A 40,705-nucleotide genomic window follows, 5' to 3' on the forward strand; every position below is an offset into this window, starting at 1 on the left:
GGCGGGCGTGCCGGCGCTGATCGAAAAACCGGTGACGGAGACGGTTGCCAGCGCACAGCATCTGTGCGCCGCCGTCGGGCGAACCGGCGTGCCGATGCTGGTCGGTCATCACCGCCGACACAATCCGATCATCAAGGCCGCGCGCGCAGCGGTGACAACCGGCAAGCTCGGCCTGCTCACCGCCGTGGTCGGGTTGTGGCTGCTGAAGAAGCCCGACGATTATTTCGAGGTGGCGTGGCGGCGCGAGCAGGGCGGCGGTCCGCTACTCATCAACCTCATCCACGACATCGACAACCTCCGCTTCATCTGCGGTGAGATCACCGAGGTGCAGGCGCTGACCTCGAACAGGGCGCGCGGCTTCGCCGTCGAAGACACCGCGGCGCTGCTGCTGCGCTTTGCCAATGGCGCGCTGGGAACGGTGACCGTGTCGGACACGACGCCGGCACCTTGGAGCTGGGAACTGTCTTCGGGGGAAAACCCCGCTTATCCCAAGCAGGATCAGCCCTGCTACATCTTCTCCGGCACCGGGGGATCGCTGTCCGTGCCGAATATGGACCTGTGGTCCTACGCAGAGGAGCCCGGCTGGTACGCACCGCTGTCGCGCGAGATCATTGCGCCGCCCGCTTTCGATCCACTGGTCGAGCAGCTCCGGCATTTCTGCGCGGTCATCAGGGGCCAGGAACAGCCGTTGATCACGGCCGAGGATGCGATGGGAACGCTCGCCGTCGTCGAAGCCGTCAGCGAGGCCGCGCGCACGGGCCAGACAATCTCACCGGGGCGGATCATGGAGCAAGCAGCATGAACAAGCGCTCGATCGCGACCGTCTCTCTCTCAGGGGTACTGGACGAAAAGCTCCGCGCCATCGCCGCCGCCGGCTTCGACGCGGTCGAGATCTTCGAGAACGATCTGCTGTCGTTCGGCGCCGGTCCGCGCGACATCGCAAAGCTGTGCAAGGATCTCAATCTCGAGATCTGCGCGTTCCAGCCGTTCCGGGATTTCGAGGGCATGCCGGAGCCGCAGCGCACGCGCAATTTCGCGCGCGCGATGCGTAAATTCGATCTGATGCAGGAGCTCGGCACTGACCTGTTGCTGATCTGCTCGAACGTGTCGCCCGCCGCGCTCGGCGGCATCGACCGCGCCGCGGACGATTTTCGCGAGCTCGGCGAGCACGCCGCGAAGCGCGGCCTGCGCGTCGGCTACGAGGCGCTGGCCTGGGGACGGCATGTCAACGACTACCGCGACGCCTGGGAGATCGTGCGCCGCGCCGATCACCCCGCGATCGGCGTCATCCTCGACAGCTTTCACGCGCTGGCGCCGGGATTTCCCACCCGCGCCATGGCCTCGATCCCCGGTGACAAGATATTCCTGGTGCAGCTTGCCGATGCGCCGAAGCTCGAGCTCGACATCCTGTCCTGGAGCCGGCACTTCCGCTCCTTCCCCGGCCAGGGCGATCTGCCGGTCGGCGACTTCATGAAGGCGGTCGCCGCGACCGGCTATGCCGGGCCGCTGTCGCTGGAAATCTTCAACGACCAGTTCCGCGCCGGCTCAGCCGCGCAGACCGCGATCGACGGACTCCGGTCGCTGATCCTGCTGGAGGACCAGCTGGCACCGGACTGGCCGAAATTTGCCGGCGAGCCGCTCGCGCCCAAAGCCAAAAGCCGCGGCACCGGTTTCATCGAATTCGCCGTCAACGAGACCAAGGCGGGCGAGCTCGCCCGCTTGTTCTCGCAGCTCGGCTTCCGCAAGAGTGGCAAGCATCGCAGCAAGGCGGTCGAGCGCTGGTCGCAGGGCAAGGTCGAGCTCGTCATCAATTGCGAGACCGACGGTTTTGCGCATTCGCATTACGTTACCCATGGTCCCGGGGTTTGCGCGATCGCGCTCGATGTCGACGATGCCGGCCTTGCCATGCAGCGCGCCGAGACGCTGAAAGCGCGCACCTTCTACCAGCCGGTCGGGCCGGGCGAACTCGAGATCCCCGCGATCCATGGCGTCGGCGGCAGCCTCCTCTATTTCCTCGACCAGGCCGGCAAGAACTGGGACACCGATTTTGAACCAGTCGTGAGCGATGCAGGCGCGGATGCCCTGCTCGCCGTCGACCACATCGCGCAGTCGATGCCTTATGACGAGATGCTGTCCTGGCTCTTGTTCTACACCGGGATCCTCGACCTCAAGCGCCTGCCGCAGATGGAAATCGCCGATCCCAGGGGCCTCGTGCAGAGCCAGGCCATCATCAACGCAGACCAGAGCCTGCGCTTCGTCCTCAACGGCTCTTCCGCCAACCGCACGCTGCCAGCGCGCTTCATCTCGGAATTCTTCGGCTCAGGCGTGCAGCACGTCGCCTTCGCGTGCCAGGACATTTTCGCCGCGGTCGCCGCGATGCGCAGGCGCGGCGCGGATTTCCTGGATATCCCCGACAATTACTACGACGACATCGAAGCCAAATACGATCTCGCCCCCGAGCTGATGGCGCAGCTGCGCGCCAACCACATTCTCTACGACCGCGAGGGCGACAGCGAATTCTTCCAGGTCTACACCCACATCTTCGACGAGCGCTTCTTCTTCGAGATCGTCGAACGCAGGAACTATCAGGGCTTTGGCGCGGCGAATGCCGGCATCAGGCTGGCAGCGCAGGCGCGCGAAGTGCGGCCGTCGAGCATGCCGCGGGTGTGAACCCGCTCTCCTTGTGGGCTCTTCGCCTCTCCCCGCGCTCGTCCGCCGAAGCTTTAGCGAAGGCGGATGCGGGGAGAGGCCAGAATTCGAGCGCAGCTTGAATTCCGGGTGAGGGGGACTCTCCGCGAGTCACCTCGCAGTCAGGAGTAACGCTCCCTCAACACGTCATTGCGAGCGTAGCGAAGCAATCCAGAATCCCTCCGTGGAAAGACTCTGGATTGCTTCGCTGCGCTCGCAATGACGATGTGATGAGTAGTCGCGAACTTAACGTCTACCGCCCCCGCGGACACCCCCCTCACCCTGACCCTCTCCCCGCAAGCGGGGAGAGGGGAAGAGCATCAGCCTCACTTCATCTGGCACTTGTCGTGGAAACGATCCTGATCATTCTCCACGATCGTCGCGACCGTCTTCAGCGCGAGCTGGCCTTCGGCGTCCTTGACCACGTCCTGAAGATAGAAGCTCTGCACCGGGATGTGGTTCTTGCCGTACTTGAACGCGCCGCGCAGCGACTTGAAGTTGGCCTTCTCCATCTCGGCCTTCATCGCGTCCTTCTTGCTGGTGTCGCCCTTCACCGCGACGACGGCGCTGTTGATGAGCTGGGCGGCGTCATAGGTCTGGGCACCGTAGTAGGTCGGACGCAGTCCGGGATACTTCTTGCGATAGTCGGCAACGAAGCGCTTGTTCTGCTCGTTGGGCAGGTCATTCACCCATTCCTGCGCGCCGGGAACGCCGAGCGCGTTCTCCTTCTGCAGCGGCAGCGAGAGCTCGTCGACGGTGAACGCCGTATAGAGCGGCATCGTGCTCTTCAGCCCGGCTTGCGCATATTGGTTGAGGAACTGCACGCCGGCAGCACCGGGATAGAACACGAAGATCGACTCGGCGCCGGAAGCGCGCGCCTTGGAGAGCTCGGCGGAGAAGTCGAGCTGGCTCGGCCACACGGTGTATTCTTCGCCCTTGATCTCACCCTTGAAAGTGTTCTTGAGGCCCGCGAGCATGTCCTTGCCGGCCGCGTAGTTCGGCCCGATCAGGAACACGCTCTTGACGCCCTTCTGATTCATGTAGAGGCCCATGGCCTGCGGCGTCTGGTCGTTCTGCCAGGAGGTCGAGAACACGTAAGGGCTGCACAACTCACCGGCGAGCTGCGACGGGCCGGCATTGGCCGAGATCAGGAAGGTCTGCGAATCCACCGCGGTCTTGAGCGAAGCCAGGAGGACGTTCGACCAGATATAGCCGACGATGAAGTCGACCTTGTCGGACTGCACCAGCTTCTCGGTCTTCTGCTTGCCGATGTCGGGCTTCTGGCCGTCGTCCTCGTAGATCACCTCGACCGGCTTGCCGTCCATCTTGCGGCCCATATGGTCCAGCGCGAGTTCGAACGAGTTGCGCATGTCGTTGCCGATCACGGCGGTCGGGCCGCTGAAGGTCGAGACGAAACCGATCTTGATGGTGTCGCCAGCGAATGCCGGGTTTGCCAGCACCAGCGCCGCTGCGCCCGCCAGCCAGAATGACGTCCTCATAATCACTCCCCTCCTTGTATTATCGATCCCGAAAACGGGGTGATCGCCGCCCCGGGCCTGTCTCTATTGAACGCAAAATCTGTCGAGCCGCCAATGGCTCAGCGCCTGCCCCTGCACCATATTTCGCTCCAATCGGCGATGGCAAGAAATATAATTCTGCTCAATTTAGCCAAGGCTGCGGCGCTTTTTCGCGGCATGTCGATACACCCGGCCTATGCTGCGATTGATGAGCGCTATTGGACTGCGAAGCCCGATCCGCACTTAAATGAAGGTGAGAAGCAGCAAGATTCGAGGGTGCATCATGGCCGCAAATCCCCATCGCGTCGTCATCGTCGGCGCCGGCTTCGGCGGGCTGGAGGCGACCCACCGGCTTGCGGGCGCTCCGGTCGAGATCACGCTGATCGACCGCCGCAACCATCACCTGTTTCAGCCGCTGCTCTACCAGGTCGCGACTGCCTCGCTCGCGACCAGCGAGATCGCCTGGCCAATCCGGCACCTGATGCGCGACCGGCGGGAAGTGACGACGCTGTTTGCCACGGTGAGCGGCGTCGATGCCGACAGGCGCTGCGTGCTGATCGACGATGGCAGCGAGGTGCCCTACGACACGCTGGTGCTCGCGACCGGCGCGCGGCACGCCTATTTCGGCCATGACGAATGGGAGCAATTCGCGCCCGGCCTGAAGACCCTGGAGGATGCGACCACCTTGCGCCGGCACATCCTGGTGGCCTTCGAGCGCGCCGAGCGCGAGACCGATCCGGCGAAGCGTGCAGCGCGGCTGACCTTCGTCATCGTCGGCGCTGGCCCGACCGGCGTCGAACTCGCCGGCACCATCGCCGAGATGGCGCATCACACCCTGCCCGCCGACTTCCGCAACATCGACACCCACAAGGCGCGCGTCGTGCTGATCGAGGCCGGCCCGCGCGTGCTCGCCGGCTTTCCCGACGAGCTGTCGGCCTACGCGCAGGCCTCGCTGGAAAAGATCGGCGTCGAGGTCGTGCTGGGACAGGCTGTCACGGAGATCAACCGCGAGGGCGTGGTGTTCGGCGGCAAGTTGCTCGAGGCAAAGACGAGGATTTGGGCCGCTGGCGTCCGCGCCTCGCCCGCCGCCGAATGGCTGGGCGCCCCCAGCGATCGCGCCGGGCGCGTGCAGGTCGAGGCGGACCTCACGATTCCCGGCCATCCCGAGATCTTCGCGATCGGCGACACCGTCAATATCAACGCATGGGAGGGCAAGCCGGTGCCTGGCATCGCACCTGCCGCCAAGCAGCAGGGCCGTCATGTCGCCGAAACCATCAAGGCGCGGCTGCGCGGCGCTGCGACGGAACCGTTCCGCTACAAGCACGCCGGCAGCCTCGCCCAGATCGGCAAGCGCCTCGCGGTGATCGACTTCGGCAAGATCAAGCTGCGCGGCACCATCGCGTGGTGGATCTGGGGCATCGCCCACATCTACTTCCTGATCGGTCTGCGTCACCGCCTCAGCGTTGCCTTGAGTTGGCTCTGGATTTACGCGCGAGATCAGCGCGCGGCGCGGTTGATTACGCAGGGCAGCAGCAAGGTGGCGTAGGGACGGTCCTCTCCCTCTCCCCGCTTGCGAGGAGAGGGCCGGGGTGAGGGGGAGTCTCCGCGGGGTCGGTGAGAGTTTGGATCTGTCAATATTCCGCCATCGTCATTGCGAGCGCAGCGAAGCAATCCAGAGTCTGCCGCGGTGGGATTCTGGATTGCTTCGCTGCGCTCGCAATGACGTGTTGAGAGATCGCGGTTCCCGCAGGCATCTGGCTCGCGGAGAGCCCCCTCACCCACCGCGCTGCGCGCGTCGGCCTCTCCCCGCAGGCGGGGAGAGGCGAAAAGCAGCTACTTCACCAGCTCGCACCCACCTTCCGCCAGCGGGCGGAACGCCTGGTCCGCGGGAATCGTCGAGACCAGCTTGTAATAATCATAGGGATATTTCGACTCTTCGGGCTTCTTCACCTCGAACAGGTACATCGGATGCACGACGCGGCCGTCCTGGCGAATCGTGGTGTCGCCGAACAGCTTGTCCTTGCCCTTGAACGTCTTCATCGCCGGCACGACCTCCTTGGCGTTGTCGCTGCCGGTGGCCGCCACCGCGTTGAGATAGGCGAGGGTGGACGCGTAAACCCCGGCCTGGTTGCCGCTCGGCATCTTGCCGTTCATGCCGGGTCGCGCGGCAAAACGCTTGGCGAAGGCGCGGGTGTCGTCATCCATGTCCCAGTAAAAGGCCTCCATGAGCTGCAGACCCTGCGCGACCTTGATACCCATGCCGTGGACGTCGTTGATGAAGAGCAGAAAGGCCACCAGCTTCTGGCCGCTCTGCTGAAGCCCGAATTCGGCGGCCTGCTTCACCGCGTTGATGGTATCGCCGCCGGCGTTGGCGAGGCCGATCACCTGCGCCTTCGAGCTCTGCGCCTGCAGCAGGAAGGAGGCGAAATCGGAGGTGCCAAGCGGATGCTTGGAGGAGCCGATCACCTTGCCGCCATGCGACTCGATGTATTTCTGCGCCTCGGCCTCGATGCCCTTGCCGAGGGCGTAGTCGACCGTGAGGAAATACCACTCCTTGCCGCCGCGCGACATCATCGCGGCAGCGGTGGTATTGCCGGTCGCCCAGGTGTCGTTGACCCACTGGATGGTATTGGGCGAGCAGGCCTTGCCGGTAAGATCCGAGCTTGCCGTGGACGAGGCCAGGAAAGTCATGCGGCTGTCGCGCAGCAGCGAGTTGATGGAAAGACCGACGGCCGAGTTCGGTACGTCCACGATGGCATCGACACCTTCGACATCGAGCCATTTGCGCGCGATGGCATTACCGACATCGGCCTTGTTCTGGTGGTCGGCATAGACGATCTCGACCTTGATGCCCTTGCCGCCGCCGTTGAAATCCTCCGCCGCCATCCGCGCCGCTTCGACCGAGCCCATGCCGTTGGTATCCTGGAAGATGCCGGAGATGTCGTTGAGCACGCCGATTCGCACGACATTGTCGGAGATCTCGGCATTCGCCGCGCCGGTCACCAGGCTCGCGGCCAGCGCGAGCGTCCACTTCAGATGCTTCATCATTCCCTCCCCTGTATTTTGATTGCCGGTCGTTGCCGGCCAACCGAGATTCAGACCTGCCGTTCCGGCAGTCGCAGCACGAGCCCGTCGAGCTCAGGCGTGATGTTGATCTGGCAGGACAGCCGGCTGTTCGGCAGCCGCGCGGCGGCAGTGCCGTCGAGCAGCGCGTCCTCGTCGTCGGCCATCGCCGGCAGGCGTGCGAGCCAGGCCTCGTCGACATAGACGTGACAGGTCGCGCACATGGTGTTGCCCCCGCATTCGGCCAGGACGCCGTCGAGGCCGTGGCGGGTCGCGGCCTGCATGGCGCTCTCGCCGCCAGAGGTTTCGATGCGATCGGAGTTGCCGTCGGGATGGATGAAAGTGATGGCAGGCATCAAAACTCCTCGTCAGGCCGGGGTGATGGTGACAGGCAGGCTGTCGAGCCCGCGCAGCGTGTTGTTGAAACGGCGCTTGGGCTCGCCCGCGATCTCGATCTTCGCGATGCGGCGCGCCAGCGCGGTCAGCATCACCTCGCCTTCAAGGCGGGCGACGAGCTGGCCGACACACATGTGGATGCCTGAGCCGAAGCCGACATGGCCGGAGGTACGGCGGGTGATGTCGTAGCTGTCGGGCTTGTCCCAGCGCCGCGGATCGCGATTGGCAGCGGCAAGGAACATCAGCACCTTCTCGCCTTCACCAATCCTCGCGCCCGACAGCTCGACCTCGCGCGTGGTGGTGCGGAAGAAAGTCTGCACCGGGCTCTCGAATCGCACGGCCTCCTCGAAGGCACCGCGCGCCAGCGAGATATCATTGCGCAGGCGCTGCCACTGATCGGGAAAGCGAGCGAGGCAATAGACGGCCGCGCTGATGCCGTTGACCGTGGTGTCGAGGCCGGCCGAGAGCAGCGAGCGCACCAACAATGGCGCCTCGGTGGCCGTGATGGCACCCTCGTCGGCCTGCGCGTGGATGCATGCACCGAAGCCACCGGGGGCAAGGTTCTCGCGCTGGCACTGCTCGGCGACATAGGCCTGGTGCGGCATCGAACGTTCGATCGCCTCCTGGCGCAGCTGGTTGGGCGGACCGAAGGCGTTGAACACGACGCTCGCATAGGGAATGAGATGCTCGCGACCTTCGGGCTTAAGCCCGAGCGCATCGGGAAATATCGAGAGCGGATAGGCCTCGGCGAGGTCGGTGATCGCATCGAAGCTGCGCTTGTCCAGCAGCGCGTCGACCCGTTCCTCCGCCGCGGCGGCAAACCGATCGCGCACCTGCTTCATCACGGTCGGCGACAGCACCTTTGACAACACGGCGCGAGTGCGGGTATGCGCGGGAGGATCAGCCTCCAGGATCAGGCTCGGCGGCCGCCAAGGCGTCTCCTTCTTGAAATCGGACAGGCCGACGCCGCGGCCGGAGCAGAAGGTGGCGGGATCGTTCAGCACGGCATGAACCTCGGCATAGCGCGCCACGCCGTAGACCTTCCATTTGTCGAGATAGACCACCGGACCCGCCTCCCGCAGCAGCTCATGCGTGGGATAGGGGTCGGCAAAAAACATCATGTCGAAGGGATCGACGTCGAGATGCGGGACGCCTGATAAAGCGGAGCCGGGTGCGCTCATTGAAGTCCTCCCTCATTTTGATCTTGTGAAAGGGCGGCGCATGCCCTTAGGTCTTTCGGCACGCCGCGAGTCAGAAACCCGATATGCCGCCGTCTTCGACCAGAGCCCGCCAAAAGCCCGCGCCCGCTGATGCGGGGCCGACGCTCGATCTCGAGCGCTATGTGCCGGCCTTCATCACCTTCATCGCCAACAAGCTCTCGAACAGCGCGACCGCGTTCTATCAGAAGCAGTTTGGCGTCAACGTCACGGAATGGCGGATCATGTCGCTGCTGGCGATCGAGCCGGGCATTCCCGCCTCGCGCATCTGCCATGTCATCGGCTTCGACAAGGGACCGGTGAGCCGGACGCTCGCAGGCCTCGAGAAGCGCGGGCTGATCGCGATCCGCACCGATCCTAACGACGGCCGCACCCATTCGATCTCGCTGACCGCAAGGGGCCGCTCCACCCATGACAAGGTGATCGTGGCGGCATTCGAGCGCGAACGGCGCCTGCTGTCCTGCCTCAGCAAGGACGAGCGCGAGGTGCTGATCGACCTGCTCCGCCGCCTGCACGAAAATCTCGGCGCGGTAACGGATAGCTACACCTGACGCGCCGCGCCGCAGCTCCGTCGTTCCGGCGCCTTCAGGCATGCGCCCGCGTTTGCACGCGGCACCTCTCCTGCCGAGCATTGTTTCCTCCGAGATCGGACGCGGCAGTTCCTCCGCCGTCGTCCTTCCCTGGAACGGTTCGCATAAATTAGTTGCTTAGGCAACAAAAGAATCGGCAGGATATTGCGGCAGGATGGCTGGCTTAATTGGGCGGGGCTGTTTCACTCCCTCTCCCCGTTCTTACGTGGAGTGGGTTGGGGTGAGGAGCCTCTCTCCCCGGCAGAGATCGTTGTGAGACCTGTACCCCCTCACCCGGATCGCACCCGACGATGCGTCGCATCGCCAGGAGCGATCCGACCTCTCACCGCAAGCGAGGAGAGCTGAAGAGGGCGGGAGCTTGGGCGAGATCATCGACTGGCTACACCCCAACCCACTCCCCCGACGCATCGTCATTCAACCGCTTCACTGCTTCCGCTCGCCGCGTCAGCACGGCGCGCTGGTTGATGTAGCCCTTGTCGGTGATCTCGCCGCCGTCCACCGACGGCGGCTCGGCAAGCAGCAGCGCGCGCGTGGCATGGCCGGAAGAGTTGGCGCCCTGTTGCTTCAGCTTTGCGAGGCCCTGCGCGATCGCGCTGCGGACCTTGTCATGCGCCAGCACATCGCTCACGGCTGCCGTCTCGGGCAAGCCGGCATGAGCGCGGCAGGCCGCGATATTCGGGAACACCAGGAAGCGCACCTCGTCGCCGCCATGCCCCGACACGACGATGTCCTGCGCCAGCGGCGCCAGCGCGGCGATGCCGGCAACGCGCAGCGTGCCGACACTCACCCAGGTGCCGGAATTGAGCTTGAAATCCTCCGCGACGCGGCCGTCGAAGAACAGCCCGCGCTCGGGCCGCGCACTGTCGGCAAGCTTCACGGCGTCACCGATGAGATAAAACCCCTCATCGTCGAACGCCTGCTTTGTCAGTTCGGGCGCCTTCCAGTAACCGGGCGTGACATTGGGACCGCGCACGCGCACCTCCAGCTTGTCGCCTGAGGCGACGAGCTTCAGCTCCGTGCCGGGGATCGGCACGCCGATATTGCCGGAGCGCTCGGCGAGGAAATGACAGTCGGTCGCGAGCGGCGAGGTTTCGGTCGAGCCCCAGGCCGAGACCATCGGCAGCGCACGGCCGACGGTCGCGACGGAGAGCTCTTCGAGAGCATCCCAGAGATTCTGCGGCAGCGCTGCGCCGGCGTAGAAGGCGAATTTCACCTCGCTGAAGAAGCGGCGGCGCAGCTCCTCGTCACCGCGCAGCGCCGCGATCAGCATGTCGAAACCGCGCGGCACGTTGAAATAGACCGTCGGCATCACGCTTTTCAGATTGGCGAGCGACGTCGCAAACAGGCCCGGCGCGGGCTTGCCGCCGTCGATGTAGAGCGAGCCGCCATTGCGCAGCACGAGATTGAAATTGTGATTGGCGCCGAACGTGTGGCTCCAGGGCAGCCAGTCGAGGATGACGAGATCGCCGCGCCGCTGATCGAGAAAGGTCCAGGTCTGGGCCTTGGCCTGCTGGCTCGAGGTCAGCATGCGCTGGGTGTTGATGACGGCTTTCGGCGTGCCGGTCGAGCCGGACGTAAACAGGAATTTTGCGATCGTGTCGGGCGTGAGCGCCGCGAAGGCTCTTGTGACGTCCGGCGTCTCGGGCGTAGCTGCGATGGTGCGGAAGGCGAGCGCATCGGCATCGCCAGCATTGCCGCTGATGATCTGCGCGCTATGCAGCGGTTTGATCGCAGCCAGCGCCGCCGCGAACGGCCTGGTACCGGAAACATAGATCGCGCCCGGCTCGAGCAGCGCGATCATGCTTTTCAGCTTGTCAAAATCCTTCGACATCAGTGAGTAGGCAGGTGAGATCGCGGCCGAGGGAACGCCGACATGCTGGGCGGCTAGCGCAAGCAGCGCGTGATCGATGCTGTTGTCGGAGAGAATGACGACAGGGTGCTCCGCGCTAAGTCCCTGCGCCAGAATCCACGACGCTGCCGCGCGGACCCACCGCAGGGCAACTGCGTAAGTCATGGTGGCCCAGGGCGCATCGGCGCCATCACGCTCGGCGAGGAAGATCGTGTCGGGCGTCTGCCGCGCAAAATGCTCCAGCCAGTCGCCGACGCAGCGCGCACTCTGGCGCAGCGGCTCAGGCGAACGCAGCACGATGCTGCCGTCCGCGCGATGCTCCGCGGCGGTCTTGGGCGCTGCGAACAGGCTCGAAGCTTCACCGCGTGGGGCGGCTGTCATGGTTTCCTCCTCGCCCGCATCGGGATCGACGGCCGCCTCGTCCCGGGCTGCCTTGAACATAATGTTGGTCGGGGCAATTGTTGTCGTCAACAACAATCTTTCGCTCAGGCCGCCGAGGCGCTAAGGTTGGTCGGCAGGAGACTCGACGTGACCGCCACCGCAGCCCGCACTCCCCCCCGCAAACGAGCGAGCAACGGCGCTGCGCGGCGGAGCGAGGCCGACGAGATCGGCCTCGACGCGCTGGTCGGGCACGCCGGCTATGCGGTGCGGCGCTTCCAGATCTGGATCTTCCAGGACTTCGTCAGGACGCTTGGCGATGTCGAGATCAGGCCGACGCAATATTCGGTGCTGACGGTGATCGGCGCCAATCCCGGCCTGTCGCAGATGGCAGTGGCAAAGCGCCTCGGCATCGAGCGCGCCCGCTTGGTGCATCTGCTCGACAGCCTGGAGCAGCGCAAATACGTGAAGCGGATCAAGTCGAAAGAAGACCGGCGTTCCCATGCGCTGCACCTCACCGCACAGGGCGAGACGGCGCTGGCCAAGTTCAAGGGCTTGGCCGCCGAGCACGAGCGGAATGTCGAGGCCAAGATCGGCAAGGAGAACAGGGAGCAGCTGCTTCGGATCCTCGCAGGCTTCACCTGAGCCGGGCCGCCCAATATTTATGCAGATGCCCGTAACAGGGCGCTGGCACGTTGACCTGAAGTGCCGCCGAAACACCTCCCAACCCACTGATCCCGCGACAATATCCGGCAGGGCCGCCCTGCCCGGATTCTGTACACAATGGCACATCGCTTGCTTCAATCCGGGTGAAGCATGTTGCCGGAGTTTGGACGCCATGGGGGCTGAGCAGCCTGAAACGATCGCCGCGATTGTGGCCGCGCATCGCGCGGGCACGATGACGCCGGCAGAGACGATCGCGCGGACCTATCAGCGCATCCGCGATTACAACGATCCGGCCGTCTTCATCAGCCTGCGCGAGGAGAAGGACGCGATCGCGGAAGCCGACAGGCTCGCAGCCCGCGCGGATGCTACCAGCCTGGCGCTGTACGGCGTGCCGGTCGCGGTGAAGGACAATATCGACGCGCTGGGCTTTCCCACGACCGCGGCGTGCCCCGCCTTCTCCTACACCCCGACGCACGACTCGACCGCGGTGGAGCGCCTGCGCGCCGCGGGCGCCATCATCGTCGGCAAGACCAATCTCGATCAGTTCGCGACCGGCCTCGTCGGCGTGCGCTCGCCCTACGGCATCCCGCGCAACGCGATCCGCGAGGATCTCATTCCCGGCGGATCGAGCTCGGGCTCGGCGACCGCCGTCGGCGCCGGCCTTGTCCCGCTGTCACTGGGCACCGACACGGCCGGCAGTGGCCGCGTGCCGGCGATGCTCAACAACATCGTCGGACTGAAACCGAGCCTCGGCATGATCTCGACCGCGGGCCTGGTGCCGGCGTGCCGGACGCTCGACTGCATCTCGGTGTTCGCCTTGACGGTGGACGATGCCGCGCTCGCGCTGTCGGTGATGGCGGGGCCCGACCAGGCCGATCCGTTCTCGCGCGACCGGCCGCTGGGGCCGCTCACGCAATTCCCTGCGAATTTGCGCCTCGGCGTGCCGCGCAACGGACAGCTGATCTTCTTCGGCGACAAGAAAGCGGAAGCCGGCTATGCCGATGCGCTGAAGCGCTGGACCGCGCTTGGCGCCGATCTGGTCGAGTTCGATCTTGAGCCGTTCTACGAGACGGCGCGGCTGCTCTATGAGGGGCCATGGGTCGCCGAGCGCTATCTCGTGATCAAGAATCTGCTGGCGTCAGCGCCTGACGCAATCCATTCGGTCACGCGCGAGATCACTGCGGCCGGCGCGCGACTCACCGCGGCGGAGACCTTCTCGGCGCTCTATCGCCTGCAGGGCCTGCGCAAGATCGCCGAGCGCACGTTTGCCAATATCGACGCGCTGGTGCTGCCGACCGCCCCGACCGCCTACACGACCGCGCAGGTGCTGGCCAATCCGGTCGAGCTCAACAGCCGGCTCGGCACCTACACGAATTTCGTCAACCTGCTCGACCTCTGCGGCCTCGCCGTGCCGGCTTCGATGCGCAGTGACGGCGTTCCGTTTGGCATCACGCTGCTGGCACCTGCCGGACGCGATGCGCTGCTCGCCAGCATCGGACGCGTGTTCCATGCGGCTACGAAGCTGAGCGTTGGCGCCAAGGGCGTGGCGCAGCCCGCGCTCGCGGCGCTGCCTGCGGGCGGTGGCGACGATATCCCGATCGCGGTGGTTGGCGCACATCTCTCCGGTATGGCCCTGAACGGCGAATTGAAGGCGCTGGATGCAAAGCTGATCGAGACGTCAAAGACCGCGCCCGACTACAAGCTCTATGCGCTCAAGACCACGCCGCCGAAGCCGGGCATGCTGCGCGTCGAGGCCGGCAAGGGCGCGGCGATCGAGCTGGAGATCTGGTCGCTGTCGGCGGCTGCGTTCGGCAAATTCGTCAGCGCGATTCCCGCACCGATGGCGATCGGCACAGTGCGACTTGCCGACGGGCGCGGCGTGAAGGGATTCCTCGTCGAGCCGGAGGTGCTGGGCGAAGCGCGGGACATCACCGAGTACGGTGGCTGGCGGAAGTTCATGGCAGAGACGGCGTAGACGCCGACCGCACTCTCACGCCGATTTGCGCCACGCGGCTTCGTTCTTCTTCTCGTAGTCGTCGAATGCCTTGACGAGGCCGGACAGGACTTCGGCCGAGGTCTCGAACATCGCCGCGAGTTGCGGCTCGTCGACCTTGCGAATGTCTTCGCGCAGATGTGTCACCGTCTCCTGCAGACGCTGCTTCATCTTCTGGGTGTGATGCCGCGGATCTTTCTCGGAGGATGCCATCATGTTTCTCCTCATCGGACAGATAGGAGGAAACGATCGGGGCAAAGCCGGGTTCCTGGCAGTCGCCACCGCTGCGTCACCTCACAGTGAACGCGTAAAGGTCGGCCGGGAACTCAAACCGATACCGCGTAGATCTCGTACTCCCCGCGCACCAGCTCGATATGCGCGCGCATGGCGGCGGCGGCGCCCTGCTTGTCGCCCCGCATGATGGCGACGACGACGCGATCGTGCTCGGCCTGCGACTTGGCGAGACGGCCGAGGTTGCGGAACTGGGCGCGGCGGAACGGCTGCACGCGGACGCGTGTCGCGAGCGTGATCTCGGCGATGTAACCGTTCTGCGAACCGGCATAGATCGCGTTGTGGAAGCGCTCGTTGACCTCGTGGAAGCGATCGGGATTGCCGGTGTAGCTGAGGACCCGCAACTCTTCGTGGATGGCCTCGAGCCCGTGGCGCTCGGCCGCCGACATCCGCTCGGCGGCAAGGCCCGCGCACAGCGCCTCGAGTTCCGCCATCGCCTCGAACATGCTCTTCAGCCGCTCGATCGAAGGCTGTGCCACCACCGCGCCCCGATGGGGCCGTGCCTCGACCAGGCCGCTCGCTACCAGTTGCCGCAGCGCCTCGCGCACCGGCGTGCGCGAAACGTTGAAGCGCCGCGCGATGTCGGTCTCGTCCAGCGGCGAGCCCGGCGCCAGGGTTCCGCGCACAATCTCGTCGGCAAGCTGAAGACGCAACTCCTCGGCGCGCGTGACCTTCTGCAGCGAGGGCGGCGCGCGGTCGACGCGGGGCACCACCGGCTCGGCCGGCAGTGTCCCGGGCGGAAGGTCGTCAAGCGTCATACGGCCTCTTTCGGCTCGTCGATGATGCTGACATGAGCGGCGACGACGCGCCAGCCCTCCGGGAAACGAATCCACGTCTGCATCTGCCGGCCCACCTTGCCAGGCGCCGTGTCTCGATAGAACAAGGTGGAGGCCACGGCCGTGTCGCGGCCATAGCTGCTGATGACGGTTTTGGCGGTGCGCCGGTTCAGCCCGACCGGCGAGCGGCCGGCGCGGAAGCCGGAGATCGCCTCATAGCCATAGAGATTCTCGCCGATGCCGTAGCGCAGCGTGCGGGGATCGTTGCGGAACAGCTCTCCGAGCACGGCGACGTCGTTGCTGACGAGGGCCTGCTCATAGCGCTCGAACGCGGCTTTCACTTCCGCGATCACCTCGGGGAGATCGATCTCCATTTCAGAATCCTCTTATAGTCCCCTTGGGGCAGGCGCGGACACCACGCCCATCTGTTCCAGCGCGTACGCGACACGGAGCGCGACGTCCTCGCGCCAGGGCGCGGCGATGATCTGCACGCCGATCGGCAGCGGCTCGAGCGGCACCGGCACGGCAACCACCGGCAGGCCGATGAAGGAGATCGGCTGGGTGTGGATGCCGATATTGGCGCGCACCGGCAGCTCGACGCCGTCGAGATTGAAATTCACTTGGCCAAGTTTTGGCGCGGTGCAAGGTGTCGCCGGCGCGATCAGCACGTCGATCGTCTTGAAGATCTCGGCGAGTTGCGCGCGATACCAGCGGCGGAATTTCTGCGCGCGATCGACCAGCGACGCCGGGACCATGGCGCCGGCGATCAGCCGGTCGCGCACAGCGGGATCGAAGTCGTTCGGGCGCTTGCGCAGGCGATCGAGATGCAGCGAGGCGCCTTCGGTGGTGGTGATGACATAGGCCGCCGCGCGCGCGCGCGAGGCTTCGGGGACATCGACCACCTGCGTCGCGCCAAGCGCCTTGGCGACACGGCCGACGGCTTCGACCGCTTCCGGAAACACGTTCTTCTGGAAATGGCCGCCGGCAATGGCGACGCGCAGGTCCGAAATCGGGTTGGCAAGCAGCGGCAGCGTCGGTTCCAACCCACGCGTGGTGCAGGCGCCGTCATCAGCATCAGGTCCCTGCATCGCGTCATAGGCGAGCGCGAGATCGGTGACGGAGCGCGCGAACGGGCCGAGATGATCGAGGCTCGCCACGAACGGAAAGGAGCGCGCGCGAGAGAGCCGGCCATAGGTCGGCTTCAGCCCAAAGATGCCGCAGAAGGACGAGGGCACGCGGATCGAGCCGTTGGTGTCGGAGCCGAGCGCGATCGGCACCAACGCGCCGCCGACGGCGCTACCCGAGCCGCCCGACGAGCCGCCGCTCATCCGCGTGGTGTCATGCGGATTGCGCGAGGGGCCGTCATGGATGTTCTCGCCGGTGAAGTCGTAGGCGTATTCGCCCATGTTGAGCGCGCCGACGAGGACAGCGCCGGCGGCTTCCATCCGCGCGATCAGCGTCGCATCGCGCTCGGCGGGCGCGAGGTCGCGGTTGATCTTCGAGCCGGCGCGCGTGGCAAGGCCGGCGACGTCGAACAGGTTCTTCACGGCGAAGGGCACGCCGGCGAGCGGGCCGACCTTCTTGCCCGCGGCGATGTCCGCATCGATCGCGCGCGCTTTCGCACGGGCACGTTCGGCGGTGACGTCGGTGAAGGCATTGAGGATGCCATCGTGCTGCTTGATGCGCGCGAGCGCGGCTTCCGTGGCGGCGAGCGCGGACAATTGGCCGCAGGCCACCGCTTTGGCGATGTCGGAAGCATTCATCTCTGGCTTGGCGGTCATGGCNCAGGCGGTGAAGATCGGCGCCGGCTCGGTCTCGTCCGGCAGCGCGAAGTCATCGACCAGGCGAGCGAGCCGCAGCGACACTTCGAGATTGGCGCGCACCGCGGGCCTCCAGGCTTCCTCGACCGGCAGCGCCAGGGCTTTCGATACGGCGTCGATGTAGTCGTCCAGCGGCTCGGCCATCACTCTCTCAAGCTGATCTCAGTGCACCGGCAACGGCGGATGCGGGATCGCCGTCAGCAGCTCCTTGGTGTAGTCGTCCTTGGGATCGCTGAGGACCTGCTCGGAAGAGCCTTCCTCGACGATCCGCCCCGTCCGCATCACAATGACACGATCGCACAGCAAGCGCACTACATTCAAATCATGCGAGACGAACAGATAGCTCATACCTAGCCGCGCCTTGAGGTCCTGCAGCAGATTGAGGACCACCGCCTGGACCGAGACGTCCAGCGCCGCGGTCGGCTCGTCCAGGATGACCAGCTTCGGATGCAGCGCGATGGCGCGGGCGATGCCAACGCGGGCCTTCTGGCCGCCGGACAATTGGTGCGGGAAGCGGTCGAGCAGATTATGCGGCAGGCCGACCATGGTCGCCAGCTCCTCGCAGCGGGCGCGGAGCGCATCGCGCCCCCGGATGTCGCCGAGCTGCATGATCGGATCGGCAATGGCGCGCGCGGCGGTGAAGCGCGGATTGAGGCTGTCGGTCGGGTCCTGGAACACCATCTGGATGCGGCTGCGCTGCGGCAGCCGCGCAAAGGCTGATGGCGCGGTGGCGCCGATGTCCTCGCCGTCGAACTGGATCAGGCCGGAGGTCTGATCCAGCAGGCGCATCACCATCATCGAGGTGGTCGATTTGCCGCAGCCGGATTCGCCGACAAGCCCGACGCTCTCGCCATGGCCGATCGAAAAGCTGATGCCGTCAACGGCCCGGAACACGTCCGGCTCGACCGGCGGCTTGCGGCTGAACAGCTTTCCCAGCACGGCGGTGGCACCTTGGCGGGGGTATTCCTTCACGAGCTTTTCGATGCGGAGGAGGGGCTTTGTCTCGTCACCCCCGGGCTTGACCCGGGGGTCCCTCGACTGAGACGAATCTTGCGACGCGTGATGGATGGCCGGGTCAGGCCCGGCCATGACAGCAGGGCCCTCCTCCTCCGGCAAAAGATCCCGCAAGCTCACACCAAGCCGCGGCGTCGCGCGCATCAGCTTCTTGGTGTAGGGGTGCTGCGGATTGCCGAAGATGTCGGCGGCTTTCGCGGTCTCGACCACCCGGCCCTTCTCCATCACCACGACGCGGTCGCAATAGGCCGCGGCAAGGCCGAGATCGTGGGTGATCAGGATGGTGGACATCGCGCGACGTTTTGTGAGCTCGACGATCAGGTCCATCACCGCCTTCTGCGTGGTGACGTCGAGGCCGGTGGTCGGCTCGTCCGCGATCAGCAGTTGCGGATTGCAGGCGAGCGCGAGCGCGATGACGACGCGCTGGCACATACCGCCTGACAGCTCGAACGGATAGGCGTGATAGCGCTCGCGCGGGCGGGCGATCTTGACCTGCTCCAGCGCCTCGATCGCCTTCTCGCCGTGATCGGCAACCTGGGCCTGCTGCACATGGGTGCGCAGCACGTCCTCGATCTGGTCGCCTACTTTCCGGATCGGGTTCAGCGCCGCGCGCGGGTTCTGAAAAATCATCGAGACTTCGCGGCCGCGCAGGTCGCGCATCTGGTCCTCGGTCGCCGCCTTCACGTCGATGCCGGAGAACATCACCGAGCCCTCGGCGATCTTGCCGGCGCGATCGAGGATGCGCATCACCGCATAGGACGTCACCGACTTGCCGGAGCCGGACTCGCCGACGATGGCGAGCGTCTCGCCCTTGGCGACGGAGATGTTGACGTGCTGCACGGCCTTCACGATGCCGCGGCGGGTGGAGAATTCAACCGTGAGGTCCTGAACGTCGAGCAGGGGCTGGGCGGTCATGCAGACCTCCCGGCACTCAAAAGGTCGAAAACAACCCCATGCACAGTAGAAGGGGGACTGGAATCATTGGAGGATTTCAAGTGTGAGAGCGGCACCGCTGTCTCGCTCCCTCCCCCCTTGTGGGGGAGGGTTGGGAAGGGGGGTAGCCCCAAGCGAGGTCGGAGTTCGTGGCTACCCCCCTCCCTTCCCCTCCCCCACAAGGGGGGAGGGAATGAGAGAGCAGTGCCCGCCTCGCATGTGAGGCTCCCTTGCCCGCATTTGACATCGACAACCATCACGTCCTCCGCTGCGGGTCGACGATGTCGCGCAGGCCATCGCCGAGGAGGTTGAAGCAGAACACGGCGATCATCAGGGCAAGGCCGGGGAAGAGCGCGATCCACCATTCGCCCGACACCATGAAGCCGGCGCCTTCGGCGACCATGATGCCCCATTCGGCCGTCGGCGGGCGGACGCCGAGGCCGATGAAGGAGAGGCCCGCAGCATTGAGGATGGCGTAGCCCATGGTCAGCGACATCTGCACGATCATGATCGGCATGATGTTCGGCAGGATATGCACCAGCAGAATGCGGAACTCGCCGTTGCCTGACAGCCGCGCGGCCTGCACGAAGCCGGCATTGCGGCGAACGTTGGCTTCGGCGCGCGCGACGCGGGCATAGAGCGGGAAGTTCACGATGGCGGTGGCGAGGATGATGTTCTGCACGGTGTTGCCAAGCGCGGCGACGATGCCCATGGCGAGCACGAACAGCGGGAAGGCCATGATGGTATCGGCGATGCGGCCGACGATGCGATCGGTCCAGCCGCCGAAATAGCCGGCGGCGATGCCGGCAAGCCCGCCCATCAGGAACACCAGCACGACGGAGGCGATCGCGATGAACGTATCGAGCCGCGTCGCCACGACGACACGGCTGAAGATGTCACGCCCCAACTGGTCGGTGCCGAACCAGTGCGCGGCCGAGGGCGGCTTCAGTGCGGCGGCCGTGTCGGAGGCGAGCGGATCATACGGCACCACATAGGGACCGAAGGTCGCAGCGATCAGGATCACGATCAGCAGCGCGAAGGCAAAACCGGTAACCTTGTTCTCGCTGAGGACGTAGCGGGTCTGTTCGAGGATCGCGGTGAGTCCCGACGTCCGCGCGGGGCCGACCGGTTCAACAGCAGGCGCAACAGAGCTCATGAATGCCCCCTAGCCTTCTAGCCGCACGCGCGGATCGATCACGCCGTACAAAATGTCGATCACGAGATTGAGCAGCACGTACATGACTGCCATGGTCAGCACGAAACCCTGCACCGGCGCGAAGTCCGACGAGATCAGCGCTTCCACCGCATAGGAGCCGATGCCGGGCCAGGCGAACACTTTTTCGACCAGCACGTTGGCGCCCAGCAGGAACGAGAACACCATGCTGAGCGTGGTGATGACCGGCAGCATCGCGTTGCGGAAGGCGTAGGTGACGATGACGGTCGCCGGCGATAGGCCGCTGGCCCGCGCGGTGCGGACGAATTCGGATGCGAGCACCGCCAGCATCGAAGCCCGCGTCATGCGCGCGATCGGCGCCAGCGAGAAGATCGCGAGCGTCGTTGCGGGCAGGATGAGCTGGCTCAGCGCCGAGCGGAACGCCTCGACATCGCGCGCGAGCAGGGTGTCGATCAGGTAGAAGCCCGTCACCGTCGGCGGCGCGCTGTAGAACACGTCGAGACGGCCGAGCGGCGCCGGCGACCAGCCGAGCCGGAAGTAGAAGACATAGACCAGCACGAGACCGGTGAAGAACACCGGCAACGACACGCCGGCCGTCGTCGTGACACGACAGAGATGATCGATCCATGATCCCGGCCGCGTTGCCGCCAGCACACCGAGCGGAATGGCGATCGCGATCGAGACGATGAGGCCGAGCAGTGTCAATTCAGCGGAGGCTGGCAGGCGGTTGCGGATCTCGGTCGCGACCGGTTGGCCCGTGGTCAGCGAGTTGCCGAAATCGCCATGGGCAAGATCGTTGGCGTAGCGGAAGAACTGTTCGACCAGCGGCTTGTCGAAGCCAAGCTTCTTGCGGATCTGCTCGACGGCCTCCTTCGTTGCCGCAGGGCCGGCGAAGTAGGCCGCGGGATCACCGGGCAGCGCGCGCGTCAGCAGGAAGGTGACGATGACGACGCCGATCAGCGAGGGAATCGCGAACATCAGGCGCTTGCCGATCATGGACAGCATGGAAGCGCTCTCCTGCTTGGCAATTGGAGACTGGCTTGCGCGGCTTGCGCCGCTGCGTGGAGGGCTAGGGAGAGGGGTGGCCGCGGGAGAGGTCTGAGTTCGTGGCTACCCCTCTCCCCGACCCTCCCCCGCAAGGGGGGAGGCAGCCTGAAGAGTGCGCTCACCTCACTCGACCACGAGACATCGAGAGACGCGACCATGTCGCTCGCGCCGATCATCGCCTCACCCCTTCGCCATCGCGCGATAATCGAGCCTGCGGTGGAACCAGTACTGATACCCGCTGATGTTCTTCTGCATCGCGACGTTGACGAAGGGCTGGTAGAGCGGGATGCGGGGGACGTCGGTGAAGGCGAGATCGACGAAACCTTTCACGTCGGTGTCGTAGGTCGACTTGTCGCCGGTGGCGGCGGCGGTGCGCGCGCCGTCGATGAACTTGTCCATCTCCGCCGACTTGTAGCTCATGGTGTTGAAGACGGAATTGTTGCCGTGATAGCACCAGTAGAAGAAGTATTCGGGGTAATCGAGCCAGCCCGAGAACACATTGGTGAAAAGCGGCATCTCCTTCTTGTTCAATTCGGTCCGCCAGTTGGCGCCGGGCACCTTGTTGATCGTGGTCTTGATGCCGAGCTGGGCGAGGCTCTCCTGCACCAGCACGCAGAGCGGCTCGTTGACGCCGGCGAAGTTGAGGTCGAACGAGATCGTGGTCTCGAAACCGTTGGCGTAGCCGGCTTCCGTCAGCAGCGCCTTGGCCTTCTCCATGTCGGTGTTGTATGTGTGCGGCTGCGGCCAGGCCACCTCGGTGGCCTTGTCCTTGGGCGCGCCGAACATGGGATTGCCGAGACCGAACAGCACGGCGTCCATGATCTTCTGATATGGCAGCGCATAGGCGATGGCCTGCCGCACCTTGACGTTGTCGAACGGCGGCTTGGTGACGTTCATGCCGATATACTGGATGCCGTTGGAGAACGGCAGCGACACCACGTTGAGCTTGCCGTTCGCCTTCATCTCCTGAAAGTCCTTGAACGGCAGCTCGTAGGAGATGTCGGCATCACCGCGCTCCAGCAGCGCGCGGCGGTTGCCGGCCTGCGGCACCATGCGCCAGATCACGCGCTTGATCTTGGGCAGGGGACCGCCGACCCAATCCTCGTTGCGCTCCATGATCACTTCGGTGCCGGCGGTCCACTTCGTCACCTTGTAGGCGCCGGAGCCCGCGGTCTGCTGTTTTGTAAACTCGAGACCCCAGGGGTCCTTCTCGCTGGCGCTCTTCTTCACCAGCTCGGAATTGACGATGCAGGGCACGATGACGGCGAGATCGGGGACGGTCAGCCTGTCCTTCTTCAGGAAGTCGACGCGCACGGTGTAGTCGTCGATCACGACGAACTGCTCGGGCTTGGTGAGGGAGCCCGCGCTCATCTGGAAGGTCGGGAAGCCACCGACGCTGACGGCGCGGTCGAGCGACCATTTCACGTCCTTCGCCGTGACCGGCGCGCCGTCGTGGAATTTGGCGTTCTTCTTCAGCTTGAAGGTGACCGACATGTCGTCGATCTTGAAGTCCTCGGCGAGCTCGCCCTTGAACTTGTCGCGGTCGTAATAGGGCACGCCGCCGGGGCCAACCTTCATCTCGTGGCTGATCAGCCGGTCGTAGCAATTCCACGACACTTCATAGCCGGGCACGTTGGTGCCGACGCCGTGGATGTCGAGATTATTGGGGCCGCCCTCCGAGACGATCAGCAGCGTCTCCGAGCGGGCGTCGGCCCTGGCCGAGGAGACCACCGACGGCATGGCCGGAAGCGCCGCGCCAGCGGCCAATCCGGAAACGGACTTGAGGAAATCGCGGCGCTTCATGAAATCGCTCCAACACAAAAGTTTCTGGTTGGAACGGGATTCGCAAGGTTCGTGCCAAGGCTTAAGAGGCGTTTACGCCGAGCCTAAGCTATTGATACATAACTGGATTATCACGGCACGCCCACTGGAACCCTTCCCGAGTAAAACCCAGCCATTGCATACAAAGATACGATCTTGATTACAAAATAGGCTGACAAGCTCGGCAGCCTGATTTGTCACCAGCAAACGTAAGTGGCCATAGAGGATCGAGACTTCTGCCTCAACCCCGTCATTGCGAGCGCAGCGAAGCAATCCATAGTCTTTCCGCCGGGGCAGTCTGGATTGCTTCGCTGCGCTCGCAATGACGGGCGACGGAGCAATCACTCCGCCCAGATCAACTCCTGCAGCTCGACCAGATCATCCGCCTGCTCCTGCCAGCCCTCAATGCAGATGTGTGCATTGAGATCACTGGCCTGGTGCAGCAGCATCAGGGCCATCAGGCGGCGCTTCAGCGCATAGTCCGGCCTTCCATAGCCAAAACCTTCGAGCAGGCTGCGCACCCTGCCTGGCCGGCCCGCGGCCATGAAGGCGCTGGGGCCGAGCAGGTCGTAGTCGCGCCATCCCGCGCGGACGTCGCCGAAGTCGAACAGGCCGGTGAGCGACCATTGCCCGTCATCGCAGCCGAGCAGGAAATTCTCGGGGATGTATTCGCCGGTCAGGATCACCGGAGGTGCATCCAACGGGATCAGCGCGGCCGCATCGCGCAGGAGATCGTCAAGGCCTGCGAGGAATTTCGGAGCAAGGCCGAGACGCTCGTGTCGTGCGCGGCAGCCCTGCATCTGGATGCGCATGAAGTCGTCCCAGCGCGGCTCGATCGCAACGAGCGGACCGAGCGGCGCGCGCTGCACCGACGCGATAGTCTCGCCGATCTGGCGCAGCACGCGCTCCTTCTGATCTTCGGCCAGGTGCGGCCATATCTCCGAGCCGAGCGTGCCGGCAAGGCGGGTGATGACGAGATAGGTCCAGCCGTCGCGCACCCCTTCTGCGACGATCTCGGGAATCGGCAGGTGGAGACGACCGTTGAGCTGCCTCAGCGAGTCGCGCTCGGAGACGAACTGCGCGCGCAGCAACGGCGGGAAGATCTTCAGGATCAGCTTCTCGCCGAGCCCGACCACGAGATTGGTGCCGGTCGCGAACACGTGCGGCGCGCTGACACCGAAGCCGTGGCTGCGCGCGATGTCGAGTGCGACCGGCAGCCATTGCGAAGGATTGGAGCGAAAGGCGCAGAAGGACTGGGCGTCGGTGAAGTGAGGGAATTCTCGAAAAGTAACGTTGGTCACGCGCGCTCGCTCAGCCAAGTAGGCTTGGTTGATGCAATGCAAGCCTGGCAAACGGTGCACCTCTCCCGCTTGCGGGGGAGGTCGGCGCGAAGCGCCGGGTGGGGGTTCTCTCCTCTCGGGGATTGTCCCGTTGCGGAGATACCCTCTCCCCAACCCTCCCCCGCAGGCGGGGGAGGGAGCGCACCGCGCTCGCGGTTACAGCGAGGTCCAATCGCAACACGCCGCTACCGCTCCGGGCTGGCGCGCTCGAACTGGCGCAGCAGCTTGTTGCCGCGCTCAACGGCGGAATCGAGCGCTTCCTGCGCCTTCTTCTGGCCGGCAAAGGCCTGCTCCAGCTCGTCCTCGATCGCGCCGCGGATCAAGACGAAGGAGCCGAGCCGGATGCCTTTCGAATTCTCCGTCGGCGGGTGCAGCGTGATCTCCTCGAACGAGATCGCCGAGCCCGGGTTGCGCTGGTAGAAGCCCTGCGCCCGCGTCAGCTCGAAGGCGGCGCGGGTCACCGGCAGATAGCCGGTGTTCTGGTGCCAAGCGGCCTGCACGCCGGGCTGCGACAGATAGGCGAAGAACCGCGCCACGCCCTTGTATTCCTCGCGCGGCCGGTCGCGCAGCACCCACAGCGTGGCGCCGCCGATGATCGAGTTCTGCGGCGCATCCTTCACGTCCGGCCAGTACGGCATCATGCCGTAGCCGATCTCGAATTTCGAATTCGCCTTGATGTCGGCGCGCGTCGCCGAGGAGCCGATGAACATGCCGCATTCGCCGTTCTGGAAGCGCGGCTCGGCGGACTGGCCGCGACCGCTATAGTCGAACACCTTGCTCTTCTGCCACTCGGCGAGCTGGGCGACGTGCTTGACGACAGCGGGATTGTTGATCGTCAGCTCGGCATCGAGGCCGGCAAAGCCGTTGGTGCGGGTGGCGAGCGGCAGATTGTGGAAGGCGGAAAAATTCTCGACGTGAATCCAGGACGGCCAGGACGTGGTGAAGCCGCACGGCGCCCCACGGTCGCGCAGGCGTTTTGCGGCGGCGCCGAGCTCCGGCCAGGTCTTCGGCGGCGTCTCCGAATCGAGGCCGGCGTCGCGGAACATGGTCTTGTTGTAGTACAGGATCGGCGTCGAGGAATTGAACGGGAACGACAGCAGGTTGCCGGCCGCGTCGGTGTAGTAGCCGGAGACCGCGGGAAGGTAGTCGTTGAGCGAGAACGGCTCGCCCTGGTCCCGCATCAGGCTGAACACCGGATAGATCGCGCCCTTGGCCGCGGTCATGGTGGCGGTGGCGACCTCGTTGACCTGGACGATAGCGGGCTGGCTGCGCGAGCGGAACGCGAAGATCGCGGCCGTCACGGTCTCGGTGTAGGTGCCCTTGTAAGCCGGGACGATGCGGTAATCCGGCTGCGAGGCGTTGAAGTCGGCGGCGAGCCTGTCCAGTTGCCGGCCGAGTTCGCCGGACATGGCGTGCCACAGCGCAATGTCGGTGGCGGCGCGCGCTGGCGCGGCCAGCGCCACAGAGGCGATGGCGGCGAGGACCTGCAAAAGGCGCAAAGCTGACATCAGATGGCTTCCCGTCTCGCGGGGCAAAAGGCGACCCGTCCTGCTTAAGGCGCGACATTTGCGGTTTCAACCGGGAATGAAGCCGGCCGCGCCGCACAATCGCCCGCGGGCCGGGCCCGGGATGGCCTCTGCCAGAGACCAGTCCCGATCGGAAGAGGCTCTAAATTCTTAATTTGACGCGTTTTCTTTACGCGAACCGGTATCCACTTCGCTCGAAAACGCTCTAGATTGCATTGAACCTTTTGGTCCCGCCATAGACTCCACCACTGAGGGGTTGAGTGTGCCAGTGCTGAACCGTGCCGAACTCTCGCGGACCGGGGTGATCTTCGTCGCGCTTCTGCTCGCCATCTGCGCGACGAGCGCCGTGGCGCGCGAATTTCGCGCCGCCGACACCCAGACCGAGGACTATCCGACCGTCCAGGCGCTGCGCTACATGGGCGCGCTGATCGCCGAGCGCACCAAGGGCCGGCACGAGATCAAGGTGTTCCACTCCCGCCAGCTCGGCGAGGAAAAGGAGACCATCGAGCAGACCCGGGCCGGCGCGATCGACCTCAACCGGACCAATGTCGCCCTGATCGGCAATTTCGTTCCGGCGATGAACGTGCTCGCCATGCCGTTCCTGTTCCGGTCCATCGAGCACATGCAGAAGGTGCTGGACGGGCCGATCGGCGGCGAGATCCTGAACAGTTTCGAGCCCTACGGCTTCGTCGGGCTCTGCTTCTACGATTCCGGAGCGCGCTCGATCTACAACGGCGTCCGCCCTGTCAGGAGCATCGAAGACCTTAAGGGCCTGCGGATCCGGGTGCAGCAGTCGGAGTTGATGAGCCAGATGATCCGCTCGCTCGGCGCCGAGCCGGTCGAGATGCCCTACGGGCAGGTGCTCACCGGGCTCGCCAATCACCTGATCGACGGCGCCGAAAACAACTGGCCATCTTTCGTGACCACCGACCATTACAAGCACGCCGGCCACTACACGCTCACCGAGCACACGATGAGCCCCGAGGTGCTGGTGATCTCGCTGAAGGCCTGGCGGAGCCTCTCGGCGGAGGACCAGGGCATTTTCAGGGAGGCCGCGCAGCGTTCCAGCCTGTTCATGCGCGAGAAGTGGCGCGACCTCGAGGAGCAGTCGCAGCTCAAAGCGCGGGCGGCCGGCGTCAGCATCGTCAGGGATATCGACCGCAAGCCGTTCGAGGATGCCATGGCGGCGATCTACGCCAAGGCCGCCCAGGACCCCGCCGCGGCCGCGCTGATCGAACGCATTCGCAAGGTGGAGTGAGTCGAGTTGCCCGCGCTTGGACACAGCGAGCACGCAGACAGGCCGCCCGGCCCGATCGGGCGGCTGCGCGCGCGGCTCGTCGGCGTGCTCCGGGCGGTGCCGATCCGGTGGCGCATCCTGTCGATCGCGGCGCTGAATTCCGCCGTCGTGGTGGTGCTGGTCGCGCTGATCTGGAACGGCTCGCAGGTGCTGAGCTCCGCCTGGGACGACGTGCGCCAGGTGCGCGAATCGGACCGCATCCTGGCGCTGCTCGAAAGCGAGACCGGGCGGCTGCACAATCTGATCCACCGCTACATCAACCAGCCGAGCCCGGACCTGTTCGCCGAGATATTGCTGCTGCGCGAGGCGGTGCTGGGCACGCTGAGCAACCGCGCCGCCAAGGACCCGATGCTGTCGGGCTCGGTCGAGGAGCTCGAGCGCACCACCGAGCGCTTTCTCAACGGCTTCGGCGAGCTGCGCAGCGTGCAGGCCACGATCGCCAAGACCTATGAGGAGCAGGTGCAGGGCCCGGCCAGGGACATGGCCGGCCTCTATTCCATCATCGAGGGCGCCACCGGCCATCGCGACGCGCTGATCTGGCCCTCGCTGGGAAAATCCCGCGAGGCCTTCACCGCGATGCTGGTCGCGGCCAATTCCTACTATCTGTCGCAGTCATCGGGCGCCGCCGACGACGCGCGCCGCCACACCGAGACGATCGAGAAGACCATTCCGGTCATGATCGATCTCGCCGACAACGACCTTCAGCGCATGGCGCTGCAACGGCTCGCCGCCCGCACCGCGTCCTTGCGCGAGGGCTTTGCAAAACTCTCCGAGCAGCTGACGAGCCGCACCGAGCTCTTGCGCAACACCATCGACGCCAGCCAGGCCGAGGCGATCGGCGCCATCGACGATCTCTCCACCAAGATGCGCCAGCGCGAGCAGAAGGCGCAGGAGACCTTCGACCACACGCTGGCCGACATCTCCCGCCGCGTGCTGTCCATCGCGGTGATCTTCCTCGGCATCATCCTCACCGCCGGCGTCCTGATCGCGCTGTCGATCCGCCTGCCGCTGCAGCAGATCATGGCCGCGATGCGCGCGATCACGCTCGGCAATCTCGACCGCGAGGTGCAGGGCACCAAGGCACGCGACGAGGTCGGCGCCATGGCGCGCGCGGTGGAAGTGTTCCGCGAGAACGCCATCGCCAAGCGCGAGACCGAGGACGAGCTGCGCGCGGCGAAGGAGAAGGCCGAGAGCGCGCTGGTCGAGCTCAATACCGCACAGCAGAACCTGATCGACGCCGAGAGGCTGGCCGCGCTCGGCGGTCTCGTCGCCGGCGTCGCCCACGAGGTCAACAATCCCATCGGCATCAGCCTGACGGTCGCCTCCAGCTTTGCCCGGCGCACCGACATCTTCGAGGCCCAGCTCAAGGGCGATGGCGGCCTGCGCCGCTCGCAGCTGGAGGAGTTCGTACAGTCCTCGCGCGACGCCTCGCAGCAGCTCGTCGCCAATCTCACCCGCGCCGGCGAGCTGATCCAGTCTTTCAAGCAGGTCGCGGTCGACCGCTCCCATGCCGAGCGGCGGCAGTTCTCGCTCAGCGAAGCCACCGACCAGATCATCGCGAGCTTAAGGCCCGTGCTGAAGCGCTCGCCGATCACGCTCGCCGTCGACGTGCCCGAGGGGCTGCTGCTCGACGGTTATCCCGGCTCCTACGGCCAGATCCTGACCAACCTGTTCCTCAATGCCGCCAACCACGCCTTCGCCGACGGGCGGGCCGGCACCATCACCATCTCGGCGCGGCCGCGCGGGGCCGACGATATCGAGATCATCTTCGCCGACGACGGGGCCGGCATGACCCCGGACGTGCAGCGCCAGGCCTTTGACCCATTCTTTACCACCCGGCGCAATGAAGGTGGTACGGGACTCGGGCTGCATATCGTTTATAACCTCGTCACCCAGCAGCTCGGCGGTCGCATGATGCTGGAATCCAAGCTGGGACAAGGCACCACTTTTCGCATTATCATGCCCCGGGTCGCCAAGGGCGGCGCGCAAAGCACAGAGACTGACGGGACTTCTCAATGGCCGAACAGGACGATGTCCTCCACCTGATCGACGACACCGGTACCGCGTCGGAGGACCAGAACGCACGAAAGTGGAAGATCGCCGTCATCGACGACGATCCGGCCGTGCATGACGGCACCCGTTTCGCGCTGTCCGACTACAGCCTCAACGGCCAGAGCCTGGAGATCCTGTCCGCCTATTCGGCGGCGGAAGGCCGCAAGCTGATGGCCGCGCACAGCGACATCGCCGCCGTGCTGCTCGACGTCATCATGGAGACGGATGTCGCCGGCCTCGAGCTGGTCGAGTTCATCCGCAACGAGATCAAGAACGAGACCGTTCGCATCATCCTGCGCACCGGCCAGCCCGGCCAGGCGCCGGAGCGGCGGGTGATCGTGCAGTACGACATCAACGACTACAAGGCCAAGACCGAGCTCACCGCGGACAAGCTGTTCACCTCGCTGACCGCGGCGCTGCGCTCCTACCAGCAGCTCGAGCGCATGGTGCAGACGCGGCGCGGGCTCGAGATCATCATCGATGCTGCGTCCACGCTGTACGACTTCAAGTCGATGCAGCGGCTCGCCGAGGGCGTGCTGACCCAGCTCGCCTCGCTGCTCAATGCCGATTGTGCCGGTATACTGGTCCTGCGCGACAATGGCGGCATCGACCCCGAGCTCTCGGTGCTCGCGGGCAGCGGCTGCTACAGCCGCTTCATCGGCACGACGTCATCCAAGGCACTCGACCCCGATCTGCGCGCGATGGTGGAGGCCGCCTTCCAGGGCCGCAAGAACGAATTCGCCGACCATCGCAGCGTGATCTACCTGCGCACCGGATCCGGCCGCGAGGTGGTGGTGCTGCTGCAGGCCGAGCGCGAGCTGTCGGAGACCGACCGCTCGCTGGTGGAGATCTTCTCCAGCCGGCTCTCGATCGCCTTCGACAACGTCATCCTCTACCAGCAGCTTCAGGACGCCAACACCCAGCTGGAAGACCGCGTCGCCCAGCGCACCCGCGCCCTGATGCAGGCCAACCGCCGCCTGTCGGCGCAATGGCTGCGGCTGCAGCGCGCCAACGGCTTCAAGAACGAGATCCTGGGCACCGTCGCGCATGATCTGAAGAATCCGCTCGGCGTCATCCTCGGCCGCACCGAGATGCTGAAGGAGCTGATATCGACCGGCGCATCGGAAAGCGGCGTGGTCGCCCAGGTCGATCACATCCGCGACGCCACCAAGCGCCTGACCACGATGGTCGACCATCTGATCTCGGACGCGATGGCGGATGCCTTCGACATCACCATCCGGCGCGAGCCGGTCGACGTCGCGGCGCTGGTCAAGGAGGTCGCCGAGGCCAACCAGCCGCTCGCGGTCAACAAGCAGCAGGCGATCAGCGTTACCGCGCCGCCCAACATCGTCACCATGTGCGACACCGACCGCATCCGCGAGGCGATCGACAACCTCATCAGCAATGCCATCAAATACTCGCCGATCGGCGGCAAGATCGGCGTTGCCGTGATCCACGAGGGCAGCGAAACCATCGTCCGCGTCAGCGACGAGGGCGCCGGCCTGTCGCCGGAGGATCTCGGCCGCCTGTTCGGCCGGTTCCAGCGGCTGTCCGCCAAGCCGACCGCCGGCGAGAGCTCGACGGGGCTTGGCCTCTCCATCGTCAAGCGTATCATCGACATGCACGGCGGCGAGGTGACCGCCGACAGCGACGGCCCCGGCAAGGGCTCGACCTTCACCATCACCCTCCCCGCGACCGAGATGCCGTGACCTGAAGACCATGACCCAAAGCCAGCACATCATGATCGTCGACGACGAAGCTCCAGCCCGGGAGATGGTCGGCGATTACCTCAAGATGCACGGCTTCACCGTGACGCTGTGCGACGGCGGCAAGAGCCTGCGCGCCGCGATCGAAGGCGGCATGCCCGATCTCGTCGTGCTCGATCTCAACATGCCCGAGGAAGACGGGCTCTCGATCATCCGCGACCTCAAGAGTCGCAACAACGTGCCCGTCATCATGCTGACGGCGACCGCGAGCCCGATCGACCGCGTCGTCGGCCTCGAGCTCGGCGCCGACGATTACGTGGCAAAGCCCTGCGAGCTGCGCGAGCTGATGGCGCGCATCCGCTCGGTGCTGCGGCGGAGCACGCCGGCGAAGGCGGCAGCGGAGACTGCGGCGGCGAAATCCGACAAGGACCAGCTGGTGCGCTTCGGCACCAAATGGCTCGACCTCGAAGCACAGGCGCTGCGCGACGACGAAGGCAACGAGCATCCGCTGACCGCCTCCGAATTCGGATTGCTCAAGGTGTTCGCGGCCAATCCAAAGCGCGTGCTGTCGCGCGAGCGGCTGCTGGAGCTCGCCAACGCGCGCGACGCCGAAGCCTTCGACCGCGCGGTGGATCTGCGCATCATGCGTATCCGCCGCAAGATCGAGCCCGATCCGGCAAAGCCCGCCGTGATCCGCACCATCCGCGGCGGCGGCTATCTGTTCTCGCCGCAGGGCGAGAAGGCGTAGGGGCGCGCGCCTACCCAGCGCTGTCGTCCCGGGGCGCGAAGCGAGCCCGGGCCCCATAATCACAGGAAGTGGTTATGACCCAGGTTGGTAACTTGCGGGTCTTCGTCAAACTATATCCTGCGGCTATGGATCCGGGGCCGCGCGGCGCGCGCCCCCGGACGACGGCGCTGGGTGTCGCGCGACCAAACGCAATCGCCCGAAATACGTTCCCCTCGCCTGTGTCCGCCTCAAAATCCCCACCCCGTATTTTCCGTATATTGAAATTCCACGACTTTTTGCTCCGAATGTTTCGTCGCGCCCTCTGGGACGAAACAATTTGGCGGCGCACGAAACCATTTTCCGCTTTTCGAGCAGACGTCCCGAAACGTTGGCTGATTAACACTTTGCTCCAAGGAAACGCCGCTCAGTTGCGGCGCTACGGGGAGCCAAGTCCATGCCGAACGTCATCGCCATCAACGCCCAGGCCAGCCAGAGCATCATTGCCGCTCAGGCGACTTCGGACGACATGCTTCTCGAAAGCATTGCCGACGGCAACCGGACCGCGATGCACATCCTCTATTGCCGGCACAATGTGCGGGTCTACCGTTTCATCCTGCGCATCGTGCGCGACGCCACCACGGCGGAAGACCTGGTCAGCCAGGTGTTTTTGGACGTGTGGCGGACCGCCGGCCAATTCCAGGGCCGCTCGCAGGTCTCGACTTGGCTCCTCTCGATCGCACGCTTCAAGGCGCTGACCGCGATGCGCCAGCGCCGTTTCGAGGACATCGACCAGGAAGACGTGCGCCAGATCCCCGACGATTGCGACACGCCGGAGACTTCGCTCGACCGCAGCGACACCAGCGCCATCCTGCGCGCCTGTGTGGCAAAGCTGTCGCCCGCGCATCGCGAGATCATCAACCTCATCTACTACCACGAGAAGTCGGTGGAGGAGGTCGGACAGATCATCGGCATCCCCCAGAGCACGGTAAAGACGAGGATGTTCTATGCCCGCAAGCAACTGGCCGATTTGCTTAAGGGCGCCGGCGTCGATCGTTTTGCCGCGTAAGTTAAATGATTTCAAAGTGATAGGGTCGGACTTCCGGCCCTGTCACCGGACACGGAAGCGTTACCGCCCACGAAACAATTGAAACAAACGACAACATCAGGCGGAAAAACTTCTCCCCTATAAAGCCCCCATTCGGTTTCGTTAAACCTCCCAAGACTTCCAGCGACCCGGACGATGCCCCGTCCGGGTCGTTTTGTATTTGGAGCCCAAGCCCTCGCGGAATGCGGCGGGTGAGGGTTCTTTCCTCTGGGGCGTGTTCCGTCGCGGAAAGTGCCCGTCACGAAGCCGTGACGCCCCGTAACGCCTGACACATCCATTCCGAACTGCCTCGTGACCGTCATTGCGAGTGCGCCATGCTTGAACTCCTATTCGCCGTCCTTGCCGGAATCCTCACGATCGCCGCGCCCTGCACATTGCCGATGCTGCCGATCCTGCTTGGCGCCTCGGTCGGGCACTCTTCGCAGCTGCGCCCCGCGATGATCGCGCTCGGCTTCGTCGTCTCCTTCTCCGCCGTGGCGCTGCTGCTGGGCGCGCTGACGCGGGCCTTCGATTTCGATCCGAACGTGCTGCGGGAGGCGGCGTCGATCCTGCTGCTCGGCTTCGGGCTGCTGATGCTGTGGCCGGCGCCATTCGAATGGCTCTCGATCCGGCTGAATGGCTGGCTCGATCTCGGCAATGCCGGCAGCACGCAGCGCGAGGGCGCGCTCGGCGGGCTGGTGCTCGGCACCACGCTCGGCCTGGTCTGGACGCCCTGCGCCGGTCCCGTGCTCGGCTCGATCCTGACGCTGGTGGCGACCTCGAAGAACCTTGGCTGGGCCGGCACGTTGCTCGTCGCCTACGCCATCGGCGCTGCGATCCCGATGCTGGGAATAGCCTATGGCGGACAGGCCGCGACCACGCGCGTGCGCAGCCTCGCGCGGATCTCGCCGCGCCTGCAGCAGGGGTTTGGCGTGGTCGTGATCGCCTTCGCCGTCGCCGCCTATTTCCAATACGACACGCTGATCGTGGCGTGGCTTACCGGATTCTATCCCACCGGCCAGATCGGCCTGTGATCATCCCAACACTTCACCGAAAGGACGCTTCCATGACGCTCAAACTGCTCGCAATGTCTGCTGCACTGATCGGCATCACCGTCACCGGCGCCGTCATCCCCGGCATCTGCGGCGAGGCCGCGCGTGCGACGCCCATCGTCACCGCCGCCGCGAGCCAGCAGACCGCGCCCGATTTCACCGGCATCACCAACTGGTTCAACTCGAAGCCGCTGAGCCTTGCCGACCTGCGCGGCAAGGTCGTGCTGGTCGACTTCTGGACCTATGGCTGCGTCAACTGCGTCAACACGCTGCCGCACGTCACCGACCTCTATGCCAAGTACAAGGACAAGGGCCTCGTCGTGGTCGGCGTGCACACGCCGGAATTCCCGTTCGAGCGCTCGGCCTCGAACGTGCAGGCGGCGCTGAAGCGCCACGGCATCACCTATCCGGTGGCGCAGGACAACGATTCCAGCACCTGGAACGCCTACAGCAACCAGTATTGGCCGGCGCAATACATCATCGACCAGACCGGCAAGATCGTGTTCCAGCACGCCGGCGAAGGCCGCTACGACGAGATCGACCGCACCGTGGCCAAGCTGCTGAACGTCAGCAGCTGAAGCGGGATTGCCTCCCCGCGCGTTGTTGCTTGACTCCACGGACCCGTCCGTGGAGTTTCGCGCCATCGGAATCAGCCGCCCGCAATGGACGACGCGCACACCAGCACCGACATCCGCCTTCGTGAAGGCTCCTCGATCGCGCAGCGGCTGGTCATGTCCGGCTTCGCGGCCGCCGTTGCGCTGTGCTTCACGCCGGGTCTGTTCACGCACGATACGCTGGAGATCATCATCTCGGTGGTGGCGCTGCTGGTGGGAGCCGGATTCGTCGTCGGCATCCTGATGGCGCCGGCGGTGGTGTGGATCATCACGCCCGACGAGATCCTGATCGGGCAGCAACGGCCGTTCGGGAAACTGCAGACGCGGATCGTCACGAAGGACGAGATCAGCGGACTGCAAGTTCCCGGCAGCAAGAGGGTGAAGGCCCGCTTTCAACTCGTCTTCACGCTGGTCTCGGGGGAGCGCCTGACGTCGCCACCGATCTCCGACGTCACGCATGTTCATGACACCGTGGCGCGGATCGCCGCGCAGTTCGACGTTCCCAATGTCGAGGCCCCCAGCAATCCGCTCGATGCCAGCAATCCCGAGATGCATCTTGGCGAGCCGCTCGAGGCGTTTTCCGCGCGGGACATTCGCATCGTCGCGTTGATTGCCGTCGCGTTGTCCGCCGTGCCCTACGCCTACAAGCTCTGGCGCGGCTGGCCGCCCAGCCATGTCGATATCCTGCTGCTGCCGCTCGGCGTGCTCGCGGCGATCGCGGTCTACAGATACGCCAACCTCGCGACCGGCGCGTTCTGGATCATCCGGGAGAACGATATTCGCGTCGAACGTCTCTGGGGCGACGGCACGCCGCGCACGGACAGCATCGAGGGACACGAAGTCAAGACGATCACCGTCGACCGCCGCGGCCGGTCGGAGGACGAGCACTGCATCGTCACGATCCGCCTGCGCTGGGGAAAGCGGTTTCGCAGCCCCCGGATCGGCTCGCGGGTCGAGGCCCGGGCGGTCGGGACCGAAATCGTGCGGCGGCTGGGGATCGGGGCGGAGAGCAACAAGATCTAGCTCTCCCCGCTTGCAGCGCTGTGGGCGCACTTGAAAGAGAGCTGACAAGGTACCCCGCAGCCATCCTTCGAGACGCCTGCCTCCGGCGGGCCCTCAGGATGAGGGCGGAGAACGCGGCAGCTATGTTCGACGGGCGCCGATGCGTCTGAGCGGCATTTAGGTAGCAAACTCACCGAGCCTTGTTTGGGGGAACGCTGCCTGTCTCGTTACTATCCCAGCCTATGAAACCGAGGCTATGGACTAAAGATGACACTCTTCTAGAGCTAGTTCCGTTCGCCCTTGGGCTCGGAGTGCTTTGGGCGCTCGTCGGCCTCGCCACAGGCGGAGGATGGTTCTATGCCGCGATCTTTGGTGCCGCCGGATTGGCGGAGTGCCCGATCCATTACCTAGCGGCACGTTACTACTACAGACGTCACCCGGATGAGTGAGCTTGTCCAAACGGGGGAGTGAAGTGCCGGTCGCAGTTGGCGGGCGACGGAGGAGGGAGCGCACCACCACAGCGACAGCAAACTGTGCTTTTCGCGCCATCCCCTGTTTGTGGCATTGCCCCGGCCCCGTCAAAAAACCAAAGCATTCTCGTGACATATCAGCCGCGCGCGCCATCAACTTGCCATGAACATGCCCCTGAGATTTGATGGTTCCGAATGATTTGCGCTGTGGCAGCGGGGAGAGCTTGAAATGACGGATTATCGTCGCCTGACCGGGGCGTTCATGACGGCCCTCAGCCTGGTCCTGACCACCTCATACGCCTCCGCTCAGCAGCCCGACCGCGGCGACGAGCCGGGCCTGATCGCCGACGACGCCTATCAGCTCGAGCCGGAATGGCAGAAGCAGGTGGTGTACTTCCGCACCACGGAAGCGCCGGGCACCATCATCGTCTCGACCGCCGAACGGCACCTCTATCTGGTCCAGCCGGGCGGGCGCGCGATCCGCTATGGCATCGGCGTCGGCCGCGACGGCTTCCAGTGGCAGGGCCTGGTGACCATCACCAACAAGAAGGAATGGCCGGACTGGACGCCGCCGCCGGAGATGATCCAACGCCAGCCCTACCTGCCGCGATTCATGGCCGGCGGCCCCGGCAATCCGCTGGGCGCCCGCGCCATGTATCTGGGCACCACGGTCTATCGCATCCACGGCACCAACCGCCCTGACACGATCGGCACCAAAGTGTCCTCGGGCTGCTTCCGTCTCGTCAACAACGACGTCGCCGATCTCTATGACCGCGTCCCCGTCGGCACCAAGGTCGTGATCCGGCAAAAGCCCGAACTCTAAGGGCGATGGTTCGAGCATGATCGCACCGATCATGCTCTCCCCCTCCTTCCATTATCCTTTTCCCGATTTTTTCGAGAGAGAGACATCATGCGCACTTTTCGAGCCGGCCTGCTGATCGGGCTCGCGGTCGCCGTGCTGGTCGGCGTATTGGCGGTGATCTATGAGTTTTACGATACCCGCACCCTGAAGCGCACGGTTCGCCGCGGCGAGGTGCTGTGCGGCGTCAACAAGGGGCTGCCGGGCTTCTCGATCCCCGATGACAAGGGCAACTGGACCGGCTTCGACGTCGATTTCTGCCGCGCGGTGGCGGCGGCGATCTTCAACGACCCGAGCAAGGCGAAGTTCGTTCCGCTCGACGCCAGCGAGCGCTTCAAGGAACTGCAGAGCCGCAAGGTCGACATCCTCTCGCGCAACTCGACCTGGAGCATGGCACGCGAGCTCGACTACGACCTCTATTTCCCCGCGGTCGCCTATTACGACGGCGCAGGCTTCATGCTGCCGCGTTCGCGCAACAAGGAGACTTCCCTGGACCTGACCGGCAGCAAGGTCTGCGTGCAGGCCGGCACCACCACGGCGCTCAACGTCTCCGACTACTTCCGTGCCAACAACATGAAGTATGAAGAGGTGAAGTTCGACAAGCTCGACGACGTGCTGAAGGCTTATGACACGGGCAAGTGCGACACGCTCTCCGCCGACGTCTCCCAGCTCTATGCGCTGAGGCTGAACCTCTCAAAGCCCGGCGATCACATGATCCTGCCGGACATGATCTCCAAGGAGCCGCTCGCCCCCGTCGTGCGCCAGCGCGACGACGACTGGATGATGATCGTGAAGTGGACACTCTACGCCATGATCAACGCCGAAGAGCTCGGCGTCTCCTCGGAGAACATCGACGAGGCCTTGAAGTCGAAGAAGCCGGAAGTGATGCGCCTCGTCGGCACCGAGGGCAATTACGGCGAGCAGCTCGGCCTCACCAAGGACTGGGTCGTCCGCGTCATCCGCCACGTCGGCAATTACGGCGAGATGTACGAGCGCAACATCGGCGAGAAGTCCAAGCTGAAGATTCCGCGCGGCATGAACCAGTTGTGGAATGCCGGCGGCGTGCAGTACGCGCCGCCGATGCGGTAAGACGGCCTAACCACCGTCATTGCGAGCGAAGCGAAGCAATCCAGAATCCTTCCACGGCGACAGTCCGGATTGCTTCGTCGCAAGCGCTCCTCGCAAACACGGGCTTGGGGCGAGCACTCCCCACACCCTCAACTGTCATCGCCCGCGAAAGCGGGCGATCCAGTATTCCAGAGACGTCAATCGGATACGGAGAGGCCGCGGCGTACTGGGTCGCCCGATCAAGCCGGGCGACGACACCGATTGCGAGGCGATAGCGCCGTAGCCCGCATGAGCGAAGCGATATGCGGGGTCGGTGCCCGCGGCATTCCCGGATGTCGCTGCGCTCATCCGGGCTACGCGACTCTCTCGCAACGGACAGACCTTTTCCTGAGCTACCCCTCTCCCCCGCCCTCTCCCACAAGGGGGGAGGGAGCGCAGGGTGCCGTGTTGCACGAGTGGCGCCTCAATACCCCCGCGCTCGCGCCAGCTGCTCGGTGTGGTAGTTGGCGTCGCCGAACAGCTCCTCGCAGATCCGCGCGCGCTTCATGAAGAAGCCGATGTCGAACTGGTCGGTCATGCCCATGCCGCCATGCATCTGCACGCCTTCCTGCACCGCGCGCGTGGCGGTGGTGCCGGCGCGGGCTTTTGCGACCGCGACGGCTGAGGCGGCCTTGGCGACGTCGGCGTCGAGCGCCTGCAGCGCCTTCATCACGGCGGCACGGGTGATCTCGATGTCGACATAGAGCTGGGCGGCGCGGTGCTGCAGCGCCTGGAATTCGCCGATCAGCTTGCCGAACTGCTTTCTGTTCTTGAGGTACTCGACCGTGCGGCCAAATACCTCGTCGCTGAGGCCGACCATTTCGGCGGCGACCGCGCCGCGGCCGATGTCGAGAATGCCGTCGAGCAGGCCAGCTGCCTGATCGACCTCGCCGAGCACGCTGTCGGCGGTGAGCTCGACATTCGCGAACTCGATCCGCGCTGCATTGTGCGCGTCGACCATGATGGTGCGCTCGATCGCAACCCCCTTGGCCTTGGAGTTCACCAGGAATAGCGTCAGCCCTTCGCGCTTGCCGGCAGCGCCCGCGGTGCGGGCGGCGACAATGAAGAGATCGGCGACATGGCCGTCGACCACCAGCGCCTTGGCGCCGGATAGCTTGAAACCGTTGCCGGCGCGCACGGCCTGCAAGTTCGTCTGCAGCGGGCGGTGTTTTGCGCCCTCGTCGATCGCCAGCGTCGCAAGCAGCGAACCATTGGAAATTTTCGGCAGATATTCCGACTTCTGCGCGGCGCTGCCGCCGCGGTTCAGCGCAGAGGCCGCGACCACGCTGGTGGCAAGGAAGGGCGACGGCATCAAGGTGCGGCCGATCTCCTCGGTGACAATACCGGCCTCCATGAAGCCGAGACCGCTGCCGCCGAACTCTTCCGGCACGAGCAGGCCGGCGTAGCCCATCTCGGCAAACGACTGCCACAGCTCCTTGGAGAAGCCGGTGGGATCCTTGCTGTCGCGCAGATGGCGCAAGTGCGACACCGGCGCCTTGTCGCTGATCAGCCCGCGCGCGGAATCGCGGAGCATCGATTGTTCTTCGGTGAGGACGAGGGCCATGTGCAAAGTCTCTAACGTCTGGAAATTCGTTGGTGTCATTCCGGGGCGATGCGAAGGATCGAACTACGGAGCGCAATTGCGCTCCGGAGAATCTCGAAGTTCCGGGTTCGGTCCTGCGGACCGCCCCGGAACGACGGCGGAGTTAGGCCCCCGGCAAATCCAGGATGCGCTTGGCGACGATGCCGAGCATGACCTCGGACGTGCCGCCCTCGATCGAATTGGCCTTGGTGCGCAGCCAGGCGCGCGGGCGGGCGCCCTGCCTGGAGCGCTCGCTCTCCCATTCCAGCGCATCGACACCGCCGGCCGACATCAGGATCTCGTAGCGGCGCTTGTTGAGCTCGGTGCCGTAATATTTCATCGCCGAGGAGAACGCCGGATGCGCCTGTCCCGCCTTGGCAAGATCGACCGCACGCTCGGCGCAGGCTGCAAGCGCGGCCTCATCGACGTCGAAGCTCGCGATCTGGCCGCGGAGCATGGCATCATCAAGCCGCCCCAGCGCATCGGTGCCGACGGAATCGGCCGCGATCTGGCCGAGCGGACGGCCGACGCCGCGCTCGCCCATGCCTGAGATCATCGCGCGCTCGTGCTGGAGCAGATATTTTGCGACATCCCAGCCGCGGTTGACGGTGCCGACCACGTGCGACTTCGGCACGCGGACGCCGTCGAAGAAGGTCTCGCAGAACGGCGAGTAGCCGGAGATCAGCAGGATCGGCTTGGTCGTCACGCCCTTCGAGGTCATGTCGAACAGGATGAAGCTGATGCCGTCGTGCTTCTTCGCAGTGGGATCGGTGCGGACGAGACAGAAGATCCAGTCAGCGTAATTGGCGTAGGAGGTCCAGATCTTCGAGCCCGTGATGACGAAGTCATCGCCGTCGCTCTCGGCGCGGGTTTGGAGCGAGGCAAGATCGGAGCCGGCATTCGGCTCGGAATAGCCCTGGCACCAGCGGATCTCGCCCGCGGCGATCTTCGGGAGATGCTCCTTCTTCTGGGCATCATTGCCGTATTTCAGCAATGCCGGTCCAAGCATCCAGATGCCGAAGCTCGACAACGGCGGCCGCGCGCCCATTTTCGC

33 protein-coding genes and 1 pseudogene are annotated in these 40,705 nt (G+C 65.0%); 16 read left to right on the forward strand and 18 right to left on the reverse strand.

Annotation, left to right across the window (positions count from 1 at the left end; translation table 11 throughout):
* Both A5906_RS01870 and A5906_RS01875 read left to right on the forward strand, forming a co-directional pair.
* Positions 1–802 (forward strand): Gfo/Idh/MocA family protein (locus tag A5906_RS01870; RefSeq protein ID WP_245326556.1); only part of this gene is annotated, 802 nt, incomplete at its 5' end.
* Positions 799–2,670, forward strand: a complete 1,872-nt coding sequence (locus A5906_RS01875; protein ID WP_080133572.1) for a bifunctional sugar phosphate isomerase/epimerase/4-hydroxyphenylpyruvate dioxygenase family protein — start codon at positions 799–801, stop codon at positions 2,668–2,670. The genes A5906_RS01870 and A5906_RS01875, both read left to right, overlap by 4 nt.
* A 344-nt stretch (positions 2,671–3,014) precedes the next feature.
* On the opposite strand, the gene A5906_RS01880 is transcribed toward A5906_RS01875, so the two are convergent.
* Positions 3,015–4,187, reverse strand: a complete 1,173-nt coding sequence (locus tag A5906_RS01880; protein WP_080133573.1) for an ABC transporter substrate-binding protein — start codon at positions 4,185–4,187, stop codon at positions 3,015–3,017.
* Positions 4,188–4,488: 301 nt separating this feature from the next.
* Here A5906_RS01880 and A5906_RS01885 point away from each other — a divergent pair, with 301 nt between their 5' ends.
* On the forward strand, positions 4,489–5,751 hold the full coding sequence (locus A5906_RS01885) for an NAD(P)/FAD-dependent oxidoreductase (RefSeq protein ID WP_080133574.1): 1,263 nt from the start codon (positions 4,489–4,491) through the stop codon (positions 5,749–5,751).
* A gap of 287 nt (positions 5,752–6,038) precedes the next feature.
* Here A5906_RS01885 and A5906_RS01890 read toward each other — a convergent pair whose 3' ends face one another.
* From A5906_RS01890 to A5906_RS01900, 3 genes are read right to left on the reverse strand one after another with little or no spacing between them, the layout of a single operon-like run.
* Positions 6,039–7,250, reverse strand: coding sequence for an ABC transporter substrate-binding protein (locus A5906_RS01890; RefSeq protein WP_080134015.1), 1,212 nt, complete (start codon positions 7,248–7,250; stop codon positions 6,039–6,041).
* 50 nt (positions 7,251–7,300) lie between these two features.
* On the reverse strand, positions 7,301–7,624 hold the full coding sequence (locus tag A5906_RS01895) for a 2Fe-2S iron-sulfur cluster-binding protein (RefSeq protein ID WP_080133575.1): 324 nt from the start codon (positions 7,622–7,624) through the stop codon (positions 7,301–7,303).
* A gap of 12 nt (positions 7,625–7,636) precedes the next feature.
* The gene (locus A5906_RS01900) at positions 7,637–8,845 is read right to left on the reverse strand and encodes a cytochrome P450 (protein ID WP_080133576.1); all 1,209 of its coding nucleotides are present in this window, start codon (positions 8,843–8,845) and stop codon (positions 7,637–7,639) included.
* 83 nt (positions 8,846–8,928) lie between these two features.
* On the opposite strand from A5906_RS01900, the gene A5906_RS01905 reads away from it, so the two are divergent.
* Positions 8,929–9,432 carry a MarR family winged helix-turn-helix transcriptional regulator gene (locus A5906_RS01905; RefSeq protein ID WP_080133577.1) on the forward strand — a complete coding sequence of 168 codons (504 nt, stop codon included), beginning with the start codon at positions 8,929–8,931 and terminating at the stop codon, positions 9,430–9,432.
* Positions 9,433–9,850: 418 nt separating this feature from the next.
* On the opposite strand, the gene A5906_RS01910 is transcribed toward A5906_RS01905, so the two are convergent.
* Complete coding sequence (locus A5906_RS01910) at positions 9,851–11,701, reverse strand: feruloyl-CoA synthase (RefSeq protein ID WP_080134016.1); 1,851 nt, start codon at positions 11,699–11,701, stop codon at positions 9,851–9,853.
* 147 nt (positions 11,702–11,848) lie between these two features.
* On the opposite strand from A5906_RS01910, the gene A5906_RS01915 reads away from it, so the two are divergent.
* The gene (locus tag A5906_RS01915) at positions 11,849–12,343 is read left to right on the forward strand and encodes a MarR family winged helix-turn-helix transcriptional regulator (protein ID WP_080134017.1); all 495 of its coding nucleotides are present in this window, start codon (positions 11,849–11,851) and stop codon (positions 12,341–12,343) included.
* Positions 12,344–12,536: 193 nt separating this feature from the next.
* Positions 12,537–14,339 (forward strand): allophanate hydrolase, encoded by a 1,803-nt coding sequence (gene atzF / locus A5906_RS01920; RefSeq protein WP_080133578.1) that lies wholly within the window; start codon positions 12,537–12,539, stop codon positions 14,337–14,339.
* Between the two features lie 15 nt (positions 14,340–14,354).
* Here atzF and A5906_RS01925 read toward each other — a convergent pair whose 3' ends face one another.
* From A5906_RS01925 to ugpB, 11 genes and pseudogenes are all read right to left on the reverse strand, one after another.
* Positions 14,355–14,570 carry a hypothetical protein gene (locus A5906_RS01925; RefSeq protein ID WP_200496651.1) on the reverse strand — a complete coding sequence of 72 codons (216 nt, stop codon included), beginning with the start codon at positions 14,568–14,570 and terminating at the stop codon, positions 14,355–14,357.
* Positions 14,571–14,683: 113 nt separating this feature from the next.
* A complete protein-coding gene (locus tag A5906_RS01930) occupies positions 14,684–15,406 on the reverse strand; it encodes a GntR family transcriptional regulator (RefSeq protein WP_080133580.1) in 723 nt (240 codons plus the stop codon).
* Positions 15,403–15,798, reverse strand: coding sequence for an oxalurate catabolism protein HpxZ (gene hpxZ, locus A5906_RS01935; protein ID WP_080133581.1), 396 nt, complete (start codon positions 15,796–15,798; stop codon positions 15,403–15,405). Before hpxZ ends, A5906_RS01930 begins: the two co-directional genes overlap by 4 nt.
* 12 nt (positions 15,799–15,810) lie before the next feature.
* Positions 15,811–17,205 (reverse strand): AtzE family amidohydrolase, encoded by a 1,395-nt coding sequence (locus A5906_RS01940; protein WP_186465141.1) that lies wholly within the window; start codon positions 17,203–17,205, stop codon positions 15,811–15,813.
* Between the two features lie 4 nt (positions 17,206–17,209).
* A pseudogene (locus tag A5906_RS46305) lies at positions 17,210–17,388 on the reverse strand (DUF4089 domain-containing protein); the annotation flags it as partial.
* Between the two features lie 18 nt (positions 17,389–17,406).
* Positions 17,407–19,173 carry a dipeptide ABC transporter ATP-binding protein gene (locus A5906_RS01945; RefSeq protein WP_080133583.1) on the reverse strand — a complete coding sequence of 589 codons (1,767 nt, stop codon included), beginning with the start codon at positions 19,171–19,173 and terminating at the stop codon, positions 17,407–17,409.
* 274 nt (positions 19,174–19,447) lie between these two features.
* Positions 19,448–20,347 carry an ABC transporter permease gene (locus A5906_RS01950; RefSeq protein ID WP_080133584.1) on the reverse strand — a complete coding sequence of 300 codons (900 nt, stop codon included), beginning with the start codon at positions 20,345–20,347 and terminating at the stop codon, positions 19,448–19,450.
* Positions 20,348–20,356: 9 nt separating this feature from the next.
* Positions 20,357–21,370: an ABC transporter permease gene (locus A5906_RS01955; RefSeq protein ID WP_080133585.1), complete on the reverse strand. Its 1,014-nt coding sequence runs from the start codon at positions 21,368–21,370 to the stop codon at positions 20,357–20,359.
* 222 nt (positions 21,371–21,592) lie between these two features.
* Positions 21,593–23,215 carry an ABC transporter substrate-binding protein gene (locus tag A5906_RS01960; RefSeq protein WP_080133586.1) on the reverse strand — a complete coding sequence of 541 codons (1,623 nt, stop codon included), beginning with the start codon at positions 23,213–23,215 and terminating at the stop codon, positions 21,593–21,595.
* A gap of 359 nt (positions 23,216–23,574) precedes the next feature.
* Entirely contained in the window at positions 23,575–24,534 is a 960-nt protein-coding gene (locus tag A5906_RS01965; protein WP_080133587.1) for an aminoglycoside phosphotransferase family protein, read from the reverse strand.
* A gap of 224 nt (positions 24,535–24,758) precedes the next feature.
* Positions 24,759–26,081, reverse strand: a complete 1,323-nt coding sequence (gene ugpB / locus A5906_RS01970; protein ID WP_080133588.1) for a sn-glycerol-3-phosphate ABC transporter substrate-binding protein UgpB — start codon at positions 26,079–26,081, stop codon at positions 24,759–24,761.
* A 280-nt stretch (positions 26,082–26,361) separates the two neighbouring features.
* Here ugpB and A5906_RS01975 point away from each other — a divergent pair, with 280 nt between their 5' ends.
* The 10 genes from A5906_RS01975 to A5906_RS02020 all read left to right on the forward strand — a co-directional run bounded on the left by A5906_RS01975 (position 26,362) and on the right by A5906_RS02020 (position 38,051).
* Complete coding sequence (locus tag A5906_RS01975) at positions 26,362–27,357, forward strand: TRAP transporter substrate-binding protein (protein WP_080134018.1); 996 nt, start codon at positions 26,362–26,364, stop codon at positions 27,355–27,357.
* A gap of 54 nt (positions 27,358–27,411) precedes the next feature.
* Positions 27,412–29,442, forward strand: a complete 2,031-nt coding sequence (locus tag A5906_RS01980) for a sensor histidine kinase (RefSeq protein ID WP_080134019.1) — start codon at positions 27,412–27,414, stop codon at positions 29,440–29,442.
* Entirely contained in the window at positions 29,412–31,157 is a 1,746-nt protein-coding gene (locus A5906_RS01985) for an ATP-binding response regulator (protein ID WP_080133589.1), read from the forward strand. The genes A5906_RS01980 and A5906_RS01985 overlap by 31 nt, the downstream gene beginning before the upstream one ends.
* A 10-nt stretch (positions 31,158–31,167) precedes the next feature.
* Entirely contained in the window at positions 31,168–31,902 is a 735-nt protein-coding gene (locus A5906_RS01990) for a response regulator (protein ID WP_080133590.1), read from the forward strand.
* Positions 31,903–32,335: 433 nt separating this feature from the next.
* Positions 32,336–32,947, forward strand: a complete 612-nt coding sequence (locus A5906_RS01995) for a sigma-70 family RNA polymerase sigma factor (protein WP_080133591.1) — start codon at positions 32,336–32,338, stop codon at positions 32,945–32,947.
* 353 nt (positions 32,948–33,300) lie between these two features.
* Positions 33,301–33,999, forward strand: coding sequence for a cytochrome c biogenesis CcdA family protein (locus tag A5906_RS02000; protein ID WP_080133592.1), 699 nt, complete (start codon positions 33,301–33,303; stop codon positions 33,997–33,999).
* A gap of 32 nt (positions 34,000–34,031) precedes the next feature.
* Positions 34,032–34,595, forward strand: a complete 564-nt coding sequence (locus tag A5906_RS02005) for a thioredoxin family protein (protein ID WP_080133593.1) — start codon at positions 34,032–34,034, stop codon at positions 34,593–34,595.
* Between the two features lie 84 nt (positions 34,596–34,679).
* Complete coding sequence (locus A5906_RS02010; RefSeq protein ID WP_080133594.1) at positions 34,680–35,654, forward strand: hypothetical protein; 975 nt, start codon at positions 34,680–34,682, stop codon at positions 35,652–35,654.
* Positions 35,655–36,332: 678 nt separating this feature from the next.
* Positions 36,333–36,926: a L,D-transpeptidase gene (locus A5906_RS02015; RefSeq protein ID WP_080133595.1), complete on the forward strand. Its 594-nt coding sequence runs from the start codon at positions 36,333–36,335 to the stop codon at positions 36,924–36,926.
* Between the two features lie 87 nt (positions 36,927–37,013).
* Entirely contained in the window at positions 37,014–38,051 is a 1,038-nt protein-coding gene (locus tag A5906_RS02020; RefSeq protein WP_080133596.1) for an amino acid ABC transporter substrate-binding protein, read from the forward strand.
* A gap of 442 nt (positions 38,052–38,493) precedes the next feature.
* Here the strand turns inward: A5906_RS02020 and A5906_RS02025 are convergent, their stop codons facing one another.
* Both A5906_RS02025 and A5906_RS02030 read right to left on the reverse strand, forming a co-directional pair.
* Entirely contained in the window at positions 38,494–39,633 is a 1,140-nt protein-coding gene (locus A5906_RS02025; RefSeq protein WP_080133597.1) for an acyl-CoA dehydrogenase family protein, read from the reverse strand.
* Positions 39,634–39,775: 142 nt separating this feature from the next.
* On the reverse strand, positions 39,776–40,705 hold a 930-nt coding region (locus A5906_RS02030; protein ID WP_245326557.1), incomplete at its 5' end, for an acyl-CoA dehydrogenase family protein.

It is taken from the genome of Bradyrhizobium sacchari, from assembly GCF_002068095.1.
GTDB lineage: Bacteria > Pseudomonadota > Alphaproteobacteria > Rhizobiales > Xanthobacteraceae > Bradyrhizobium > Bradyrhizobium sacchari.

What these genes read in the sequence shown, in the direction of transcription:
- A5906_RS01875 (WP_080133572.1), top strand. Translation starts at nt 799, where the DNA reads ATGAACAAGCGCTCGATCGCGACCGTCTCTCTCTCAGGGGTACTGGAC.
- A5906_RS01880 (WP_080133573.1), bottom strand. Translation starts at nt 4,187, where the DNA reads ATGAGGACGTCATTCTGGCTGGCGGGCGCAGCGGCGCTGGTGCTGGCA.
- A5906_RS01885 (WP_080133574.1), top strand. Translation starts at nt 4,489, where the DNA reads ATGGCCGCAAATCCCCATCGCGTCGTCATCGTCGGCGCCGGCTTCGGC.
- A5906_RS01890 (WP_080134015.1), bottom strand. Translation starts at nt 7,250, where the DNA reads ATGAAGCATCTGAAGTGGACGCTCGCGCTGGCCGCGAGCCTGGTGACC.
- A5906_RS01895 (WP_080133575.1), bottom strand. Translation starts at nt 7,624, where the DNA reads ATGCCTGCCATCACTTTCATCCATCCCGACGGCAACTCCGATCGCATC.
- A5906_RS01900 (WP_080133576.1), bottom strand. Translation starts at nt 8,845, where the DNA reads ATGAGCGCACCCGGCTCCGCTTTATCAGGCGTCCCGCATCTCGACGTC.
- A5906_RS01905 (WP_080133577.1), top strand. Translation starts at nt 8,929, where the DNA reads ATGCCGCCGTCTTCGACCAGAGCCCGCCAAAAGCCCGCGCCCGCTGAT.
- A5906_RS01910 (WP_080134016.1), bottom strand. Translation starts at nt 11,701, where the DNA reads ATGACAGCCGCCCCACGCGGTGAAGCTTCGAGCCTGTTCGCAGCGCCC.
- atzF (WP_080133578.1), top strand. Translation starts at nt 12,537, where the DNA reads ATGGGGGCTGAGCAGCCTGAAACGATCGCCGCGATTGTGGCCGCGCAT.
- A5906_RS01925 (WP_200496651.1), bottom strand. Translation starts at nt 14,570, where the DNA reads ATGGCATCCTCCGAGAAAGATCCGCGGCATCACACCCAGAAGATGAAG.
- A5906_RS01930 (WP_080133580.1), bottom strand. Translation starts at nt 15,406, where the DNA reads ATGACGCTTGACGACCTTCCGCCCGGGACACTGCCGGCCGAGCCGGTG.
- hpxZ (WP_080133581.1), bottom strand. Translation starts at nt 15,798, where the DNA reads ATGGAGATCGATCTCCCCGAGGTGATCGCGGAAGTGAAAGCCGCGTTC.
- A5906_RS01940 (WP_186465141.1), bottom strand. Translation starts at nt 17,205, where the DNA reads ATGACCGCCAAGCCAGAGATGAATGCTTCCGACATCGCCAAAGCGGTG.
- A5906_RS01945 (WP_080133583.1), bottom strand. Translation starts at nt 19,173, where the DNA reads ATGACCGCCCAGCCCCTGCTCGACGTTCAGGACCTCACGGTTGAATTC.
- A5906_RS01950 (WP_080133584.1), bottom strand. Translation starts at nt 20,347, where the DNA reads ATGAGCTCTGTTGCGCCTGCTGTTGAACCGGTCGGCCCCGCGCGGACG.
- A5906_RS01955 (WP_080133585.1), bottom strand. Translation starts at nt 21,370, where the DNA reads ATGCTGTCCATGATCGGCAAGCGCCTGATGTTCGCGATTCCCTCGCTG.
- A5906_RS01960 (WP_080133586.1), bottom strand. Translation starts at nt 23,215, where the DNA reads ATGAAGCGCCGCGATTTCCTCAAGTCCGTTTCCGGATTGGCCGCTGGC.
- ugpB (WP_080133588.1), bottom strand. Translation starts at nt 26,081, where the DNA reads ATGTCAGCTTTGCGCCTTTTGCAGGTCCTCGCCGCCATCGCCTCTGTG.
- A5906_RS01985 (WP_080133589.1), top strand. Translation starts at nt 29,412, where the DNA reads ATGGCCGAACAGGACGATGTCCTCCACCTGATCGACGACACCGGTACC.
- A5906_RS01990 (WP_080133590.1), top strand. Translation starts at nt 31,168, where the DNA reads ATGACCCAAAGCCAGCACATCATGATCGTCGACGACGAAGCTCCAGCC.
- A5906_RS01995 (WP_080133591.1), top strand. Translation starts at nt 32,336, where the DNA reads ATGCCGAACGTCATCGCCATCAACGCCCAGGCCAGCCAGAGCATCATT.
- A5906_RS02000 (WP_080133592.1), top strand. Translation starts at nt 33,301, where the DNA reads ATGCTTGAACTCCTATTCGCCGTCCTTGCCGGAATCCTCACGATCGCC.
- A5906_RS02005 (WP_080133593.1), top strand. Translation starts at nt 34,032, where the DNA reads ATGACGCTCAAACTGCTCGCAATGTCTGCTGCACTGATCGGCATCACC.
- A5906_RS02010 (WP_080133594.1), top strand. Translation starts at nt 34,680, where the DNA reads ATGGACGACGCGCACACCAGCACCGACATCCGCCTTCGTGAAGGCTCC.
- A5906_RS02015 (WP_080133595.1), top strand. Translation starts at nt 36,333, where the DNA reads ATGACGGATTATCGTCGCCTGACCGGGGCGTTCATGACGGCCCTCAGC.
- A5906_RS02020 (WP_080133596.1), top strand. Translation starts at nt 37,014, where the DNA reads ATGCGCACTTTTCGAGCCGGCCTGCTGATCGGGCTCGCGGTCGCCGTG.
- A5906_RS02025 (WP_080133597.1), bottom strand. Translation starts at nt 39,633, where the DNA reads ATGGCCCTCGTCCTCACCGAAGAACAATCGATGCTCCGCGATTCCGCG.